The organism is Azohydromonas sediminis, from assembly GCF_003574675.1.
Classification (GTDB): domain Bacteria; phylum Pseudomonadota; class Gammaproteobacteria; order Burkholderiales; family Burkholderiaceae_C; genus Calidifontimicrobium; species Calidifontimicrobium sediminis.
Window position 1 is genome coordinate 1 of sequence record NZ_QOAZ01000008.1, and the last position, 53,236, is coordinate 53,236.

The window sequence follows — 53,236 nt, forward strand, 5'->3', positions numbered from 1 at the left end:
TCGCGCCGATCGCGATGGAAGAGGGCCTGCGCTTCGCGATCCGCGAGGGCGGGCGCACCGTGGGCGCCGGCGTCGTCTCGAAGATCATCGAGTGACCGCATGACGGCGGGTGGCGGTCCGCACGGACTGCCGCCGTCCAGGCCCGGCGCTCACGGTCGTGAAGCCGGGCGTCATCGCTCTTTACAAGGAACCGTCATGCAGAAGCAGAAGATCCGTATCCGCCTCAAGGCATTCGACTACAAGCTGATCGACCAGTCCGCGCTCGAGATCGTCGACACCGCCAAGCGCACCGGGGCCATCGTGCGCGGTCCCGTGCCGCTGCCGACGCGTCAGCAGCGCTTCGACATCCTGCGCTCGCCGCACGTCAACAAGACCAGCCGTGACCAGTTTGAGATCCGCACGCACCAGCGCCTGATGGACATCGTCGACCCGACCGACAAGACCGTCGACGCGCTGATGAAGCTCGACCTGCCCGCGGGCGTCGACGTCGAGATCAAGCTGCAGTGAGTCCCGTGGGCACCCGACGGTGCCCACCTCGAATCGAGCCTGCTATACTCGCGGACTTTTCCGTCGGGCCTGAAGGGGCCCGCGGAATTCCAGTCAGCCCGGCCAATCGATGTCGGGTGTCGTGAAACAAGGCCCCAAGGCGCCAGCCGGCGGGGCTGGAGAAGAGCCATGAGTCTGAGCCATCGACTCGGATTGCTGGGTCGCAAGGTGGGCATGATGCGCATCTTCACGGACGACGGCGACGCCGTCCCGGTGACGGTGCTCGACGTGTCTGGCAACCGTGTCGCCCAGATCAAGACCGAAGCCACCGACGGCTACAACGCCATCCAAGTCGCGTTCGGCGCGCGCAAGGCCTCGCGCCTGACCAAGCCCGAGGCGGGTCACCTCGCCAAGGCCGGTGTCGAGCCGGCGCGGGTCCTCAAGGAGTTCCGCGTCACGGCCGACGTCGTCACGCAGTACCAGCCGGGTGCGACGCTGCCGGTGAGCCTGTTCTCTGCCGGCCAGAAGGTCGACGTCCAGGGGACTTCCATCGGCAAGGGTTTTGCCGGCACGATCAAGCGTCACAACTTCGGGTCGCAACGTGCGTCGCACGGCAACAGCCGGTCGCACAATGTCCCGGGCTCGATCTCGATGGCGCAGGACCCGGGCCGTGTGTTCCCGGGCAAGCGCATGTCGGGGCACATGGGCGCCGAGACGGTGACGACGCAGAACCTCGACATCGTGCGCGTCGACGAGGCGCGCTCGCTGCTGCTCGTGCGCGGCGCGGTGCCGGGGGCGAAGAACGGCCACGTCGTCGTGCGCCCGGCCGTCAAGGCCAAGATGCAGAAAGGGGCCCAGTGATGCAACTCGAGCTCCTGAACGAACAGGGCCAGGCCACGGCCAAGGTCGACGCGCCGGACACGGTGTTCGCGCGTGACTACAACGAGGCGCTGGTGCACCAGATCGTCGTCGCATACCAGGCCAACGCGCGGCAGGGCACGCGCGCGCAGAAGGATCGCGGCCAGGTCAAGCACTCGACGAAGAAGCCGTTCCGCCAGAAGGGCACCGGCCGGGCGCGTGCGGGCATGACCTCGTCGCCGCTGTGGCGCGGCGGTGGGCGCATCTTCCCGAACACGCCGAACGAGAACTTCGCGCACAAGGTCAACAAGAAGATGTACCGCGCCGGCATGGCGGCCATCCTGTCGCAGCTCGCGCGCGACGGTCGCCTGGCGGTGGTCGACTCGATTTCGGTCGAGGCCCCGAAGACCAAGCTGCTGGCGCAGAAGTTCAAGGCGATGGGCCTCGACTCGGTGATGGTGATCGCCGACCAGGTCGACGAGAACCTGTTCCTCGCGTCGCGCAACCTCGCCAACGCGCTCGTCGTCGAGCCGCGCTACGTCGACCCGCTGTCGCTGGTGTTCTATAAGAAGGTGCTGGTGACCAAGGGCGCGATCGACCAGCTCAAGGAGATGTTCGCATGAGCGCGACGACGAAGTTCGACGCCTCGCGCCTGGCGCAGGTGCTCGTCGCCCCGATCGTGTCCGAGAAGGCCACGCGCGTCGGCGAGAAGAGTAACCAGGTGCTGTTCAAGGTCCTGCGCAACGCCACCAAGCCCGAGATCAAGGCGGCCGTGGAGGCGATGTTCAAGGTCGAGGTCGAGTCGGTACAGACGGTCAACCAGAAGGGCAAGACCAAGCGCTTCGGCCGCAGCATCGGCCGGCGCGACCACGTCAAGAAGGCGTATGTCTGCCTGAAGGAAGGCCAGGAGCTCAACTTCTCCGGGGAGGCCGCGTAATGGCTGTCATCAAGGTCAAGCCCACGTCGCCCGGCCGCCGTGCCGTCGTGAAGGTGGTGCACAAGCACCTGCACAAGGGTGCCCCGGAGGCGTCGCTGCTCGAGCCGCAGAAGCAGAAGGCCGGCCGCAACAACAATGGCCACATCACGATGCGCCACAAGGGTGGCGGGCACAAGCACCACTACCGCGTGATCGACTTCCGCCGCAACAAGGACGGGATCCCGGCCAAGGTCGAGCGCATCGAGTACGACCCGAACCGCACCGCGCACATCGCGCTGCTGTGCTACGCCGACGGCGAGCGCCGCTACATCATCGCGCCGCGCGGCCTCGAGGCGGGCGCGACGGTGATCAGCGGCGCCGAGGCGCCGATCAAGGCCGGCAACGCGCTGCCGATCCGCAACATCCCGGTCGGCTCGACGATCCACTGCGTCGAGTTGCTGCCCGGCAAGGGTGCGCAGATCGCGCGTTCGGCGGGCACGTCGGTGACGCTGATGGCGCGTGAAGGCACCTACGCCCAGCTGCGCCTGCGCTCGGGCGAGGTGCGTCGCGTGCACATCGACTGCCGCGCGACGATCGGCGAGGTCAGCAACGAAGAGCACAACCTGCGTCAGCTCGGCAAGGCCGGTGCCACGCGCTGGCGCGGCATCCGTCCGACGGTGCGCGGCGTCGCGATGAACCCGATCGACCACCCGCACGGTGGCGGCGAAGGCCGCACCGGCGAGGCGCAGGCACCCGTGTCGCCGTGGAACACGCCGACCAAGGGCTACCGCACGCGCAGCAACAAGCGCACGCAGACGTTCATCGTCTCGCGCCGCAAGAAGTGAGGCCGTAGAACATGGCACGTTCACTGAAGAAGGGTCCGTTCGTGGACCACCACCTGATGGCCAAGGTCGAGAAGGCCGCCGCCACCAAGGACAAGAAGCCGATCAAGACCTGGTCGCGGCGCAGCACGATCCTGCCCGAGTTCATCGGCCTGACGATCGCCGTGCACAACGGGCGCCAGCACGTGCCGGTGTACGTGTCCGACCAGATGGTCGGACACAAGCTCGGCGAGTTCGCGCTCACGCGGACCTTCAAGGGCCACCCGGCCGACAAGAAGGCGAAGAAGTAAGGGGCGACGACGATGGAAACCCGAGCAATCGTTCGCGGCGCGCGCCTGTCGGCCGACAAGGGCCGGCTGGTGGCCGACATGATCCGCGGCAAGAAGGTCGACCAGGCGATCCACATCCTGAACTTCACGCCGAAGAAGGCCGCTGTGATCATCAAGAAGGCGCTCGAGTCGGCGATCGCCAACGCCGAGCACAACGACGGTGCCGACATCGACGAGCTGAAGGTGACCTCGATCCACGTCGAGCAGGGCACGACGCTCAAGCGCTTCGCAGCGCGCGCCAAGGGCCGCGGCAACCGCATCAGCAAGCCGACTTGCCACATCTTCGTCACGGTGGGCAACTGAGGGCCGAAGGAAGATCATGGGACAGAAAATCCATCCGACCGGCTTCCGCCTGCCCGTCACGCGGGCGTGGACGTCGCGCTGGTACGCGAACAGCCGCAACTTCGCCGGTATGCTGGCCGAAGACCTGGCGGTGCGTGATTACCTCAAGACCAAGCTGAAGAACGCGGCCGTCTCGCGCGTGCTGATCGAGCGCCCCGCCAAGAACGCGCGCATCACGATCTTCTCGGCGCGGCCGGGCGTCGTGATCGGCAAGAAAGGCGAGGACATCGAGAACCTGAAGGCCGAGCTGACCAAGCGCCTGGGCGTGCCGGTCGCGGTCAACATCGAAGAGATCCGCAAGCCCGAGATCGATGCGCAGCTGATCGCCGACAGCATCACGCAGCAGCTCGAGAAGCGCATCATGTTCCGCCGCGCGATGAAGCGAGCGATGCAGAACGCGATGCGCCTGGGCGCGCAGGGCATCAAGATCATGTCGTCGGGCCGTCTGAACGGCATCGAGATCGCGCGCTGCGAGTGGTACCGCGAAGGCCGCGTGCCGCTGCACACGCTCAAGGCCGACATCGACTACGGCTTCTCCGAAGCCAAGACCTCGTACGGCGTCATCGGCGTCAAGGTGTGGGTCTACCGCGGCGACAACCTCGGTCGCGGCGAGGCGCCCGGCGCCGCCAAGCCCGAGGCGGCCGAGGAGGACCGTCGCGCACGCCGCCCGGCGCGACCGGGTGCTGCGCCCGCGGGCCGGGCCCGTCCGGCCGGCGAGCGCGGCGCGCCGCGTGCCGCGGGTGCCCCGAGCGACGGCAGCGACAAGCCGGCCGGCGCCGGCGAGGCGCCGAAGCCCACCGTCAAGCGCGTGCGCAAGGTGGCGGCCCCGGCCGCGCCTGGCAGCACCAAAGGAGAGTAACCATGCTGCAACCCGCCCGCCGCAAGTTCCGCAAGGAGCAGAAGGGCCGCAACACGGGGATCGCGACGCGCGGCACCAACGTGTCGTTCGGCGAGTTCGGTCTCAAGGCCACCGAGCGCGGCCGCATCACCGCCCGCCAGATCGAGGCGGCGCGGCGCGCCATTTCGCGTCACATCAAGCGCGGTGGCCGCATCTTCATCCGCATCTTCCCGGACAAGCCGATCTCGCAGAAGCCGGCCGAAGTCCGCATGGGCAACGGCAAGGGCAACCCGGAGTACTGGGTGGCCGAGATCCAGCCGGGCAAGGTGCTCTACGAGATCAACGGCGTGCCCGAGGCGCTCGCGCGCGAGGCGTTCACGCTGGCGGCCGCCAAGCTGCCGCTGCGCTGCACGTTCGTCGCGCGCCAGGTCGGCGCGTGAGAGGGGGATGTCGATGAAAGCATCTGAACTGCGCGCCAAGGACGTCGCCGCGCTCGAGAAGGAAGTGACCGACCTGCTGAAGGCACACTTCAACCTGCGCATGCAGAAGGCGACGCAACAGCTGAGCAACACCGCGATGCTCGGGCGCACGCGCCGCGACATCGCGCGCGCCAAGACGATCCTGGCCGAGAAGAAGAGGGCTGCGAACAAGGAGGCCGCGAAATGAACACCCCCGCCACGTCCGCTGCGCCGGCCAAGCCGAAGGTGGTGCGCACCTTCGTCGGCAAGGTCGTCAGCGACAAGCGCGCCAAGACCGTGACCGTGCTCGTCGAGCGTCGCGTGATGCACGAGCTGTACGGCAAGATCGTCGTGCGCTCGAACAAGTACCACGCGCACGACGAGAACGGCCAGGCCAAGCTGGGCGACACTGTGGAGATCACCGAGAGCCGGCCGATCTCCAAGACCAAGTCGTGGGTCGTCACGCGCCTGGTCGAGAAGGCGCGCGAGGTCTGACCCGCGCGAGCGCGGCCGTCATGTCCTTCGTGCAGCGGGGCCTTCGGGCCCCGCGCGCACGTCAGGCATGCACTTGCCGCGAAACTGGGGATCCCTCAACCCCCCCCCTGCCAACCCCACTTGCGAGGAGTGCCACGATGCTGAAAGTCGGAGACAAGCTGCCCGCCGGCACGCTGTACGAGTACATCGAAGTCGAAGGCAACGGCTGCTCGGTCGGCCCCAACCCGTTCGACATCGGCCAGGCCACCGCGGGCAAGACGATCGTGATCTTCGGCCTGCCGGGCGCCTACACGCCGACCTGCTCGGCGCAGCACCTGCCCGGCTACGTCGCCCGCGCCGACGAACTGAAGGCGGCCGGCGTCGACGAGATCTGGTGCGTGTCGGTCAACGACGCCTTCGTGATGGGCGCTTGGGGCCGCGACCAGAAGGCGGGCGGCAAGGTGCGCATGATGGCCGACGGCAACGCCGACTTCGCGAAGGCGACTGGCCTGACGCTGGACCTGACGGCGCGCGGGCTGGGGCTGCGCTCGCAGCGCTACTCGATGCTCGTCGTCGATGGCGTCGTCAAGACGCTGAACGTCGAGGCGCCGGGCAAGTTCGAGGTCAGCGACGCCGACACGATGCTCGCGCAGGTGCGCCAGCTCAAGAAGGGTTGAAACCCGCGGGCGCGCGCCGCCCGACGAGGGCCGCTTGACGGCGGCTCTCGCCTTCGACCATAATACGTAGCTTCGCCATTTAGGGCCGCCTTCGACAGGCGGGTCGGGATGGCGAGCCACCGCCCCACACGCCGGGCGCCGCGCGAGCGGCTCCGGTCCACGGGCCCAAGACTGACCGCGCCGGCCGCCCCTCGGGGTTGGCGGTGGCGTTCAAGTTGGGGAACAACATGATCCAAATGCAATCGCGACTCGATGTCGCCGACAATACGGGCGCAAAGTCCGTCATGTGCATCAAGGTGCTCGGCGGCTCCAAGCGTCGTTACGCCGGCATCGGCGACATCATCAAGGTCAGCATCAAGGAAGCTGCGCCGCGTGGCCGCGTCAAGAAGGGCGAGGTCTACAACGCGGTCGTCGTGCGCACCGCCAAGGGCGTGCGCCGTCAGGACGGGTCGCTCGTCAAGTTCGACGGCAACGCGGCCGTGCTGCTCAATGCGAAGCTCGAGCCGATCGGCACGCGCATCTTCGGGCCGGTCACGCGCGAGCTGCGCTCCGAGCGCTTCATGAAGATCGTGTCGCTGGCCCCCGAAGTGCTGTGACGCGAGCGAGCGAGGACCGATCATGAACAAGATCCGCAAGGGTGACCAGGTCGTCGTGCTGGCCGGTCGCGACAAGGGCAAGCGCGGCACGGTGACGCGGCGCGTCGACGACGAGTACATCGTCGTCGAGGGCGTCAACATCGTGAAGAAGCACGTCAAGCCCAACCCGCTGAAGGGCACGACGGGCGGCATCGTCGACAAGACGATGCCGATCCACCAGTCGAATGTCGCGATCTGGAACCCCGTGGCCGGCAAGGCCGACCGCGTGGGCATCAAGCTGCTGGCCGACGGCAAGAAGGTGCGCGTCTACAAGTCCAGCGGCGAAGAGATCAAGGCATAAGGCGAGAGGACGACATGGCTTCGAAGCAGAACGCTGCGGCCGCTCCCGCCGTGCAGGCCCGCCTGCAGGCGCAGTACCGCGACAAGATCGTGCCCGAACTGATGAAGAAGTTCGGCTACAAGTCGGTGATGCAGGTGCCGCGCCTGACCAAGATCACGCTGAACATGGGTGTCAGCGAGGCGGTGGCCGACAAGAAGGTGATGGAGCACGCCGTCGGCGACCTCACGAAGATCGCCGGTCAGAAGCCGGTGGTGACGAAGTCGCGCAAGGCCATCGCCGGCTTCAAGATCCGCGAGAACGTGCCCATCGGCTGCATGGTCACGCTGCGCGGTGCGCGCATGTACGAATTCCTCGACCGCCTGGTCACGATCGCGCTGCCGCGCGTGCGCGACTTCCGCGGTGTGTCGGCTCGCGCCTTCGACGGTCGCGGCAACTACAACATCGGCGTCAAGGAACAGATCATCTTCCCCGAGATCGAGTACGACAAGATCGACGCGATCCGCGGGTTGAACATCAGCATCACGACGACGGCCAAGACCGACGACGAGTGCAAGGCGCTGCTCGCGGCGTTCAAGTTTCCGTTCAAGAACTGAGGTGGCCCGTGGCTAAAGTCTCCCTCATCCAGCGCGAACACAAGCGCGAGAAGCTGGTCGCCAAGTACGCCAAGAAGTACGCCGAGCTCAAGGCCATCGTCGACGACGCGAAGCGCTCCGACGAGGAGCGTTACGCCGCACGTCTGGAGCTGCAAAAGCTGCCGCGCAACGCCAACCCGACGCGGCTGCGCAACCGCTGCGCGCTGACCGGCCGTCCGCGCGGCACGTTCAAGAAGTTCGGGCTGTCGCGCAGCAAGATCCGCGAACTGGCCTTCAAGGGCGACATCCCCGGTGTCGTCAAGGCCAGCTGGTAAGTCGGCCCGAGCAGGAGATCCCCGATGAGCATGAGTGATCCCATCGCCGACATGCTGACGCGCATCCGCAATGCGCAAAGCGTCGAGAAGGCCAGCGTGACGATGCCGTCGTCGAAGCTGAAGGTCGCGATCGCCCAGGTCCTAAAGGACGAGGGTTACATCGACGGCTTCACCGTCAAGGGTGACCCGGCCAAGCCGCAGCTCGAGATCGCGCTGAAGTACTACGCCGGGCGTCCGGTGATCGAGCGCATCGAGCGCGTCAGCCGTCCTGGCCTGCGCGTCTACAAGGGCCGCCACGACATCCCGCAGGTCATGAACGGGCTGGGCGTGGCGATCGTCACGACGCCGCGCGGCGTGATGACCGACCGCAAGGCGCGCGCTGCCGGTGTCGGCGGCGAAGTGCTGTGCTACGTCGCCTGATCGAGCCAAGGAGTCACGAGCGATGTCTCGCGTAGGAAAGATGCCGGTGGCCGTCCCGCAGGGCGTGGACGTGCAGATCACCGCCGACCAGATCAGTGTCAAGGGTGCGCAGGGCACGCTGACGCGTCCGCTGCATACCCTCGTCACGGTGCGCAAGGAAGGCGCTGCGCTGCAGGTCGAGCCCGCCAACGACAGCGCCGAGGCCAACGCGATGAGCGGCACGATGCGCGCGCTGCTGGCCAACATGGTTGGCGGCGTGACCAAGGGCTTCGAGCGCAAGCTGACGCTGGTCGGGGTGGGCTTCCGCGCGCAGGCGCAGGGCCAGAAGCTGAACCTGCAGGTGGGTTTCTCGCACCCGGTGGTGGTGGACATGCCTGCTGGCGTGAAGGTCGAGACGCCGACGCCGACCGAGATCGTCATCAAGGGTGCCGACCGCCAGGCTGTTGGCCAGATCGCCGCCGAGGTGCGTGCCATTCGTCCGCCCGAGCCGTACAAGGGCAAGGGCATCCGCTACGCCGACGAGCGCGTGGTGCTGAAAGAGACGAAGAAGAAGTAAGGAGCGACGAGATGCTGAACAAGAAGGAACAGCGCCTGCGCCGCGCGCGTCAGACCCGCGTGCGCATCGCCCTGCAGCGCGCTGCGCGCCTGACGGTCTTCCGCTCGAACCTGCACATCTACGCCAGCGTCATCTCCGGCGATGGCTCGCGCGTGCTGGCCAGCGCCTCGACTGTCGAGAAGGAAGTGCGCGAGCAGCTCGGCGCGCGCGGCAAGGGTGGCAACACCGCCGCGGCGACGCTGGTGGGCAAGCGCATTGCCGAGAAGGCCCGGGCCGCAGGGATCGAGAAGGTCGCGTTCGACCGCTCGGGCTTTGCGTACCACGGCCGTGTGAAGGCGCTCGCCGAGGCCGCGCGCGAAGCCGGCCTGCAGTTCTGAGCGCGCACAAGGAAAGCAAGACATGGCTAAGTTCACTCCCCGCGCCCAGGCCGAAGGCAACGACGACGGCCTGAAAGAGAAGATGATCGCGGTCAACCGCGTCACCAAGGTCGTCAAGGGTGGTCGCACGCTGAGTTTCGCGGCGCTGACCGTCGTCGGCGACGGCGATGGCCGCATCGGCATGGGCAAGGGCAAGGCGAAGGAAGTGCCGGTGGCGGTGCAGAAGGCGATGGAGGCCGCGCGCCGCAACATGTTCAAAGTCAGCCTGAAGAACGGCACGATCCAGCACAACGTGACCGGCGAGCACGGCGCGTCGAAGGTGCTGCTGGCGCCGGCCAAGCCGGGTGACGGCATCATCGCGGGCGGCCCGATGCGCGCGATCTTCGAGGTGATGGGCGTCACCGACATCGTCTCGAAGAGCCACGGCTCGCGCAACCCGTACAACATGGTGCGCGCGACGCTCGACGCGCTCAAGCGCTCGACGACGCCGGCCGAGGTCGCTGCCAAGCGCGGCAAGACGGTCGAAGAGCTGCTCGGCTGAGCGGCACGCGGAGAACCCACATGTCGGACAAGAAGACGCTCAAGGTCAAGCTCGTGCGCAGCCCGATCGGCACCAAGGCCGATCACCGCGCGACCGTGCGCGGCCTGGGCCTGCGCAAGCTCCACAGCGAGCGCGAGCTCGAGGACACGCCCGCCGTGCGCGGGATGATCAACAAGGTTTCGTACCTGGTGAAGGTGCTGTGATGCAACTGAACACCCTCAAGCCGGCGGCGGGCAGCAAGCACGCCAAGCGGCGCGTCGGTCGTGGCATCGGCTCGGGGCTGGGCAAGACGGCGGGCCGCGGTCACAAGGGCCAGAAGAGCCGTGCCGGCGGCTTCCACAAGGTGGGTTTCGAGGGCGGCCAGATGCCGCTGCAGCGCCGCCTGCCCAAGCGCGGCTTCAAGTCGGCGCTGGCCAAGTACAACGCCGAGGTGACGCTGGGCGACCTCGAGCGCCTCGGCGCCGACGAGGTCGATCTGCTGACGCTGAAGAAGGCCGGGCTGGTCGGCGAGATCGCGACGACGGTCAAGGTCATCAAGTCGGGCGAGCTCACGCGCAAGGTCGTGCTCAAGGGCATCGGCGCGACGGCGGGCGCGCGTGCGGCGATCGAGGCCGCGGGCGGCTCGGCGCCGGTGCTGGCGAAGGTCGAGCGGCCGCGCAAGCTGCCCAAGAAGGCCGACCGCGCCTGAGGCGCGCTGCGCGAAGGACTTCTGACTCGTGGCGACTTCGGCGCAAACCCTCGCGAAGAGCGGCAAGTTCGGCGACCTGCGCCGGCGGCTGGTGTTCCTGCTGCTGGCGCTGGTCGTCTACCGCATCGGTGCGCACATTCCGGTGCCGGGGATCGACCCGGACCAGCTGCGCCAGCTCTTCCAGGGCCAGCAAGGCGGCATCCTGAGCCTGTTCAACATGTTCTCGGGCGGCGCGCTGTCGCGCTTCACCGTGTTCGCGCTGGGCATCATGCCGTACATCTCGGCGTCGATCATCATCCAGCTGATGACGCACGTCGTGCCCGCGCTCGAGCAGCTGCGCAAGGAAGGCGAGGCCGGGCGGCGCAAGATCACGCAGTACACGCGCTACGGCACCGTCGCGCTGGCGCTGTTCCAGTCGCTGGGCATCGCGCTGGCGCTGGAGGGCTCGCCGGGCCTGGTGATCAATCCGGGCTTCGGGTTCCGCATGACGGCAGTCGTCAGCCTGGTGGCGGGCACGATGTTCCTGATGTGGCTCGGCGAACAGATCACCGAGCGCGGGCTGGGCAACGGCATCTCGCTGATCATCTTCGCCGGCATCGTCGCCGGTCTGCCGAGCGCGATCGGCGGGCTGTTCGAGCTGGTGCGCACCGGTTCGATGAGCATCATCGCGTCGCTGTTCATCATCGCGATCGTCATCGCCGTCACGTTCGTCGTCGTCTTCGTCGAGCGCGGGCAGCGCAAGATCCTCGTCAACTACGCCAAGCGCCAGGTCGGCAACAAGGTCTACGGCGGCCAGTCGTCGCACCTGCCGCTCAAGCTCAACATGGCCGGCGTGATCCCGCCGATCTTCGCGTCGTCGATCATCCTGCTGCCGGCGACGGTGGTCGGCTGGTTCGCCACCGGCGAAGGGCTGCGCTGGCTGAAGGACCTGTCGGCGGCGCTGTCGCCGGGGCAGCCGATCTACGTGCTGCTGTACGCGGCGATGATCGTGTTCTTCTGCTTCTTCTACACCGCGCTCGTGTTCAACAGCCGCGAGACGGCCGACAACCTGAAGAAAAGCGGTGCGTTCATCCCCGGCATCCGTCCCGGCGACCAGACCGCGAAGTACATCGACAAGATCCTGTCGCGCCTGACGCTGGTCGGTGCCGCCTACATCACGCTCGTGTGCCTGCTGCCCGAGTTCCTGGTCCTGCGCTACAACGTGCCGTTCTACTTCGGCGGCACGTCGCTGCTGATCATCGTCGTCGTGACGATGGACTTCTGGGCGCAGGTGCAGAGCTATGTGATGAGCCAGCAGTACGAGTCGCTGCTGAAGAAGGCGAACTTCAAGACGAGCTGAGGCAACGGGCATTCGCATTCCATGGCCAAGGACGACGTCATCCAGATGCAGGGCGAGATCCTCGAGAACCTGCCCAACGCCACGTTCCGCGTCAAGCTGGAGAACGGGCACGTCGTGCTCGGCCACATCTCGGGAAAGATGCGCATGCACTACATCCGCATCCTGCCCGGCGACAAGGTCACGGTCGAGCTCACGCCGTACGACCTGAGCCGCGCGCGCATCGTGTTCCGCGCGAAGTGAACTGACTGAGCATCGAGGTCAAGGAGAAGACCATGAAAGTCGCCGCATCGGTGAAGAAGATGTGCCGCAACTGCAAGATCATCCGCCGCCACGGCGTCGTGCGCGTGATTTGCACCGACCCGCGCCACAAGCAGCGGCAGGGCTGAGGCCGGACACGCGAAGGTCCCTGCGGATCTTCGCGTGCCCGCCGAACGCCCGGGCGCCTGCAGGCGCCCGGGCAGGGACCAGGTAACGAAGGACAGTCAACATGGCACGCATCGCCGGCATCAACATCCCGCCGCACAAGCATGCGGAGATCGGCCTGACCGCGATCTACGGCATCGGCCGCACGACGGCGCAGAAGATCTGCGACGCGGTCGGCATCCCGTACTCGAAGAAGGTCAAGGACCTGAACGACGCGGAGCTCGAGAAGATCCGCGAGGAGATCGGGCGCCTGACGATCGAGGGCGACCTGCGCCGCGAGATGTCGATCAACATCAAGCGGCTGATGGACCTCGGCTGCTACCGTGGCATGCGCCACCGCCGTGGCCTGCCGGTGCGCGGTCAGCGCACGAAGACGAACGCGCGCACCCGCAAGGGCCCGCGCAAGTCGGGCGCGCTGGTCAAGAAGTGACCGAGCGCCGCCACCGCGATTGAAGGAACGTCCCCATGGCCAAAGCACCCGTCAACACCGCCGCGCAGCGCGTGCGCAAGAAGGTCCGCAAGAACATCGCGGACGGCATCGCCCACGTGCACGCGTCGTTCAACAACACGATCATCACGATCACCGACCGCCAGGGCGGCGCCATCGCGTGGGCGTCCAGCGGTGGTCAGGGGTTCAAGGGGTCGCGCAAGAGCACGCCGTTCGCCGCGCAGGTCGCGGCCGAGACGGCCGGCCGTGCGGCGCAGGAGCAGGGCATCAAGAACCTGGACGTGCGCATCAAGGGCCCGGGCCCGGGGCGCGAGTCGTCGGTGCGTGCGCTCGCGTCGCTGGGCATCCGCATCACGTCGATTTCCGACGTGACGCCGATCCCGCACAACGGCTGCCGCCCGCAGAAGCGCCGCCGCATCTGAACCCGCAACGCTTTTCCGCCGGCTGCCGCCTTCGGGCGGCGTCGGCGTTTTGACCGACGCCGCGAGGCGACACCGAAGACCACCGTCCGAGCGCCCACAACAACATCCGCCGGACTCGCGCGAAGGCCCGCTTTCGCGTCAGCTTGAACTGAGAAGGACTGAACGTGGCACGTTACCTCGGCCCCAAGGCCAAGCTCTCGCGTCGCGAGGGCACCGACCTCTTCCTGAAGAGCGCTCGCCGCCCGATCGGCGACAAGGCGAAGTTCGACAGCAAGCCCGGCCAGCACGGCCGCACCAGCGGCTCGCGCACGTCCGACTACGGCGTGCAGCTGCGCGAGAAGCAGAAGGTCAAGCGCATGTACGGCGTGCTCGAGCGCCAGTTCCGGCGCTACTTCGCCGAGGCCGAGCGCCGCAAGGGCAACACCGGCTCGAACCTGCTGTCGCTGCTCGAGTCGCGGCTGGACAACGTCGTCTATCGCATGGGCTTCGGCTCGACGCGCGCCGAGGCGCGCCAGCTCGTCTCGCACCGCGCGATCACCGTCAACGGCCAGGTCGTCAACATCCCGTCGTTCCTGGTCAAGCCGGGTGACGTCGTCGCGGTGCGCGAACAGGCGAAGAAGCAACTGCGCATCCAGGACGCGCTCAAGCTCGCCGAGTCGGTGGGCCTGCCCGAATGGGTCAGCGTCGACAGCGCGAAGATGGAGGGCACGTTCAAGAAGGTGCCCGACCGCGACCAGTTTGGCGCCGAGATCAACGAGTCGCTGATCGTCGAGCTGTATTCGCGCTGACGCGTGCAGATCCGCGGTGCCGGGCCCAGTGCCCGGCGCCGCCAGCGGACAGGCGGCGCTTGCCGGGTCGCCGCCCGTCGTCATTTCCCCGGCGCGGTCCATCAGCCTTATCGGTGTAACGAGCCGAGGGTATTGAGAGGAACACGATTCGATGCAAACCAATCTGCTGAAGCCCAAAGCCATCCACGTCGAGCCGCTGCCCGGCGCCGGTCACCGCGCCAAGGTGACGCTCGAGCCGTTCGAGCGCGGCTACGGCCACACGCTGGGCAACGCGCTGCGCCGCGTGCTGCTGTCGTCGATGGTGGGCTACGCGCCGACCGAAGTGACGATCGCGGGTGTGCTGCACGAGTACTCGACGATCGACGGCGTGCAGGAAGACGTCGTGCACATCATGCTCAACCTCAAGGGCGTGGTGTTCAAGCTGCACAACCGCGAGGAGGTCACGCTCGTGCTGCGCAAGGAGGGCGAGGGCCCCGTCACGGCGGGTGACATCCAGTGCCCGCACGACGTCGAGATCGTGAACCCCGAGCACGTCATCGCGCACCTGGCGCAGGGCGGCAAGCTCGACATGCAGATCAAGGTCGAGAAGGGTCGCGGCTACGTGCCGGGCAACCTGCGCCGCTACGGCGACGAGCCGACCAAGTCGATCGGCCGCATCGTGCTCGACGCGTCGTTCTCGCCGGTCAAGCGTGTGAGCTATTCGGTCGAGAACGCCCGCGTCGAGCAGCGCACCGACCTCGACAAGCTCGTGATGGAGATCGAGACCAACGGCGCGATCAGCCCCGAGGAAGCGATCCGCGCGTCGGCCAAGATCCTGGTCGAGCAGATCGCGGTGTTCGCGCAGATCGACGTCGGTGCCGAGGAAGGCCTGTTCCAGCCGCAGCAGCGCCAGGCGGCCAGCTTCGACCCGATCCTGCTGCGCCCGGTCGACGAGCTCGAGCTGACCGTGCGCTCGGCGAACTGTCTGAAGGCCGAGAACATCTACTACATCGGCGACCTGATCCAGCGCACCGAGACCGAGCTGCTGAAGACGCCGAACCTGGGCCGCAAGTCGCTCAACGAGATCAAGGAAGTGCTCGCCTCGCGCGGCCTGACGCTCGGGTCTCGTCTCGAGAACTGGCCGCCGCAGGGCCTCGACAAGCGATAGGCCCGGGCCCGCAACTCGCGTGCAACCCCCGGTACCTGATCCGGCCGGGGTTCAATAAGGAAAGGAAAGCACCATGCGTCACCGTCACGGACTCCGCAAGCTCAACCGCACGAGCGAGCATCGCCTCGCGATGCTGCGCAACATGTGCGTCTCGCTGCTGCGCCACGAGGCGATCAAGACCACGCTGCCGAAGGCCAAGGAGCTGCGCCGCGTCGTCGAGCCGCTGATCACGCTGGGCAAGCAGCCCACGCTGGCCAACCGGCGCCTCGCGTTCGCGCGCCTGCGCGACCGCGACGTCGTCACCAAGCTGTTCGCCGAGCTCGGCCCGCGCTACCAGACGCGCCCGGGCGGCTACACGCGCATCCTGAAGATGGGCTTCCGTGTCGGCGACAACGCGCCGATGGCCTATGTCGAGCTCGTCGACCGGCCGCAGCCTAAGACCGAAGAGGCGGCCGCCGAGAGCGCGCAGTGACAGCGGCGCGTTTGTCGCTATAATTCGAATTTCAATCGCGGGGTGGAGCAGTCTGGTAGCTCGTTGGGCTCATAACCCAAAGGTCGCAAGTTCAAATCTTGCCCCCGCAACCAGTTTCGCTCGCAGGCCCCTCACGGGGCCTGCGTCGTTTGCGGCGTTGTCTTCCCGCCGCCGCGCGCGACCTAGAATCTCGCGCTTCCGCCCTGCCGGGCATCCCCATCCATCGAGGACCGTGACGTGTTGATCTCCACCGCGTATGCCCAAGCCGCGCCCGCCGCGACCAGCGGGGCCGAGTCGAGCCTGCTGAGCCTGCTGCCGCTCGTGCTGATGTTCGTGGTGCTCTACTTCATCATGATCCGCCCGCAGATGAAGCGCCAGAAGGAGCACAAGGCGATGGTCGAGGCGCTGGCCAAGGGCGACGAGATCGTCACCGCCGGTGGCTTGGCCGGGCGCATCAGCAAGCTCGGCGACAGCTACATCGGCGTCGAGATCGCCGACGGCGTCGAGGTGCAGGTGCAGCGCAACGCGGTGGCGCAGGTGCTGCCCAAGGGCACGCTGAAGTGACGCCCGCGGCGCCGGCGCGGCCCCGCGGCGGGCCGCCCGCGCCCGAGACGGCGCCCCCGCGGCTGCCGGAGGACCCCGCATGAACCGTTACCCTTGGTGGAAGTACGCGATCCTCGCGGTCGCGCTGGTGGTCGGCCTGCTCTACACGCTGCCGAACTTCTTCGGCGAGGCGCCGGCCGTGCAGGTGTCGAGCGGCAAGGTCACCGTGCGTGTCGACGCGCAGCTGGCCACGCGCGTGCGCGACGCCCTCGCGGCGGCCGGCCTCACGCCCGATGGCGTGCAGTTCGACGGCAACTCGGTGCGCGCGCGCTTTGCCAACACCGACGAGCAGATCCGCGCGCGCGACGTCATCGCGCAGGCGCTCAACCCCGACCCGGCCGACCCGTCGTACATCGTCGCGCTGAACCTGGTGAGCCGCTCGCCGGCCTGGCTCGCGTCGATCCGCGCGCTGCCGATGTATCTCGGGCTGGACCTGCGCGGTGGCGTGCACTTCCTGATGCAGGTCGACATGCAGGCGGCGCTGACGCGGCGCGCCGAGACGCTCGCCAGCGACGCGCGCACGCTGCTGCGCGAGCGCGACGTGCGCCACGCCGGCGTCACGCGCGAGGGCCAGGCCGTCGAGGTGCGGTTCCGCGACGCGGCCACGCGCGCCGCTGCGCTGGCCGTGCTGCGCGAACGCCTGCCCGAAGTCAACTGGGTCGAGGCGGGCGAGGGCGAGGCGCTGCGCCTCGTCGGCACGCTGCGCCCCGAGGCCGCGCGCGCGTTGCAGGAGCAGGCGCTCAAGCAGAACATCACGACGCTGAACAACCGCGTCAACGAGCTCGGCGTGGCCGAGCCGGTGATCCAGCAGCAGGGGCTCGACCGCATCGTCGTCCAGCTGCCCGGCGTGCAGGACACGGCCAAGGCCAAGGACATCATCGGCCGCACCGCGACGCTCGAGGTGCGCCTCGTCGACGACAGCGCCGAGGCCGCGGCCGCGGCGGTCGGGCAGGGACCGGTGCCTTTCGGCACCGAGCGCTACGTCGAGCGCGGCGGCGCGCCGCTGATCGTCAAGCGGCAGGTCATCCTCACCGGCGAGAACCTCACCGACGCGCAGCCCGGCTTCGACAGCCAGACGCACGAGCCGGCGGTGCACCTGACGCTCGACGCCAAGGGCGCGCGCATCTTCCGCGACGTCACGCGCGAGAACGTCGGCAAGCGCATGGCGATCCTGCTGTTCGAGAAGGGCAAGGGCGAGGTCGTCACCGCGCCGGTGATCCGCAGCGAGATCGCCGGCGGGCGCGTGCAGATCAGCGGGCGCATGACGACGCAGGAGGCGGCCGACGTCGCGCTGCTGCTGCGCGCCGGCTCGCTGGCCGCGCCGATGGAGATCATCGAGGAGCGCACGATCGGCCCGAGCCTGGGCGCCGAGAACATCGCGCAGGGCTTCAACAGCGTGCTGTGGGGCTTCGTCGCGATCGCGGTGTTCATGTGCACGTACTACGCGCTGTTCGGCGTGTTCAGCACGCTGGCGCTGGCGTTCAACCTGCTGCTGCTGGTGGCGGCGCTGTCGATGCTGCAGGCCACCCTGACGCTGCCGGGCATCGCGGCAATCGCGCTGACGCTGGGCATGGCCATCGACGCCAACGTGCTGATCAACGAGCGCGTACGCGAGGAACTGCGCGGCGGCGCGCCACCGCAGCTGGCGATCCACAACGGCTACGAGCGCGCGTGGGGAACGATCCTCGACTCGAACGTCACGACGCTGATCGCCGGCGTCGCGCTGCTGGCGTTCGGTTCGGGCCCGGTGCGCGGGTTCGCCGTCGTGCACTGCCTGGGCATCCTGACCTCGATGTTCTCGGCCGTCGTGTTCTCGCGCGGGCTCGTGAACCTGTGGTACGGCCGGCAGAAGAAGCTCAAGTCGGTGTCGATCGGGCAGGTCTGGCGGCCCGACGCCGACGGCACGCCGGCGCGCGGCGCCTGAGACGGCGAGGAACGACGATGGAATTCTTCCGTATCCGGCGCGACATCCCGTTCATGCGCCACGCGCTGGCGCTCAACGTCGTCTCGCTCGTCACGTTCCTGCTCGCGGTGTTCTTTCTCGCGACGCGCGGCTTGAACCTGTCGATCGAGTTCACCGGCGGCAGCGTGCTCGAGGTCGAGTATGCGCAGGCGGCCGATATCGAGCGCACGCGCGGCATCGTCGAGGCGATGGGCTTCGGCGAGGTGCAGGTGCAGAAGTTCGGCACCTCGCGCGACGTGCTGATCCGACTGCCGATCCGCGGCGAGCGCCAGCAGGACGCGGTGGCCGCGCAGACCTTCGCCGAGATCTGCCGCGCCGAGCAGGGCGTGGTGACCACTGCGCAGTACACGACGCCGCAGGGCGAGCAGGTCAGCCGACCGTCGTGCAAGCGGCCCGACGGCAGCGAGCCGGTGCGGCTGATGCGCACCGAGTTCGTCGGCCCGTCGGTGGGCGCCGAGCTCGCGCGCGACGGCGCGATCGCGCTCGCGTTCACGATCGTCGGCATCATGATCTACCTCGCGATCCGCTTCGAGTGGAAGTTCGCGGTCGCCGGCATCGTCGCGAACCTGCACGACGTGGTCATCATCCTCGGCTTCTTCGCCTTCTTCCAGTGGGAGTTCTCGCTGGCGGTGCTGGCCGCGGTGCTGGCCGTGCTCGGCTACTCGGTCAACGAGTCGGTCGTCATCTTCGACCGCATCCGCGAGACGTTCCGCAAGATGCGCAAGATGACGACGCCCGAGGTCATCGACCACGCGATCTCGCGCACCTGGAGCCGCACGATCATCACGCACGGCTCGACGCAGATGATGGTGCTGTCGATGCTGATCTTCGGGGGGCCGACGCTGCACTACTTCTCGCTCGCGCTGACGATCGGCATCCTGTTCGGCATCTACTCGTCGATCTTCGTCGCCTCGGGCATCGCGATGTGGCTCGGCGTCAAGCGCGAGGATCTGCTCAAGGCCTCCCCGGCCAAGGAAGGCGACCCGAACGATCCGAACGCCGGGGCGGTGGTGTAGAGTCCGGCAACATTTGGCCGTACCGCCTTCGATGGCCAACGTCGATCCGTCCAGCCTGGCCGCGCAGGCCCGGCGCCTGTACACCGAGCAGCTGGTCAAGGGATTGCCCGGGCTGGTCAACGGCATCGTCGAGGCGGCCAACGTGCTGCGCGACAAGCCGGCCGAGTCGGCGGTCGCGTTCCGCCGCCGCGAGATGGCGCTCGAGCTGCACCGCGGTGCGGCCAGCTGGCACCAGGCGATGGTCGGCGCGCTGCGCAACGCGCTGCTGTACGGGGCCTCGGGCACGCGCGCGGCGAGCCTGCCGGCCGCTGGGCAGCGCGAGCCGCTGTCGCTCGTCGACGACGACACGATCGAGCGCGAGATCCTCGGCTCGCGGCTCGCGCTGGCGATGATGGACCGCGCGTCGTGGGAGTTTGCCGACGTGCGCGCGCGCATGGCGTCGCTCGAGGGGCGCGAGGAACTCGAAGCGCACGACATGCTGCGCGCCCACGTGCTCGCGCGCATCGTCGTCGACGCGTGGAGCCGCTGCGGCCTGCAGCTGTCGAGCTGGCGCGAGCTGCAGTCGTCGCTGCACGAGGCCTTCGCCGATCTGGTCGAACTCGCCTATCACGAGGTCAACCGCGCGCTGGCCGCGCAGGGCGTGCTGCCCGAAGTCGACCTGCGGCCGATGATCCGGCGCCAGCAGGAGTCGGCCGCGACGACCGACACCGGCTACTCGTCGATCACCGGCGCGCACGGCGCGCCGCCAGCGGCGTTTGCTGGTGGCTGGGGTGGAGGCGGTGGCGGCAGCGCCGGCAGGGGCCGCACCGGCGGATCTGGCGGGTCGGGCGGGCACACCGGGGGCAGCGCGTCGGGCGGCGGCATCGGCGACGAGACGCGGCTGATGACGCGCGCACCCGCGATGCACCAGGGGCCCGAGCAGGCGCAGGCCGTGCTGAGCCGGCTGACGCGCCTCGTCAGCCGCCACCTGCCGGGCTTCACGGCCACGCGGCCGGTCGGTGCGGCAGCGTCGCCGAACCTGCGGCAGGCGATGGCGGTGGCCGAGCAGAGCATCCGCGCCAAGCTCGAGGCGGCCACGGTGCAGGGGGGGGCGGTCACGGCGCCGGCGCTGCTCGAGCCGCTGCAGCAGCACAAGCAGGCGCTGAAGAAGGCGGCGGCCACGCCGGTCGAGCGCGCGACGATCGAGATCGTCGCGCTGCTGTTCCAGAGCATCCTGACCGAGGAGCGGTTGCCGCCGTCGGTGCGGGTGTGGTTCGCGCGGCTGCAGATGCCGGTGCTGCGGGTGGCGGTCAGCGAACCCGACTTCTTCGCGACGATCGACCACCCGGCGCGCCGGCTGATCGACCGCATGGGCGCGTGCGTGATGGGCTTCGACAGCACGGTGCTCGCCGCCGGTGACGCGCTCGAGCAGGAGATCAAGCGCATCGTGCAGGTCGTCGAGGCGTACCCCGACACCGGCCGGCGCGTGTTCCAGACCGTGCTGATCGAGTTCGAGAAGTTCCTCGAGCGCTACTTCAAGGACACCCACGCGGTCAGCCGCAAGGGCGTGTCGCTCGCGCAGCAGGTCGAGCAGCGCGAGGAGAAGGCGATCCAGTACACGATCGAGCTGCGCCGGATGCTCGAGAACGTGCCGGTGCAGGAGGGCGTGCGCCAGTTCCTGTTCCAGGTCTGGGCCGACGTGCTCGCGATGACGGCGCTGAAGACCGGTGCCCACAGCGAACAGACGAAGACGATGAAGCGCGCCGCGGCCGACCTGATCTGGTCGGCCGGCGCCAAGGTCACGCGTGACGAGCGCGCCGAGGTGATCCGGCGGCTGCCGCCGTTGCTCAAGACGCTGCGCGACGGCATGGCGTTTGCCGGCTACACGCCGCAGCGCCAGGACGAGCGCATCGCCGAGCTGAACAACGCGCTCGCCGCAGCCTTCACCGCGAAGGCTGCGGCGATCCCGACCGCGCGGCTGGACGAACTGAAGGAGCGGCTCGAGGGCCTGGAGGAGATGCTGCCCGAGGCGGCGAACCTGCAGATCGACGAGTCGCTCGTGCTCGACCTGTCGGGCTACGAGAGCAGCGAGCTCGAAGTCGTCACCGCCGGCGGCTCGATGCCCACCGCGGCGATGATGGCGTGGGCGCTCGAGCTGCAGGTCGGCAGCTGGTTCATGCTCGACTACCGCGGCCGCGTCGAGCCGGTGCAGCTGGCCTGGCGCGGCCTGCGCGGCCGGCTGTCGCTGTTCGTCTCGCAAAGCGGGCGCTGCGTGCTGTTCCAGCGCCAGCCGCTGGCCGCGTTCCTGCAGGCCGGGCTGCTGCAGCCGGCGCAGGACGAGTCGCTGACGGTGCGCGCGACGCGCACCGCGCTGGCCAAGCTCGACGTCGATCCGGCGCGGCTGCTGAACTGATCCGCCCGCAAGGGCTTGCGGCGTTGTCCTGGCGGGTGGCCGATGCCCGCGCACCGGTCAGGTCGGCCGGGTGGTGTCTGCCGGCCGACGCGCGATGGCCCGCGGACCGCGCGTCAGTGAATCAGGCGCTCGTCGACGTCGACGAGCAGCTCGTCGAGGATCAGCGCGTCGGGCTCTTCGCCGAGGCTCCAGAAGACCATCAGCACGATGATCTTCAGGTCTTCGAGGTCGAGCGGGCCGGAGCCGATCGCCGCGGCGCGGTCGATCACCATCTCGCGCATCGGCGGCGGCAGCACGCCGGCGGCCTCGAGGAAACTGATGAATCCGATCGCTTCGGCGCCGAGGCGTTCCTGCTCTGCCGGCGAGTAGACGCGCAGCGCGCGCTCACTTTGCTCGCCGGTGTACGACTCGGCGGCCTGCGCCAGCCCGTCGAGCCAAGTCAGCGCCTCCTGGATCTCGTCCGACTCGAAGCCGACGGCCGTCAGCTTGCGCGCGAGTTGGTCGTGGCTCGGGCACGCGTCGGGGCGCCAGTAGTTCTCGTAGAGATAGACCAGCACGTCGAACATCGGCCCACTATACCCGACGGGTCCTTGGGGTGCGCAGGCATCGTCGCGGCCGCGGCGCCGTCGCGGGAATTCGTCGCCACCGGCCGCACGCCGCGTCGGTGCGCGGGGCTCAGGCGCGTTCGCGCCGCTGATACATCCCACCGGGCAGCCGCTGCACGTGCCCTTCTAGTTCGAGCTCGAGCAGGCGGGCCGCCAGGTCGGCCGCCGGCCAGCCGGTGCGCGCGGCCAGCGCGTCGAGCGTGGCCGGGTCGTGGCCGAGGGCGTCGAGCACGGGGTCGCGCGGCGCCGGCGCCGGTGTGGCGGCCGGCACGCCGCGCGCGCTGCCGAACTCGCCGAGCACGTCGTCGGCCGTCTCGACGAGCTTGGCGCCCTGCTTGATCAGCGCGTGGCAGCCGCGCGACTGCGGCGAGTGGATCGAGCCCGGGATCGCGAACACCTCGCGCCCGGCCTCGGCGGCCAGCCGTGCCGTGATCAGCGAGCCCGATTCGAGCGCCGCTTCGACGACCAGGGTGCCGCGTGCGAGCCCGGCGATGAGGCGGTTGCGCTGCGGGAAGTGGCCCGCCAGCGGTGGCGTGCCGAGCGGGAACTCGCTGACCAGCGCGCCGTCGCGCGCGATGCGGTGCGCCAGTTCGCGGTGGCGTGCCGGGTAGACGCGGTCGATGCCGGTGCCCATCACCGCGACCGTGCCGCCGCCGCCCTCGAGCGCGCCCTCGTGCGCCGCGCCGTCGATGCCCAGTGCGAGCCCCGAGACGACGGTCCAGCCGGCGCGGGCGAAGTGCGCGGCGAACGCGCGTGCGTTGTCGCGCCCTTGCGCCGTCGGGTTGCGGCTGCCGACGATGGCCAGTGCGTCGCGCGCGGCGAGCAGTTCAACGCGGCCGTGCACGAACAGCAGCAGCGGCGGGTCGGCCGTGTGCAGCAGTGCGGGCGGGTACAGCGCGTCGCCGAGCGTGACGATGCGTCGCGTCCCGTCGCCGGCCAGCCATGCGGCGGTGGCGTCGCACTGCGCCTGCCACGACTCGGGCGGGGTGGCCAAGGCCTCGGCCAGCGAGGGCGGGACGACGGCACGGCGGGCGGTGGCCGAGGCGGCGAACACCGCCTGCGGCGAGCCGAACGCGGCGAGCAGGCGCCGGGCGGCGTCGCGGCCGACGCCCGGGCTCAGCAGCAGGCGCAGCCAGGCGGCGAGCTCGTCGTCGACGCCGGCCATGCCCGCGCGGCCGCCCTCAGGGCTGCGTGAAGCGGTCGCCGGGGCGCACCGGGTCGAGCACGTTCAGGATCAGCGCGTACGAAACGCGGTCGAACACGCGGAACACGAACAGCAGGCCGTGGCGCTCGTCGGGCAGCTTGATCAGCGGGCGTTGCGGGTCGGTGCGGTCGGGCACGCGCGTGCCGTCGCGCCACAGTGCGAGCACGTGGCCGCGCTCGAGGCCGTCGGCGCGCCCGCGGTTGAGCGCGACGATCTGGTTCTGTCCGGCGGTCAGCGCGTCGCCGTAGATCGAGACGATGCGCCCGTCGATCGGGCGGGCCGGCGAATGCGGCGCATAGCTCGCGAAGTCGCGCTCGGCCACCGGGGCCAGCCGGTCGCCGATGCCCACCTCCTGCCGCACGCTGGTGACGCGGAACGTGGCCGGCACGATCTCGTCCTTGCCGTCGGCGCGCGCCTGCACGCGGCCCGGGCGCACGTACTCCGCGGTGCCGACGAAGCGCGCCTCGTAGCCCAGCACTTCGCGCGTCTGCGGGTCGACGAGCGGGCGCGCCTCGCGGAAGACGCGCCAGTCGCGCAGGTCGGCGATGTCGCCGCGCACGTAGGCCGTGTCGCCGCGCGACATCATCACGCGGCCTTCCTGCGCCGCGACGACGCGCGGCGCGCTGGCGAGCTCGTCGCTGTTGAACACGACGGCCTCGTTGAGGAACGGTGCGATCAGGTGCAGCGGGATCGATGCGATGGCGCCGTCGCCGAGCGGCTCCGAGCGCACGCGCGGCGACAGCTTTTCGACGCCGCCGTCACCGACCGGCTGCGCGACGGTCAGCCGCGCGCGCCCGTTGGCCTTCTCGAGCACCAGGATCTGCCCGGGGTAGATCAGGTGCGGGTTGCGGATCTGCTCGAGGTTCATGCCCCACAGTTCCGGCCAGCGCCACGGGCTCGTGAGGAACAGCTTCGAGATGTCCCACAGCGTGTCGCCACGCTTGACGGTGTAGCTGTCGGGCGCGTTCGGCGCGAGTTCCGACAGCGGCACGCCGGCCTGCGCGACCTGCTCGGCCGTCGCCCGCCACTGCGGCAGCACCGGGAAGTTCGTCGCGAGGGCCGGGACGGCCCATCCGGCCAGGCAAAGGCCGGTGACGGTCAGCGCAGTGCGGCGGCGCGCGCTCACGCGTGCAGGCGGGCGGTGCATCATGAACAGACTCTCCACGGGGGGTCCCAACGTGTTGTGCGGCGCCGGCGGCACACGCCGTCGCGTGTCGCGAGGTTATCCAAGCATGCACCGCCCGGCGCGGACCCGATCGGCGAAAATGCTCATGATTTCCCGAAGATTCTGCCCCTAACGTCTTGATACGGCAACGAAGCAACGGCCCACTCGCGCGGCGTCGCGAGCAGGCCGTGCGGGGTACCTCGCCATGGCCCGACTGACGATCCTGCGCTACCCCGACCCGCGGCTGCACAAGGTGGCCCGGCCCGTCGAGGCCGTCGACGCGCGCATCCGCCAGCTCGTCGACGACATGCTCGAGACGATGTACGCCAACGACGGCGTCGGGCTCGCGGCCACCCAGGTCGACGTGCACGAGCGCGTGATCGTGATGGACACCTCGCCGACGCACGACCAGCCACGCGTGCTGATCAACCCCGAGATCGTCTGGCGCAGCGACGAGACCGCCACCGCCGAGGAGGGCTGCCTGTCGGTGCCGACGATCTTCGACCGCGTCGAACGCCCCGCGCGCGTGCGCGTGCGCGCGCTCGACCGCGATGGCCAGCCGTACGAGTTCGACGCCGACGGGCTGACGGCGGTGTGCGTGCAGCACGAGATGGACCACCTGCTCGGCAAGGTCTTCGTCGAGTACCTGAGCCCGTTCAAGCGCGAGCGCATCCGCAGCAAGCTGATCAAGCGCGCGCGCGACGAGCAGCGCGTCTGAACCTGCGCGTCGCCGTGCCTGAGGCGTCCTCGCTGCGCGTTGCCTTCGCCGGCACGCCCGAGTTCGCCCGCGTCGCGCTGGCCGCCATCACCGCGGCGGGCCACACGGTGCCGCTGGTGCTCACGCAGCCCGACCGGCCGGCCGGCCGCGGGATGAAGCTGCAGGCCTCGCCGGTCAAGCAGCTCGCGCAGGCGCTGGGCGTGGCCGTCGCCCAGCCGCGCAGCCTGCGGCTCGACGGCCGCTTCGCCGACGACGCCGCCGCGGCGCGCACCGCGCTCGAGGCCGCCGCACCCGACGTGCTCGTCGTCGCCGCGTACGGGCTGATCCTGCCGCGCTGGGTGCTCGAGCTGCCGCGTGTGGGCTGCCTGAACATCCACGCGTCGCTGCTGCCGCGCTGGCGCGGCGCGGCGCCGATCCAGCGCGCGATCGAGGCCGGCGACGCGGTGACCGGCGTCACGATCATGCAGATGGACGAGGGCCTGGACACCGGCGCGATGTGTCTGGCCGAGGCGGTGCCGATCGGCGCCGACGACACGACGGCGACGCTGCACGAGCGGCTGGCTGTGCTCGGTGCGCGCCTCGTCGTCGAGGCGCTGCGCCGCGCGGCGGCGGGCACGCTGGCGTGCACGCCGCAGCCGGCCAACGGCGTGACCTACGCCCACAAGATCGACAAGGCCGAGGCGCGCATCGACTGGACGGCCGACGCCGCCGCGATCGAGCGCCGCGCGCGCGCGTTCGACCCGGCGCCGGGGTTGCACTTCGACGCCGGCGGCGAAGCCGTCAAGCTGTGGCGCGCCGCGGTGCGCGGCGACGCGCCCGCGGCGCCGCCAGGCACCGTGCTCGCCGCCGGCGGCGGGCGGCTGACGGTGGCCTGCGGGCGCGGCGCGCTCGACCTGCTGGAGCTGCAGCGCCCGGGCGGGCGCCGCGTCGGCGCGGCGGCGTTCCTGCAGTCGCACCCGCTCGCGGTCGGCGCCACGCTCGGCCCGGGGCGCTGAGCGCCGCACGTCGTCGCTCTCGGCTCAAGTCGCAGCGCACGGCGGCCGATATGCCGCTCGTGTCCGCGTCGATCCGCCTGCCCCTCGCCCCGCTGCTGCTCGCCGCGACGTCGCTGCTGGCCGGCTGCGACCTCGGTGCGCTGGGCATCGACACGCCCGCGAAGGTGGCCGAGCGGCGCGATGCCGAGGGACGCGCGATCGGCGCCGCCTGCCGTCATGCAGGGCGCGCGATCGAGGACTGCTACGCGCTGAACCGCCGCGCCGACAAGGCCGCCATCTTCGCCGGCTGGCGCGAAATGAACGACTACATGCGCGAGAACCAGATCGAGGCCGTCGCGCCTCAGCTCACGGCACCGGGCACGGCCGCCGGTGACGGCGCCGAGCGCGCCGAACGCGGCAAGCGCGAGCCGTCTTGACCGCCCCGCGGCGCGGCACCGCGGCCGCCCCGGCAGCGTCATGCGCTGCCACCGACAATGCGGCCGATGAGCCCGAGTACCGTTGCCCTGCCGGTGCCGACCTGGCGCCACCCCGAGTTCCGCCGCGGCGCGCGCGAGATGACCGGCATCGCGCTGGGCATCGCCGCGTGGGGCATGGTCACCGGTGTCGCGATGGTCAAGAGCGGGCTGGGCGTGCCGCTGTCGGTGCTGATGTCGCTCGTCGTCTACGCCGGCAGCGCGCAGCTCGCGTCGCTGCCGCTGATCGCGTCGGGCGCGCCGATCTGGGTCGTGTGGACCACCGCGCTGTGCGTCAACCTGCGCTTCGTGATCTTCAGCGCGCAGTGGCGGCCGTACTTCGCGCACCTGCCGCTGTCGATGCGGCTGCGCGTGGGCTACTTCACCGCCGACCTGAACTACGTGCTGTTCATGCGCCGCTTCCCCGAGCCCAAGCCGGCGCCGGAGCAGCTGCCGTACTTCTGGGGCGGCGTCGCGACGAACTGGACGTCGTGGCAGTCGGCGTCGCTGGCCGGCATCTTCCTCGCCGACCTCGTGCCGACGCACTGGGGACTCGGCTTCGCCGGCGTCATCGCGCTGCTGGGTGTGAGCTACTCGCTGCTCCACGACCGCGCGAGCTGGGTCGCCGCCGGCGTCGCGTCGTGCGCCGCCGTCGCGGCGTACGCGCTGCCGCTGCGGCTGAACATCGTCGTCGCGATCGCCGCGGCGGTCGCGATCGCGCTGCTGATCGACCACGCCCCCGGGCGCCGCAGGGTGCGGCGATGAGCGCTCCCGCATGGCCGTTGCAAAGCGAGCGCGTTCCTCCCGCGCAGAGGGGGTTCCGCCATGACCGGAGGAGAGCGCTGGCATGAACGGGTGGGAGGTGGCGCTGACGATCGTCGGGCTCGGCGTGATCACCGTCGTCACGCGCGCGTTCTTCTTTCTGCCGCGGCGCGAGGTGCCGATGCCGGGCTGGCTGCGCGAGGGCCTGCGCTACGCGCCGCTCGCGGCGCTGGCGGCGGTCGTCGCGCCCGAGGTCGTGATGACGCAGGGCCGGCTGATCGACACCTGGCGCGACGCGCGGCTGTTCGCCGTCGCCGCCGCGACGGCGTACTACTTCTGGCGGCGCGACATCCTCGGCACCATCGTCAGCGGCACCGCGGTGATGCTCGTGCTGCGACTCGGCCTGGGCTGGTAGCGAGCGACCACAATCGCGGTTCCGGCGCAGCGATGGCCTTCATACAATGAGGGGTATCGACGCCGCCCGCCCTGCACCCCCCCCACGGAGACCCGCCCATGAACGTCCTTCGTTTCGCCGATCTCGTCGCGCAAGGCCAGGTGGCCGGCAAGCGCGTGTTCATCCGCGCCGACCTCAACGTGCCGCAGGACGACAGCGGCCGCATCACCGAGGACACGCGCATCCGCGCGTCGGTGCCGTGCATCGAGATGGCGCTCAAGGCCGGCGCCGCGGTGATGGTCACGAGCCACCTCGGCCGCCCGACCGAGGGCGTGTTCAAGCCCGAGGACTCGCTGGCGCCGGTGGCCAAGCGCCTGGGCGAACTGCTCGGCCGCGACGTGCCGCTGGTCGCGAACTGGGTCGACGGCGTCGACGTCAAGCCCGGCCAGGTCGTGCTGCTCGAGAACTGCCGCCTCAACAAGGGCGAGAAGAAGAACGACGAGACACTGGCGCGCAAGATGGCCGCGCTGTGCGACATCTTCGTGCACGACGCGTTCGGCACCGCGCACCGTGCCGAGGCGAGCACCTACGGCATCGCGCAGTTCGCGCCGGTGGCCTGCGCCGGGCCGCTGCTGGCCGCCGAGATCGACGCCATCACGAAGGCGCTCGCGCAGCCCAAGCGCCCGCTGCTGGCGATCGTGGCCGGCAGCAAGGTCAGCACCAAGCTGACGATCCTGCAGAGCCTCGCGAAGAACGTCGACGGTCTGATCGTCGGCGGCGGCATCGCCAACACGTTCATGCTCGCCGCCGGATTGCCGATCGGCAAGAGCCTGGCCGAGCCCGACCTCGTCGGCGAGGCGAAGGCGGTGATCGACGCGATGGCCGCGCGCGGCGCCGAGGTGCCGATTCCCGTCGACGTCGTCGTCGCGAAGGAGTTCAAGGCCGACGCGCCGGCCACCGTGAAGGCGGCGGGCGACGTCGCCGCCGACGACATGATCCTCGACATCGGCCCGAAGACGGCCGCGATGCTCGCCGACAAGCTCAAGGCCGCCGGCACCATCGTCTGGAACGGGCCGGTGGGCGTGTTCGAGTTCGACGCCTTCGCCAAGGGCACCGAGACGGTCGCGCGCGCGATCGCTGCGAGTCCCGCGTTCAGCATCGCGGGCGGCGGCGACACGCTCGCGGCGATCGCGAAGTACGGCATCGAGAAGGACATCGGCTACATCTCGACGGGCGGCGGCGCCTTCCTCGAGGTGCTCGAGGGCAAGACGCTGCCGGCGTTCGAGATCCTCGCCAAGCGCGCGGCCGGTTGATTCAGTGTTGACGCCGGCGGCGCAATCGCCGCCGGCGCACCGCGGTACGCTGCGGGTCGTCGAACGACGCACGAGGAGACGACCCATGCCCCCTTCGAAGACGGCCGACCTGTCGCCGGCCGAACAGGCGCTGTGCGACGCCGCGCTCGAGTACCACCGCGCACCCACCCGCGGCAAGGTCGCCGTCACGCCGACCAAGCCGCTGTCGAACCAGCGCGACCTGTCGCTCGCGTACTCGCCGGGCGTGGCCTACGCGTGCCTGGCGATCGCCGACGACCCGGCGGCCGCGGCCGAGTACACGTCGCGCGCGAACCTGGTCGGCGTCGTCACCAACGGCACCGCGGTGCTCGGCCTCGGCGACATCGGGCCGCTGGCGGGCAAGCCGGTGATGGAAGGCAAGGGCTGCCTGTTCAAGAAGTTCGCCGGCATCGACGTCTTCGACATCGAGCTCGCCGAGAAGGACCCCGACAAGCTCGTCGACATCATCGCCGCGCTCGAGCCGACGCTGGGTGGCGTGAACCTCGAGGACATCAAGGCGCCCGAGTGCTTCTACATCGAGAAGAAGCTGCGCGAGCGCATGAAGATCCCGGTGTTCCACGACGACCAGCACGGCACCGCGATCATCTCCAGCGCCGCGCTGCTCAACGGGCTGGAGCTGACCGGCAGGAGCATCGGCGCGATCAAGGTCGCGGTCTCGGGCGCCGGCGCGGCGGCGATCGCGTGCCTGGACACGATGGTCGCGCTCGGCGTCAAGCGCGAGCACGTCTTCGTCGTCGACAGCAAGGGCGTGATCCAGTCGGAGCGCGACGACGTAAAGGCCGGCCGCCTCGACGAGAGCAAGCAGCGCTACTGCCAGGTCACCGCCGCGCGCACGCTGGCCGACGTGGTGCGCGACGCCGACGTGTTCCTCGGCTGCTCGACAGCCGGCGTGCTGACGCCCGAGATGGTCGCGACGATGGCGCCGAAGCCGATCATCCTCGCGCTCGCGAACCCCGAGCCCGAGATCCGGCCCGAGCTCGCGAAGCAGGCGCGCCCCGACTGCATCGTCGCCACCGGCCGCTCGGACTACCCGAACCAGGTCAACAACGTCCTGTGCTTCCCGTACATCTTCCGCGGCGCGCTCGACTGCGGCGCGACGAAGATCACCGAGGCGATGAAGCTGGCCTGCGTGCGCGAGATCGCCGCGCTGGCCAAGGCCGAGACGAGCGACGAGGTCGCCGCCGCGTACGCCGGGCAGGAGCTGAGCTTCGGGCCGGACTACCTGATCCCGAAGCCGTTCGACTCGCGGCTGATCCTGCGCATCGCGCCGGCGGTCGCGCAGGCGGCGGTCGAGTCGGGGGTCGCGACGCGGCCGATCGCCGACCTCGACGCGTACCGCCAGTCGCTCACCCGCTTCGTCTACCAGACCGGCATGGTGATGCGCCCGGTCTTCGCCGCCGCGAAGGCGCAGCGCGCCAAGGGCACGGCGCGCGTCGTCTACGCCGACGGCGAGGACGAGCGCGTGCTGCGTGCGGTGCAGGTCGTGTGCGACGAGGGCCTTGCACAGCCGATCCTCGTCGGCCGGCGCGCGGTGGTGGCGATGCGTCTCGAGCGCGCGGGCCTGCGGCTGAAGCCCGGTGTCGACTTCGAGCTGACCGACCCCGAGGACGACCCGCGCTACCGCGAGTACTGGGAGCTGTACCACGCGCTGATGAAGCGCGACGGCGTCACGCCCGACATCGCGAAGGCCGCGGTGCGGCGCTCGAACACGCTGATCAGCGCGCTGATGCTGCGCCGCGGCGAGGCCGACGCGATGCTCACCGGGCTCGTCGGGCGCTTCGATGCGCACCTCGAGCACGTGCGCGACGTCATCGGCCTGCAGCCGCAGGCGCGCACGTTCGCGACGATGAACGCGCTGCTGCTCGAGGGGCGCACGCTGTTCATCGCTGACACCTTCGTCAACGACGAGCCCGACGCCGAGCAGCTCGCCGAGATCGCGCGCATGGCCGCCGACGAGGTGCGCCGCTTCGGGCTGCCGCCGAAGGTGGCGTTCGTGTCGCACTCGTGTTTCGGCTCGTCCAAGCGCGCGTCGGCGCGGCGCATGCGCGCCGCGGCCGAGCGCTTCAAGGCGCTCGCGCCCGGCGTCGAGTGCGACGGCGAGATGCACGGCGACGCCGCGCTCGATGCGGCGATCCGCCGCCGCTTCATCGCCGACTCGTCGCTCGTCGGCGAGGCCAACCTGCTCGTGCTGCCCAACCTCGACGCGGCCAACATCCTGTTCAACGTGCTGAAGACCACCGGCGGCCAGGGTGTGACGATCGGGCCGATCCTGCTCGGTGCGGCGCGGCCGGCGCACATCCTGACGCCGTCGGCGACGATGCGCCGCGTCGTCAACATGACGGCGCTCGTCGTCGCCGACGTGGCCGGCGCGCGCTGAGGCCGGCGCGTCACCCCCTCGCGATAATCGCCGCGCTTCCTGGAGCCCTTGCATGCCCCGTCAGACCAAGATCGTCGCCACCATCGGACCGGCGACGTCGTCGCCCGAGATGCTCGAGCGGCTGATCCGCGCCGGCGTCGACGTGGTGCGGCTGAACTTCTCGCACGGCAGCGCGGCCGACCACGTCGAGCGCGCGCACGCGGTGCGCGAAGCGGCGCAGCGCGTGGGCAAGGAGGTCGCGATCATGGCCGACCTGCAGGGGCCCAAGATCCGCGTCGGCAAGTTCGAGGGTGGGCAGACCGTGCTCGAGCCGGGGCAGTCCTTCGTGCTCGATGCCGGCTACACGGGGCTGGGCAACCACGAGCGCGTGGGCCTCGACTACAAGGAGCTGCCGCGCGACGTGCGCCCCGGCGACACGCTGCTGCTCAACGACGGCCTGCTCGTGCTCGACGTCACCGCGGTGCGCGGCGAGCAAGTGCACACCGTCGTCAAGGTCGGCGGGGTGCTCGCCAACAACAAGGGCATCAACAAGCAGGGCGGCGGCCTGACCGCACCGGCGCTGACCTCGAAGGACATGGACGACATCAAGACCGCGATGTCGTTCCAGTGCGAGTACCTCGCGGTGAGCTTCCCGAAGAGCGCCACCGACATGGAGATGGCGCGCCAGCTCGCCAACGTCGCCGGCGAGCCGTGGCGCCACAAGCCGGGGCTGATTGCCAAGATCGAGCGCAGCGAGGCGATCCCGCAGCTCGAGGCGATCCTCAAGGCCAGCGACGGCATCATGGTCGCGCGCGGCGACCTCGCCGTCGAGGTCGGCAACGCCGCGGTGCCGGCGCTGCAAAAGCGCATGATCAAGCTCGCGCGTGCGCACGACCGCGTCGTGATCACCGCGACGCAGATGATGGAGAGCATGATCGTCAACCCGGTGCCCACGCGCGCCGAGGTCAGCGACGTCGCCAACGCGGTGCACGACGGGACGGATGCCGTGATGCTCAGCGCCGAGACCGCCACCGGCAAGTACCCGGTCGAGACCGTCGAGACGATGGCCTCGATCTGCGAGGCCGCCGAGCGCGCCGAGGAGTACCGGCTCGTCGAGGCCGATTTCGCTGCGCGCCGCTACGGGCGCATCGATCAGAGCATCGCGATGGGGGCCCTTTTCACCGCGTACCAGCTCGGCTGCAAGGCGATCGTCGCGCTGACCGAGAGCGGCTCGACGGCGCTGTGGATGAGCCGCCACCGCATCGACGTGCCGATCTACGGCGTCACGACGCAGCGCGCGACGCTGCGTCGCATGGCGCTGTACCGCAACGTGCGCCCGATCCTGATGGCGGTGCACACCGACCGCGACGAGGCGCTGCGCGACGCCGAGGCGCTGCTCGTCGAGCGCGGCGTGCTCAAGCCCGGCGACACCTACGCGATCACCTGCGGCGAGCCGATGGGCTACCCCGGCGGCACCAACATGCTCAAGGTCTGCCGCGTCGGCTGACGCGGCACGGCAGCCGATGACGGCGCGGATGCCGCTGCGCCGCCCGCGCGTTTGCCCCGGGGCGGCGGTGTGGGCGGCGATGCGATGATCCCTCCAGGGGCATCGTCCCTCGCGTGGCGTCCGATGGCGACGGCCGGCGCGGCCGCGACGAGCGCCACCGTGCCCTGGAGCCAGCCTTGACCGCCGCCGAGCCCTCCCGCCGCCTGTCGCTCGCCGACTTCGCGTCGTCGCCGCTGCCCGTCGTCGAGGTCGACCTCGACGCGGGCCGCCTCGTTGGCAGCAACGCTGCGGCCGCCTCGCAGTACGGCGTCGCTGCCGACGCGCTGCAGGGGCGGCCGCTCGACGAGCTGTCGCCGCCCGACGCCCCGCGCGCGGCCGCGTTCGCCGAGCGTGCGCTCGCTGCGGCCGGTGCCTTCGGCTGGCGCCAGCGGCGGGCAGACGGCACCGCGTGGGACGCCGAGTTCTGCGTGATCCGGCTCGACGCCGGCCCGCCGCGGCGAGCGCTGTGTGCGCTGCACGCCGTCGACCCCGAGCGCGAGGCTTCGCAGCGCCGGCGCATCGAGCGCCAGCTCGAGCTGACGCAGTTCGCGATCGACCACAGCCCCGACGCGGCGTTCTGGATCGACGGCCAGGGCCGCGTCGCGCGCTGCAACGAACAGGCCTGCCGCAGCCTCGGGCTGCGCACCGAGGAGCTCGTCGGGCGCGAGGTCTGGAGCTTCGACCCCGACTTCACGCCGGCACAGTGGGCGCCGCTGCTGCAGCGCCTGCAGCGCGAAGGTGCCGTCGTCTTCGAAACGCGCCACCGCCGCGCCGACGGCAGCGTGTTCTCGGTCGAGATCACCGCCAGCCACATCCCGGTCGACGGGCAGTCTTACGGCTTCTGCTTCGCTCGCGACATCAGCGAGCGCAAGCGCGCCGAAGGCGCGCTGCGCGAGGCCAACGAGGCACTCGAGCAGCGCGTGCGCGAACGCACCGCCGAGCTCGAGCGGCAGAGCCGCCGGACCGAGCTGATCCTCGCGAACACGAACGACGGCTTCTTCGCGGCCGACCCGGCGGGGCGCCTGCGCGACGCCAATGCCGCGTTCGCGCGGCTGCTCGGCTACACGCGCGACGAGCTGCTGCAGCTCTCGATTCCCGACATCGAGGCCGACGAGAGTCTCGACGACGTCGCCGCGCACATCGAGCGCGTGCGCCGCGAGGGCTTCGACCGCTTCGACACCCGCCACCGGCGCAAGGACGGCAGCGTGGTGCCGGTCGAGGTCAGCGTCAGCGAGGTGCAGCTCGCCGGCGAGCCGCTGCTGTTCGCGTTCGTGCGCGACATCACGCAGCGTCTGGCGCAGACGCGCCAGCTGCAGGCGGCCAAGGAGGAGGCCGAACGCGCGAACCTCGCCAAGAGCGAGTTCCTGTCGCGCATGAGCCACGAGCTGCGCACGCCGCTGAACGCGATCCTCGGCTTCGGGCAGCTGCTCGGCCTGAGCGCGACCGCCGAGCAAGCGGCGCACGTGCGCGAGATCGTCGCCGCGGGGCGCCACCTGCTGACGCTGATCGACGAGGTGCTCGACCTCGCGCGCGTCGAATCGGGCCAGCTGAGCGTGAGCCCTGACGCGGTGGCGCTGCTGCCGCTGCTGCACGAGTGCCTGAAGCTCGTGCGTCCGCAGGCCGACGCGCGCGGCGTGCAGCTGCTCGAGCCGCCGGGCCAGTGCCACGTGCACGTGCGCGCCGACCGCACACGGCTCAAGCAGGTGCTGCTGAACCTGCTGTCGAATGCGGTCAAGTACAACCGGCCGCTCGGCTCGGTCAGCGTCGCGTGCGTCGCCGAGCCCGGGCACGTGAGCATCCGTGTCAGCGACACCGGCGCCGGGCTGACCGCCGAGCAGTGTGCGCGCCTGTTCGTGCCGTTCGAGCGCCTCGACGCCGAGGCGCGCCAGATCCAGGGCACCGGCATCGGTCTGGCGCTGACCAAGCGTCTCGTCGAGCTGATGGACGGCACCGTCGGTGTCGAGAGCAGGCCCGGTGTCGGCAGCACGTTCTGGGTGCGGCTCGCGCTGGCGGCGCCGCCGGTCGGCGATGCGCCGGCCGAGTCGCCGCCGCCGGTGGCGACCGCGGCCGACGGCGCCGCGCCGCGCGAGGTGCTGTGCATCGAGGACAACCCGGCCAACCTGCGTCTGATCGAGGGCATCTTCGCGACGCGCAGCGACATCCGGCTGCTGACGGCGATCGCCCCCGGCCTCGGGCTCGAGCTCGCGCGCGTGCACCGCCCGGCGCTGATCCTGCTCGACATCGGCTTGCCCGACATGGACGGCTTCGCGGTGCTCGAGTGCCTGCGCCGCAGCGAGGCCACGCGCAGCATCCCCGTCGTCGCGGTGTCGGCCAACGCGATGCCGCGCGACGTCGAGCGCGCGAAGGCCGCCGGCTTCGACGCCTACCTGACCAAGCCGCTCGACATCGCGCAGCTGCTGCGCGTCGTCGACGAGATGCTGGGGCGCGCCGCACGCTGAGCGGCGTCGCGGTGCCCGCCGACGCGGGCGTTCAGCGCGTCTGTGCGAGCCACGCGCGCATCTCGGCGACGTGCTCGCCGACGGCGGCCAGCGCCTCGCGCAGGCGCGCCTCGGTGCAGCCGAACTCGCGGCACCAGTACGCCAGTTCGACGGGGTCCATCGGGTTGATGCGGCCCGGGTCCAGCGGCTCGAAGGGGGCTTGGTCGGTGTCCATCGCGGCGTCTCCTGTCGGCACGGGCATCGTAGGCCGCCGGCGCGCACCGTTGCTCACGGCGGCGCGACGCAGTCTTGCGCGAGGTCAAGACGCGGCCGCGGCCCGTGCCTAGACTGCCCGCATCGCAGCGCCCAACGGATGCCGACGGGCCGCTGCAGCGCAGGAGCCGAATCATGTTCAAACGCATCTTGGTGCCGGTCGACGGCAGCGACCTGTCGAGCCGCGCGATGGACGCCAGCCTCGCGCTGGCCAAGCCGCTGGGGGCCGTCGTCGTCGGCTTCGTCGCCGAGCCGACGCCGCCGCTGCCGGCGGTGGGCCGCGCGCCGGCCATCGTCGAGCACGAGACCGAGCTGCACGACCGGCGCACCGAGGCGCACGCCAAGCAGGTGCTCGCGCGCTTCGAGGAGCGCGCGCGCGCCGCCGGCGTCGCGTTCGAGGGGCATTACGAGCAGGCGCCGCTGGTCGACCAGGCCATCGTCGACGCGGCACAGGCGCGCGGCTGCGACCTGATCGTGATGGTCACGCACGGGCGCGGCGCGTTCGGCGAGTTCCTGTTTGGCTCGCACACCAAGGCGGTGCTCGCGCGCTCGACGCTGCCGCTGCTCGTGCTGCACTGACGGCAGCCGGCGATGGCGCGCTGGCTCGCGATGGAGTGCGTGGCGCCGGGGCGGCCGCTGCAGGCCGTCTGGCGCGAGGCGCTGCCGCGCCCCGGGCCGGGCCAGGTGCGCATCCGCGTGGCCGCCTGCGGCGTGTGCCGCACCGACTTGCACCTCGTCGACGGCGACCTCGCGCACCCGGGGCGCCCCGTCGTGCCGGGGCACGAGGTCGTCGGCCGTGTCGCCGAGCTCGGCGAGGGCGTCAGCGGTCTGGCCGTCGGCGACCGCGTCGGCGTGCCGTGGCTCGGCTGGACCTGCGGCAGCTGCGAGCACTGCCGCGCCGGGCGCGAGAACCTGTGCCCGCACGCCAAGTTCACCGGCTGGCAGCTCGACGGCGGCTATGCGGGGCAGGTCGTTGCCGACGCGCGCTACGTGTTCAGGCTGCCGGCGCGCTACCGCGACGACGAAGCCGCGCCGCTGCTGTGCGCCGGGCTGATCGGCTACCGTGCCTACGCGATGGCCGGCGACGCGCCGCGGCTGGGCCTCTACGGCTTCGGTGCCGCGGCGCACCTGATCGCGCAGGTGGCCGTCGCACAGCAGCGCGAGGTCTACGCGTTCACGCGCCCCGGCGACACGGCCGCGCAGCAGCTCGCGCGCGACCTCGGCGCGGTGTGGGCTGGCTCGTCGGACGATGCGCTGCCGACGCTGCTCGACGCGGCGATCCTGTTTGCGCCGGTCGGCGCGCTGGTGCCGGTGGCGCTGCGCGCGGTGCGCGCGGGCGGCACGGTGGTGTGCGCCGGCATCCACATGAGCGACATCCCGTCGTTCCCGTACGCGATCCTGTGGGGCGAGAGGCGCCTGCTCTCGGTGGCCCACCTGACGCGCGCCGACGGCGACGCCTTCATGAAGCTCGCCGACGAGATCGCGCTGCGCGTGCACACCGTGCCGTACGCGCTCGAAGACGCGAACCGCGCGCTCGACGACCTGCGCGCCGGGCGCTTCGCCGGCGCGGCGGTGCTGCACCCGCCGCCCGCGTGAGCGGCGCGCGTCGCACCCGCGCTGCGACGGCGCACCACGATGTCGCCCGAGGCCTATGCCGCGCTGCGCCACCTGCACGTCACGCTGGTGGGCGCCAGCGGCGCGCTGTTCGCGCTGCGTGCGCTCGCGGTGCTCGGCGGCGCGCGCTGGCCGCTGAGCATGTGGCTGCGCATCGCCAGCGTCGCGCTCGACACCTTGCTGTTCGCCGCCGGCGTGACGCTGTGGGTGCGGCTCGGGCTGAACCCGCTGCGCGACCACTGGCTGGGCGTCAAGCTGGTGCTGCTGGCGGTCTACGTCGTGCTCGGCGCATGGGCGTTGCGCCGCGCGCCGACGCGCCGCGCGAAGGCCGGCTGCCTCGTCGCCGCGCTGGCCGTCTTTGGCTTCATGGTCACGGTGGCGGTCACGCGCCATCCCCTGGGGCTGCTGCGGCCTTGACCGGCGTCAGCGTCGGCCGGCACGCCACAGCCGGGGCACTTCCCGCGCGCTGCGCCGCGGCGTAGACTTCCCGACCCCTGTATGGATCACCAGTATCGCAACGCGTCTGCCGATGGGGTGGACGCAGCCCGGAGCACACCCACGATGTCCAACACCGAATCGAGGCCCGCCGCGCGCAGCGCCACGCCCGCCACGCTGCCGGGCCAGCCGATCAGCACCGAGGTGCTGATCGAGAAGTACGCCAAGGACGGTGAACGCACCGTCGACGACGTGCGCGCCCGCGTCGCGCGTGCGCTCGCCGCCGCCGAGCCGCCCGAGCAGCGCGCGAAGTGGGAGCAGCGCTTCCTGCACGCGCAGCAGCGCGGCTTCATCCCGGCCGGGCGCATCGCGTCGGCCGCCGGCACCGACCTGACGGCCACGCTGATCAACTGCTTCGTGCAGCCGGTGGGCGATTCGATCGCGCACGTCGAGGACGGCCACCCCGGCATCTACACCGCGCTGACCGAGGCGGCCGAGACGATGCGCCGCGGCGGCGGCGTCGGCTACGACTTCTCGCGCATCCGCCCGAAGGGCGCGTGGGTCGGCAGCACGCGCAGCGCGGCGTCGGGGCCGGTCAGCTACATGCGCGTGTTCGACCGCAGCTGCGAGACGGTCGAGAGCGCCGGCAGCCGCCGCGGTGCGCAGATGGGCGTGCTGCGCTGCGACCACCCCGACATCGAGGCCTTCATCCACGCGAAGGACGACGGCGACCTGAAGAACTTCAACCTCTCGGTCGGCGTGACGGACGCATTCATGCACGCGGTGCTCGCCGACGGCGAGGTCGAGCTCGTCCACCGTGCCGAGCCCGGCCCGGCGCAGAAGGCCGAAGGCGCGCACCAGCGCGCCGACGGCCTGTGGGTCTACCGCAAGGTGCGCGCGCGCGAGCTGTGGGACCAGATCATGCGCTCGACCTACGACCACGCCGAGCCCGGCGTGCTGTTCCTCGACCGCATCAACGCCGACAACAACCTCGGCTACTGCGAGACGATCGCCGCGACCAACCCGTGCGCCGAGCAGCCGCTGCCGCCTTACGGCTGCTGCTGCCTCGGCTCGATCGACCTGACGCACTTCGTGCGCGACCCGTTCGAGCCGGGCGCGCGCTTCGACGAGGCCGGCTTCGGCGAGGTGGTGCGCGTGGCGGTGCGCATGCTCGACAACGTGCTCGACGTCACCGTGTGGCCGCTGCCGCAGCAGCGCGCCGAGGCGCAGGCCAAGCGCCGCGTCGGGCTGGGCTTCACGGGCCTCGGCGACGCGCTCGTGATGCTCGGGCTGCGCTACGACAGCGAGGACGCGCGTGCGATGGCGCGGCGCATCGCCGAGGTGATGCGCGACACCGCCTACGCCGCGTCGGTCGACCTCGCCGTCGAGCGCGGCGCGTTCCCGCTGTTCAACGCCGACCTGTACCTGTCGGGCGGGCGCTTCGCGTCGCGGCTGCCGGCGGCGCTGAAGGAGCGCATCCGCGCGCACGGCATCCGCAACTCGCACCTGCTGTCGATCGCGCCCACCGGCACGATCAGCCTCGCGTTCGCCGACAACGCGAGCAACGGCATCGAGCCCGCGTTCAGCTGGACCTACACGCGCAAGAAGCGCGAACCCGACGGCAGCTTCAAGGAGTACAGCGTCGAGGACCACGCGTGGCGGCTGTACCGGCACCTGAAGGGTGCCGACGCCCCGCTGACCGACGCCTTCGTCACCGCGCTCGAGATGAGCGCGAAGGACCACGCGGCGATGGTCGCCGCGGTGGCGCCGTTCATCGACACGTCGATCAGCAAGACCGTCAACGTGCCGGCCGACTACCCCTACGCCGACTTCCAGGACCTGTACCTGCAGGCCTGGCAGTCGGGGCTCAAGGGGCTGGCCACCTACCGCCCCAACGCCGTGCTCGGCGCCGTGCTCAGCGTCGACAGTGCCCCGAAGCCCGCGCCGCTCGCGGCCGAGGGCGCCGACGCGCGGCTGCGCGTCGAGCGGCTGCCCGCGCCGGTGCTGGCCTCGCTGCGCTGGCCCGGGCGGCCCGAGCTGCCCGGCGGCAACCCGGCGTGGAGCTTCATGATCCGCCACCCGCACGGCGAGTTCAGCCTGTTCGTCGGCGAACTGCCCGCCGCGCCGGGCCCCGACGGCGGGCTGTTCGGCAAGACGGTGCCGTTCGAGGTGTGGGTCAACGGCGCCGAGCAGCCGCGCGGCCTCGCGGCGATGGCCAAGACGCTGTCGATGGACATGCGCGCCAACGACGCGCAGTGGCTCAGGCTCAAGCTCGACGCGCTGGCCACCGTCGCCGAGGAGCGCGCCTTCGAGATGCCGTTCCCGCCGCACGGCGAGAAGCGGCTGTTCCCGGGCGTCGTCGCCGCCACTGCGGCCGTGATCCGCTGGCGCTGCGAGCAGCTCGGCGCGCTCGCCGAAGGTGGGCCGACGCCCGTACTCGACGCGATGTTCAGCCGCGACGAGCCGCGCACCGGCGCCGACGGCACGCTCGCGTGGGCCGTGGACATCGACAACCCCGCCACCGGCGAGGCGTTCACCGTGACGCTCAAGGAGGTGAGCCTGCCCGGCCCCGACGGCACGCGCGTCAGCCGCCCGTGCGCGATCGGCTTCTCGGGCAACTACCCGCGCGCGCTCGACGGGCTGGCGCGGCTGCTGAGCCTGGACATGCGCGTGATCGACCCGGCGTGGATCGGCATGAAGCTGAGGAAGCTGCTCAACGTCGGCGAGCCGCTCGGCCACTTCCTCGCGCCGGTGCCCGGCGAGCGCCGCCAGCAGGTGTGGCCGAGCACGGTGGCCTACCTTGCGCGGCTCGTGATCCACCGCTACGCGATGCTCGGCGTGCTCGACGAACAGGGCTTTCCGTTGCGCGAGATGGGCGTGCTCGAACGCCCGACGGCGAAGGCCACCGGCGCCGACGTCGTCCCGATGGCCGGCCGCCCGTGCCCCGAGTGCGGCAACGCGACGCTGATCCACAAGGACGGCTGCGATTTCTGCACCGCCTGCGGCTACGTCGGGCAGTGTGGCTGAGCGCAGCGGGCCCTCGCCCGGTCCACGCCCGCGCAGGCGGGCGTGGAGCCGCCGGGCTCGGCCTGCGCGGGCTCGGACGGCGCGAAGGGGTCGACCGTCCGCGGCCGTGGCCACCGTCGCGGGCGCGAGCCCGTGGCCGCGCGGCAGTGGCAGACTGCGTGTCGAGCCCACGCCGAGGATCCCCGTCATGATGAAAGCCCACCACGACCGCATCGCCATCGTCACCGGCGCCGGCAGCGGCATCGGCGCGGCCACCGCCGCCGCGCTGATCGCCGACGGTTGGCGTGTCGTCTACGCCGGCCGCCGTCTCGAGGCGTTGCAGGCCGCGATCGCCGCCGCCGGCGACCCGTGGGACGACATCGCCGAGCGCACGCTCGCCGTGCCCACCGACGTCACGCGCCCCGACTCGGTCGCCGCGCTGTTCGACGCCACGGTGCGGCGCTTCGGGCGGCTCGACCTGCTGTTCAACAACGCCGGCATCTTCCCGCGCAGTGCGTCGCTCGAAGAGTTGCCGCTCGAGCAGTGGCAGGCTGCGGTCGACACCAACCTGACCGGCGCGTTCCTGTGCACGCAGCACGCCTTCCGCGTGATGAAGGCGCAGACGCCGCGCGGCGGGCGCATCATCAACAACGGCTCGATCTCGGCGCACGCGCCGCGCCCCGGCTCGGTGGCCTACACCGCGACGAAGCACGCGATCACCGGGCTGACGAAGACGGCCGCGCTCGACGGCCGCGCCTACGACATCGCGGTCGGGCAGATCGACATCGGCAACGCCGCCACCGAGATGACGGTGGCGATGCAGCAGGGTGTGCGCCAGGCCGACGGATCGCTCAAGCCCGAGGCCGTGATGGAGGTGCAGCACGCCGCCGACGCCGTCGTGCACATGGCGCGGCTGCCGCTCGAGGCCAACGTGCTGTTCATGACGGTGATGGCCACCAAGATGCCGTTCGTCGGCAGGGGCTGAATGGCGCGCGGCGGGTTTGCGCCACGGCACTTGTGGAACCCGGGCACCGACGCTAAGGTCGCAGCATCGGATTCACACAAGGAGGACTGCATGACCGCCCTGACCGACGCCCAGCGCGACAAGATCGTCGCCGACCTGAAGCACGCGATCCACGACGCCGAGGAGCTGCTGAAGATGACCGCCGGCGAAGCCGGCAGCGAGGCCGCCGAGCTGCGCGATCGCATGCGCCTGCGCCTGCTGCAGGCCAAGGACAGCCTGCACCGCCTGCAGGAATCGGCGATCGAGCGCGCGAAGGCCGCAGGCCACAAGGCCGACGACTACGTGCACGACCACCCGTGGCAGTCGATCGGCGTCGCCGCCGGCCTCGGCCTGCTGCTCGGTGTGCTGATCGGCCGCCGCTGAACCCGCGCGCGTGACGATGGGCGACGCGAGCGCGCCACCGCCGGGGCTGTTCACGTCGCTGCGGCGGCTGCTCGGCAGCGCGGCCGAGCTCGCCGAGGTGCGGCTGGCGCTGTTCGCGACCGAGCTGCAGCAGGAGAAGCTGCGCGCGCTCGACGCGCTCGCGCTGCTGGCCGTCGCGCTGCTGGCTGCGGGCGTCGCGCTGGTGCTCTTGTCGCTGTTCGTCGTGATGCTGTTGGCCGAGCCGTACCGCGTTGCGGCGCTGGGCGTCGTCGTGCTCGTCTACGCGGCCGCCGCAGGGCTGCTGTGGCACGCGGCGCGCGCCCGCTTGGCCGAAGGTACGCCCTTCGAGGCCACGCGGGCCGAGCTGCGGCGCGACCGCGAGGCGCTGGCCGGACGCGAGACCCCTGGTGCCGGCGCGTGATGCTGTTCGCCCGCGAGCAGCTCGAGTTGCAGCAGCGGCGCGAGCGGCTGCGCCTGCGCAGTACCGAGCTGCGCGCGACGCTGGCCGAGCGCGCGCGCGCGCTCGAGCCGCCGCTGGCGCTGGCCGACCAAGTGCGCAGCGGCGTCGCGTGGCTGCGCGCGCACCCCGAGTGGCCGCTGGGCGCACTCGCCGTGCTCGTCGTGCTGCACCCGCGCCGCGCGCTGCGCTGGGGCGCGCGCGCGTGGTGGGGCTGGCGCCTGTGGCGGCACGCGCAGCGCCTGCTGCGCGCCGCCGTCGAGCCGCGCTGAGCGCGTGAAGCGCTACCAGGACCTCGTCGCCGACGCGCTGGCGCGCGTGCGCGAATGCATGCCGTGGGACCTGCATGCGCGGCTGGCGGGCGACGCGCCGCCGCTCGTGCTCGACGTGCGCGAGCCGGCCGAGTTCGATGCGCTGCACATCGCCGGTGCGCTCAACGTGCCGCGCGGCGTGCTCGAGCAGGCCTGCGAGTGGGACTTCGACACCACGGTGCCGGCGCTGGCCGGCGGGCGCGCGCGCGACATCGTCGTCGTGTGCCGCTCGGGCCACCGCTCGGTGCTCGCCGCCGACGTGATGCAGGCGATGGGCTTCGGCCACGTCGTGTCGCTGAAAACCGGCGTGCGCGGCTGGAACGACGCCGAGCTGCCGCTCGTCGACGCCGCCGGACGACCGGTGGATCCCGATGTGGCCGAGGCGCTGCTGTCGCCGCCGCTGCGCGCCGAGCAGCGGCGCCCGGTGAGGTAGCCTGCGCGCGCCAGCGTGCCGGCTACGATGCGGCGATGAACGCACCGCCGTCCGCCCCGCAGCTCGATCCACACCCCTTCGATGCCGCGACCGCGCTCGAACCCCTTGCCGAGGGCCGCTGGCGCGGCCACACGTCGCCCGCGTACGCCAACATGGTCGGCCCGTTCGGCGGCGTCACCGCGGCGACGCTGCTCGGTGCCGCGTCGCGCGACGCGCGGCGGCAGGGCGAGCCGCTCGCGCTGACCGTCAACTACGCGGGGCCGATCGCCGACGGTGCGTTCGAGGTGATTGCCGAGCCGGTGCGCACGAACCGCTCGACGCAGCACTGGCTCGTGCAGCTGCGCCAGGGCGACGCAGTGGCCGCCACCGCCACCGTGGTGTTCGCGACGCGGCGCGAGACCTGGTCGGCCGTCGAGGCGGGGTTCCCCGCGGCGCCGCCGCCGGCGTCGCTCGCGCGCATGGCGCCGCTCGAGCGGGCGCGCTGGACCTCGGCGTACGAGATGCGCTTCGTCAAGGGGGCGCTCGAGTTCGAACGCCCCGCCGCCGACCCCGACGCCGAGAGCCTGCTGTGGGTGCGCGACGCGCCGCCGCGCCCGCTCGACTTCCTGTCGCTGGCCGCGCTCGCCGACGTGTTCTTCCCGCGCATCTTCGTGCGCCGCCCGACATGGGTGCCGATCGGCACCGTGTCGATGACGGTGTACTTCCACGCCGACGCCGCGACGCTGGCGGCGATCGGCGACGCGCACCTGCTGGCGCACGCGAGCGCGCACCGCTTCCGCAACGGCTACTTCGACCAGGCGGCGCAGCTGTGGGGTGCCGATGGCGAGCTGCTGGCGGTCAGCCACCAGATCGTCTACTACCGCGAGTGAGCGTCGCGTTCGTCAGCGCGCCGCGGGCAGCTCGAGCGGCTCGCCGCCGGCCAGTGCCGACAGGCAGCGCAGGCACAGACAGCCGCTGAAGCGCACGCGCAGCTGCATCAGCAGCGCGTCGTCGAGCTGCAGCGTCGTGCACGCGCACGGCGCGTCGTCGTGCACGCCGCAGTGGAACGGCGCGCCGCAGCGCGGGCAGGTGTCGCTGGGGGCGTCGGGCGTCGTCACGCGGGGGTGAACAGGCCGCGGTGCGCGTCGCGCAGCACGTTCTTCTGCACCTTGCCCATCTGGTTGCGCGGCAGCTCGGGCACGACGACGACGCGCTTGGGCACCTTGTAGCCGGCGATCTTCGTCTTCAGCGTCGCGACGATGCCGTCGGGGTCGAGCGCGGCGCCGGGCCGCGGCACGACGACGGCGACGACGCCCTCGCCGAAGTCGGGGTGCGGCACGCCGATCACGGCGCTCTCGGCGACGCCGGGCAGCTCGTTGATCAGCGCCTCGACCTCGGCCGGATAGACGTTGTAGCCGCCGGTGATCACGAGGTCCTTGCTGCGCCCGACGATCGTCACGTAGCCGTCGGCGTCGATCTTGCCGACGTCGCCGGTCTTGAACCACAGGTCGTCGGTGAAGTCGTCGGCCGTCTTCTCGGGCATGCGCCAGTAGCCCTTGAACACGTTCGGGCCCTTGACCTCGATGTGGCCGACCTCGCCGGTGGGCACCGGCCGGCCCTTGTCGTCGCGGATGCGCAGCTGCACGCCCGGCAGCGGGAAGCCCACCGTGCCGCCGCGGCGCGCCGACTCGGGGCGGTACGGGTTCGACGTCAGCATCACCGTCTCGCTCATGCCGTAGCGCTCGAGGATCGTGTGCCCGGTGCGCTCGCGCCACGCGTTGAAGGTCTCGATCAGCAGCGGCGCCGAGCCGCTGACGAACAGCCGCATGTGCGCGCACTGTTCGCGCGTGAGCGCGCTCTCGCCGAGCATGCGCACGTACAGCGTCGGCACGCCCATGAACACGGTCGCGTCGGGCAGGCGCGCGACGACGGCCTTCGGGTCGAAGCGGCCGAACCAGATCATCGGGCTGCCGTTGAGCAGCGCGCCGTGGATCGCGACGAACAGGCCGTGCACGTGGAAGATCGGCAGCGCGTGGATCAGCACGTCGCCCGGCTGCCATCCCCAGTAGTCTTTCAGCACGCGCGCGTTGCTGCGCAGGTTCTCGTGCGTCAGCATCGCGCCCTTGCTGCGCCCGGTGGTGCCGCTGGTGTAGATGATCACCGCGAGGTCGTCGGCTTGTGCGACGGCCGGCTCGTGCGTGTCGGGCTGCGACGCGGCGCGGTCGAGCAGCGTGCCGCTGCGGTCGTCGTCGAGCGTGTAGACGTGCTTGACGCCGGCGTTGAACGCGATGCGGCTGACCCAGCCGAAGTTGCGCTTCGCGCAGACCACGACGGCCGGCTCGGCGTTGCCGACGAAGTACTCGATCTCGCCGGCCTGGTACGCGGTGTTCAGCGGCAAGTAGACGTGGCCGGCGCGCAGCACCGCGAGGTACAGCATCATCGCCTCGACGCTCTTGTCGACCTGCGCGGCGATGCGGCTGCCCGGCGGCAGCCCGAGCGACGCGAGCAGGTTGGCGAGCATCGCGGTGCCGCGCTCGAGGTCGCGCCACGTGTAGTACAGCGGCTGCGGCGTGTCGGCCGTCTCGACGGCGATGGCGTCGAGGTCGGCGGGGAACGCGGCGCGCAGCGTGCCGAACAGGTTGTCGTTCTTCATTTCAGACATCTATCGTGTCGATGCGGCACTTGCATGGCATGTCGCAGCACACTCAAGCGGCCGCCGCGGATCCGGCTTCGCCGGTCCGCCGGCGGGCCTTGCAGGCCGCGCCGGGCCTTGCACTCCGGCCGCTCGCCACGCACGAAAGGTCCGCCGGACCTTTCGTGTCGGGGCTCGCCCCCCTCGAGGGGGCGGCCGAAGGCCGTAGGGGGTGGTCCATCAGAACTTGGGTTCGCGCTTTTCGAGGAACGCGGCGATCCCCTCGCGGTGCTCGCGGCTGTCGGCGAAGGCGAAGAAGCGGTCGCGCAGCTCGGCGTTCGTGCCCCCTTGCGCGATCTGGCGCAGCACCTGCTTGTTCAGCGCGAGCGCCTGCGGCGACAGTGCCGCGACGCGCTCGGCGAGCCGCCGCGCCTGGGCGAGCACCGCGTCGTCGTCGACGACGTGCTGCACGACGCCGCGCCGCTGCGCCTCGGCCGCGTCGAGCAGGCGCGCCTCGAGCAGCAGCTCGCGCACCAGCGGCAGCCCGAGCCGCTCGGCAAGGATCTCGGCCTCGCGCGGTGCGACCGGAAAGCCCAGCCGCGCGACCGGAATGCCGAAGCGCGCGCCGCGGCCGGCCACGCGCAGGTCGCAGCACGCGGCGATCTCGAGCCCGCCGCCGACGCACGGCCCCTCGATCGCGGCGACCAGCGGCACGTCGACGTCGAGCATCGCGCGCAGCGCCGGCGCCACCAGGCTGTCGTGGTAGCTGCGCAGCGACTCCTCGTCGAAACGGAAGCGCGGAAACTCCTCGATGTCGGCACCGGCGACGAAGGCGCCGTCCGCACCGTGCACGACGACGACGCGCGGCGCCGGCGCCTGCGCCTTCAGCGCCTCGAAGACGCTGCGCAGCTCGCTCCACATCGCCACCGACAGCGCGTTGAGTTTTCCGGGGTGCGCGATCTCGACGCGCGCGATGCCCTGCGCGTCGGCGGCGTGGTAGCGGATCTGGCCGGTCATCGCTGGCATTCCAAGGTCGACCGCGGTGTGCTCCGGGTGCGGCGCTGCGCGTTCATGTGCAGGCCGCGGGTCCAAGCGGCCGCCGTGGATCCGGCTTCGCCGGTCCGCTGGCGGCGCCCCCTCGAGGGGGAGGCGCCGAAGGCGCTACGGGGGTGGTTCATCAATCGAGCTTTGCGCCCGAGGACTTGACGACCTCGGCCCAGCGCTTGACCTCGCTGGCGACGAAGGCGCCGAAGGCGTCGCCCCACAGGTTCGGCGTCTCGGTGCCGAGCTGGGTCCACTGCGCGCGCAGCTCGTCGGACTCGAGCGCCTTGCGCATCTCGGCCTGCATGCGCTCGATCGCCTCGCGCGGCGTGCCCTTCGGCGCCCAGATGCCGTACCAGGTCGCGACCTTGTAGGTCGGCACGCCGCCTTCGGCCGCGGTCGGCAGGTCCGGGAAGCCCGGCGCGCGCTTGTCGGCGGCCACGGCGATGGCCCGGATGCGCCCGGCCTTGATGTGCGCCGCGCTCGAACCGAGGCCGTCGAACATCATGTCGACCTGGCCGGCGACGAGGTCCTGCAGCGCCGGGCCGGCGCCGCGGTACGGGATGTGCGTGATGAAGGTCTTCGTCTGCAGCTTGAACAGCTCGCCGGCCAGGTGGTGCGAGGTGCCGTTGCCTGCCGACGCGTAGTTCAGCTTGCCCGGGTTCTTGCGGATGAACTCGAGCAGCTGCGGCAGCGTCGTCGCCGCGACCTTCTGCGGGTTCACGACGATGACCTGCGGCACGCTCGAGACCAGGCCGACGGGCACGAAGTCGGTCAGGATGTCGTAGTCGAGCTTCGGGTACATGCTCGGCGCGATCGCGTGGTGCACCGCGCCCATGAAGAACGTGTAGCCGTCGGGCGCGGCCTTGGCCGCCACCGACGCGCCGAGCGTGCCGCCGGCGCCGCCCTTGTTGTCGATCACGAACTGGCGGCCGGTGTTCTTCGTGATGGCGGCGAACAGCGGGCGCGCGAAGGCGTCGGTGCCGCCGCCGGGCGGGAACGGCACGACGATCGTCACCGGCTTGGTCGGCCAGCCCTGCGCGAACGCGGCGGGGGCCGCGGCGACGGCGCCGAGCGCCGCGGCGGCGAGCAGCTGGCGGCGGGACAGGGCGAGGCGGTGGCGGGTCATGGCGTCTCCTTCGTTCGGGGTCGGGGGTGTGATCAGACGAGCGATGCGACGGCGCTCGCCGCGGCGATGCGCCCGCGCGTGAACGCCTCGTGGCGGGCCTCGACGCGGTCGAGGTCGTACAGGTAGTTGACCATCATCGCGAACGACTGCTTCGCACCGCGCCGCGACAGGTCGGCGAGCGGGTTCAGGCGTTCGAGCCGCGCGCCGTTGTCGAGGTGGAAGCGCGCCACCGGGTCGCCCTGCGGCGTCGGCGTGCGGTGCAGCAGGTAGACCGCGGTCAGCCGCTTCAGCGCGTCGGTCGCGTCGGCGTCGAGCGCACGCAGCGCCGCGGCCGTCTGCAGCCGCGACCAGTCGCCGCCGCACGCGCGTTCGAGCGTGCGCCGCGCCTGCCGCGCGCGCTCGGCCGCGGCGGGCGCGAGGCGCGGCAGCGCGGCGAAGTCGTCGCCGCTGGCGATCCACGCCGCGAGCCCCGGGATCGGCGATAGCGTGCAGAACGTGCGCAGCTGCGGCAGCTCGCGCTGCAGCGCCTCGGCGACGCGCTTGATCAGGAAGTTGCCGAGCGAGACGCCGCGCAGCCCCGGCTCGCAGTTGCTGATCGAGTAGAACGCGGCGACCTTGAAGCGCGACGGCTCGAGCGGCGTCGTCACCGTCTTGTCGATCAGCGGCGCGATCGCTGCCGGCATCTCGGCCAGCAGCGCGACTTCGACGAAGATCAGCGGCTCGTCGGGCAGCCGCGGGTGGAAGAACGCGAAGCAGCGGCGGTCGGGCAGCAGGCGGCGGCGCAGGTCGTCCCAGCCGTCGATCTCGTGCACCGCCTCGTGCTCGATCAGCCGCTCGAGCAGGCGCGCCGGCGAGTTCCAGTCGACGCGGCGCAGCTCGAGGAAGCCGGGGTTGAACCAGCTCGACAGCAGGTGCAGCAGGTCGGCCTCGACGGCGGCGAGCGACGGGTCCTTCGGCAGCCGCGCGAGCAGCGCGCGGCGCATCCGCACGATGGCTGCGGTGCCGCCGGGGGCGCGGTTCAGGCGCCGCAGCAGCTCCTGCCGCGGCGGCTCCGCCGCCTGCGTCAGGCGCTGCAGGGTCGCCGGGCCCGGGTCGGCGGCGTAGGCCTGCGCCGCGGCGAGCACCGCCTGCGGGTCGGGGTTGTAGTCGCGCGCGAGGTGCGCGAAGAACGCCGCCTGGCCGGCGTCGTCGAGCGTGGCGTGGCGCTGCAAGATCTCGCGCGCGAGCGCGACGCTGTTGCCCTCGCCGCGCTCCGACAGCAGGCGCCGGCAGTCGTCGCGCAGCCGGCGCACGTTGTGCTCGGTGCTCAGGCGGCGGGCGGCGTTCTTCAGCTCGTCGAACATCGGGGGCGGCCGGAGGTCGTGCCGGGGCGGTGCGCAGGCGCGGTCGTGCAAAGCGGCGATTGTGTCGCCAGCGCGCGTGCGCTGCGCGCGCGGACAAACACCGAGGGGGCCGCTACAGTCGGGTCCATCGTTCCACCGCGTCGTCGCCGATGCCGATTCCGTTCGCCTACGCCGCCATCGCACTGAAGACGCTGCACGTGCTCGCCGTCGTGCTGTGGGTCGGCGGCATGGCGTTCGCGCACTTCTTCCTGCGCCCGGCGGTGGCCGCGCTCGAGCCGCCGCAGCGCGTCGCACTGATGCACGACGTGCTCGGGCGTTTCTTCGCCGCCGTGCTCGTCGCGGTGGTCGTCGTGCTCGCCAGCGGGCTGTCGCTGATCGGCATCGCGCACGCCGGCGGCGGTCACATGCCGTGGCCGTGGACCGTGATGACGGTGCTCGGCGTCGTGATGGTGGCGATCTTCGGCCACATCCGCTTCGCGCTGTACCCGCGGTTGCGGCGCGCGGTGGCCGCCCGCGACTGGCCGGCCGGCGGCGCGGCGCTGGCCAGGATCCGCACGTGGGTCGGCGTCAACCTCACGCTCGGCGTCACGATCCTCGTCGTCGTCGGCTTCGTCTGACGCGCCGGCCGGCGCGGCCGCAGCGCACGCTCAGGCCGGCGCGTGCGTCGGCGGCACGGCGGATGCGGCCGGCGGCGCGTGCTCGGCCGGCTCGTGGCGGCGGTCCATCCACCAGTCGGTGAACATCGCCGCGCCCCACATCGCGAACAGCGTGATCCACGCCGTCAGCGTGAACACCGCCGCGCCCGAGACGCCGGCACCGACCGCGCAGCCGCCGGCGAGCATGCCGCCGAAGCCCATCAGCACGGCGCCGGCGATGTAGCGCCGCATCGCCGGGCCGCCCTGGAAGCCCTCGAGCTTGAGCTCACCGGCGAGCGCCGCCGCGATGAACGAGCCGATGAACACGCCGGGCACGAGGCCGATGTCGAACTTCAGCGGCTGACCGGGCGGTGACAGCACGAGCAGCAGCACGTCCGACGCCGGCCCGGTGAAGCTCAGGCTCTGCACGCCGATCACCATGTCGAACGCCTGGCGCGAGATTGCGTAGGTCGCGAGCCACGCGATGGCCACCATCGCGCCGACGCCGATGCCGCCGGCCCAGCCCCAGAACGGCACGCGCTGCTTGCGCGCCCAGAAGATCGCGGCGGCCAGCCACACGCCGGCGAACGCCAGTGCGCCCCCGTGGCCGATACCGGTGATCGCGATCAGGTCGCGCGACGCGCCGCCTTCGACGGTCCACAGCTCGGCCAGCCACAGCCGCAGCGGCGACAGGATGCCGCCGAGCGACGCGGTCGCGACGACGGCGAAGATCAGTCCCGACAGCAGCGAGCGCAGGTTGCCCTGGGCGGCGAGCACGAGCAGGCGGCTCGAGCAGCCGCGCGCGAGGATCATCCCGGCGCCGAACATCGCGCCGCCGATCAGCGCGCCCGAGATGCTGCCGCGACCGGCGAGCTGGCGCGCCGTCGAGACGTCGAGCCAGCCGAGCAGGATGAACGCCTGCGTGAGCCCGACCGCGGTCGCGAACGCGAACAGCCACACCGTGAGCTTGCCGCCGGTCGTGTTGCGCGCGAACTCGATCACCGCCGAGCGCAGGCAGAAGCGCGACTTCTGCGCGAAGAAGCCGAACAGCACGCCGATCGCGAGGCCGGCGAGCGTGATCGTCCACATCTCGCCGACGCGCTCCATCAGGGCGGCCAGCAGGTCGGCAGGGCTCATCACGGTGGTTGCAGGTGGGTCAGACACGCGGCGCCGGCGGGCAGCCGCTCAAGGCCTGACGGCGATGATCCGCGCCGGGCCGGCGCGCCACATTGATCGCGGTCAACGCCGAAGCGATTGGCGACGCGAAGGGGTGGGGGTATCGGCGGGCGGGGCGCTCAGCGGCGACCGAACATCATCTGCCGCGCGAACAGCGACTTCAGCGGCCGCACCGCCTGCAGCGCCGCGAGCGCCGCGCCGCGCGCGGCGGCCACGCCAGGCCAGGTCCACGTGAAGCTGCGCGCGAGGAAGTCGGTGACGGCAATCGTGCTCCAGCGGTCGGGCGCGCGCGCCCACTCGACGTGCGCCAGCGCGCGGTCGATCGCACCGGTGTCGGCGACGTCGCGCAGCGCCTGCACCAGCGTGTAGGCGTCGCGCAGCCCCAGGTTCAGCCCCTGGCCGGCCACCGGGTGCAGCGTCTGCGCCGCGTTGCCGATGCGCACCGTGCGACCGTCGACGAGCGTGCGCTCGGCGTTCAGGCCGAGCGGGAAGGCCTTCAGCGGCGACAGCGCGACGAGGCGGCCGGCGGCGGCGGGCAGCAGGCTGTTGACGACGGCCACGCGCTGCGCGTCGGTCAGCTCGCGCACCGGGTCGTCGTCGCTGCCGACGCACCACACCATCGCCGCGCGGCGCGCACCGTCGGCGCCGCCGGGCAGCGGCAGCAGCGCGAGCGGCCCGGCGCGCGTGAAGCGCTCGAACGCGACGCCTTCGGGCGCGCCGTCCATCGTCGCGGTGCCGACCCACGCCGTCTGGCGGTAGTCGTGCGACAGCGCCTTGCGCGCCTGCTGCGCGAACACGCCGCCCTCGGCGACGACGGCGGCGTCGAAGCGCTCGGCGATGCCGGCGTCGACCTCAACGCCGCCGGCCGCCGCGTCGAGCGGCTTGATCGCGGCCACCGGCGTGCCGAAGCGCGTGACCAGCCGCTGCGGCTCGCGCTGCGCGTGCGCGAACCACGCCGCCTGCATCGGCGCGACCAGGGTGCCGTACGGCAGCACGGCGCCGAGCATCGGCACCGCCTCGTCGGCGGCGCGGATGCGCACCTCGGCCGCGCGCGCGTCGCCCCACGGCAGGGTCAGCGTCGGCGGGGCCTGCGACACGTGCACCTCGACGATCGGCTGCGCTGCGGCGGCCGGCCAGGCGCCGAGCCGGCGCAGCAGCTGCACGCTGCCCAGCGACAGCGCGATCGTGCGCGGGTCGCGCGCGACGTCGTGTTCGACGCTGCGCGCGTCGAACAGCGAGACGTGCCAGCGCGGCAGCGCCTGCGCCGCGCGCAGCGCCAGCGCCAGCCCCGCGGGGCCGGCGCCGATCACGGCCAGCCGCAGCGGGGCGTCGGCCAGGCGGGGCTGCAGTGTCATGGACGCATTGTCGAGTCGTGCGGGCAACGACACCGGCACGGCCTTCAGTCGCCCGCGGCGTCGAGTTCGGCCAGTCGCTCGGGCGTGCCGACGTCGGTCCAGCGCCCGGCGTGGCGCTCGGCGCCGAGGCGGCGGCGGTCGATCGCGGCCTCGAGGTAGGGGCGCAGCGGCGCCTTCGTGCCGGCGGGCAGCGTGGCCATCAGTTCGTCGACGAACGCGTGTCGGAACAGGCCGATGCTGCTCCAGGTCAGCCGCGGCCGTGCGTCGCGGTCGGCCAGACCGTCGCGGATGCCGAAGTCGCCCTGCGGGTGGTGCGGCGGGTTGTCGACCAGCCACAGCCGCGCCCACTGGCCGCTCGCGACGACGTCGTCGACGAGCGCTGCGT

67 protein-coding genes and 1 tRNA gene (1 of these 68 cut by a window edge) are annotated in these 53,236 nt (G+C 71.3%); 56 read left to right on the plus strand and 12 right to left on the minus strand.

What is annotated here, in order from left to right:
• From DRV96_RS06190 to DRV96_RS06365, 36 genes are all read left to right on the plus strand, one after another.
• On the plus strand, positions 1-95 hold a 95-nt coding region (locus DRV96_RS06190; RefSeq protein ID WP_217641567.1), incomplete at its 5' end, for an EF-Tu C-terminal domain-related protein.
• Positions 96-195: 100 nt separating this feature from the next.
• The gene (rpsJ, locus tag DRV96_RS06195) at positions 196-507 is read left to right on the plus strand and encodes a 30S ribosomal protein S10 (RefSeq protein WP_119288958.1); all 312 of its coding nucleotides are present in this window, start codon (positions 196-198) and stop codon (positions 505-507) included.
• Between the two features lie 168 nt (positions 508-675).
• Complete coding sequence (gene rplC / locus DRV96_RS06200) at positions 676-1,347, plus strand: 50S ribosomal protein L3 (RefSeq protein WP_119288960.1); 672 nt, start codon at positions 676-678, stop codon at positions 1,345-1,347.
• Positions 1,347-1,967 carry a 50S ribosomal protein L4 gene (rplD, locus tag DRV96_RS06205; RefSeq protein WP_119288962.1) on the plus strand — a complete coding sequence of 207 codons (621 nt, stop codon included), beginning with the start codon at positions 1,347-1,349 and terminating at the stop codon, positions 1,965-1,967. The genes rplC and rplD overlap by 1 nt, the downstream gene beginning before the upstream one ends.
• A complete protein-coding gene (gene rplW / locus DRV96_RS06210) occupies positions 1,964-2,281 on the plus strand; it encodes a 50S ribosomal protein L23 (RefSeq protein ID WP_119288965.1) in 318 nt (105 codons plus the stop codon). Before rplD ends, rplW begins: the two co-directional genes overlap by 4 nt.
• Positions 2,281-3,105, plus strand: coding sequence for a 50S ribosomal protein L2 (gene rplB, locus DRV96_RS06215; RefSeq protein ID WP_119288967.1), 825 nt, complete (start codon positions 2,281-2,283; stop codon positions 3,103-3,105). Before rplW ends, rplB begins: the two co-directional genes overlap by 1 nt.
• 11 nt (positions 3,106-3,116) lie before the next feature.
• Positions 3,117-3,392, plus strand: a complete 276-nt coding sequence (gene rpsS / locus DRV96_RS06220; RefSeq protein WP_119288969.1) for a 30S ribosomal protein S19 — start codon at positions 3,117-3,119, stop codon at positions 3,390-3,392.
• 12 nt (positions 3,393-3,404) lie between these two features.
• Entirely contained in the window at positions 3,405-3,734 is a 330-nt protein-coding gene (rplV, locus tag DRV96_RS06225) for a 50S ribosomal protein L22 (protein WP_119288971.1), read from the plus strand.
• Positions 3,735-3,750: 16 nt separating this feature from the next.
• A complete protein-coding gene (rpsC, locus tag DRV96_RS06230) occupies positions 3,751-4,632 on the plus strand; it encodes a 30S ribosomal protein S3 (RefSeq protein WP_119288973.1) in 882 nt (293 codons plus the stop codon).
• Between the two features lie 2 nt (positions 4,633-4,634).
• Positions 4,635-5,051, plus strand: coding sequence for a 50S ribosomal protein L16 (gene rplP / locus DRV96_RS06235; RefSeq protein WP_119288975.1), 417 nt, complete (start codon positions 4,635-4,637; stop codon positions 5,049-5,051).
• 13 nt (positions 5,052-5,064) lie between these two features.
• The gene (gene rpmC / locus DRV96_RS06240; protein ID WP_119289216.1) at positions 5,065-5,277 is read left to right on the plus strand and encodes a 50S ribosomal protein L29; all 213 of its coding nucleotides are present in this window, start codon (positions 5,065-5,067) and stop codon (positions 5,275-5,277) included.
• Entirely contained in the window at positions 5,274-5,564 is a 291-nt protein-coding gene (gene rpsQ, locus DRV96_RS06245) for a 30S ribosomal protein S17 (RefSeq protein WP_119288977.1), read from the plus strand. The genes rpmC and rpsQ overlap by 4 nt, the downstream gene beginning before the upstream one ends.
• A 137-nt stretch (positions 5,565-5,701) precedes the next feature.
• The gene (locus tag DRV96_RS06250; protein ID WP_119288979.1) at positions 5,702-6,220 is read left to right on the plus strand and encodes a peroxiredoxin; all 519 of its coding nucleotides are present in this window, start codon (positions 5,702-5,704) and stop codon (positions 6,218-6,220) included.
• 227 nt (positions 6,221-6,447) lie between these two features.
• The gene (gene rplN / locus DRV96_RS06255; protein ID WP_119288981.1) at positions 6,448-6,816 is read left to right on the plus strand and encodes a 50S ribosomal protein L14; all 369 of its coding nucleotides are present in this window, start codon (positions 6,448-6,450) and stop codon (positions 6,814-6,816) included.
• A 22-nt stretch (positions 6,817-6,838) separates the two neighbouring features.
• Positions 6,839-7,156, plus strand: coding sequence for a 50S ribosomal protein L24 (gene rplX, locus DRV96_RS06260; RefSeq protein ID WP_119288984.1), 318 nt, complete (start codon positions 6,839-6,841; stop codon positions 7,154-7,156).
• A gap of 14 nt (positions 7,157-7,170) precedes the next feature.
• Positions 7,171-7,749: a 50S ribosomal protein L5 gene (rplE, locus tag DRV96_RS06265; RefSeq protein ID WP_119288986.1), complete on the plus strand. Its 579-nt coding sequence runs from the start codon at positions 7,171-7,173 to the stop codon at positions 7,747-7,749.
• An 8-nt stretch (positions 7,750-7,757) separates the two neighbouring features.
• The gene (rpsN, locus tag DRV96_RS06270) at positions 7,758-8,063 is read left to right on the plus strand and encodes a 30S ribosomal protein S14 (RefSeq protein ID WP_119288988.1); all 306 of its coding nucleotides are present in this window, start codon (positions 7,758-7,760) and stop codon (positions 8,061-8,063) included.
• Between the two features lie 24 nt (positions 8,064-8,087).
• Positions 8,088-8,483 (plus strand): 30S ribosomal protein S8, encoded by a 396-nt coding sequence (gene rpsH / locus DRV96_RS06275; protein WP_119288990.1) that lies wholly within the window; start codon positions 8,088-8,090, stop codon positions 8,481-8,483.
• A gap of 22 nt (positions 8,484-8,505) precedes the next feature.
• Positions 8,506-9,039 (plus strand): 50S ribosomal protein L6, encoded by a 534-nt coding sequence (rplF, locus tag DRV96_RS06280; protein ID WP_119288992.1) that lies wholly within the window; start codon positions 8,506-8,508, stop codon positions 9,037-9,039.
• A gap of 11 nt (positions 9,040-9,050) precedes the next feature.
• Complete coding sequence (gene rplR, locus DRV96_RS06285) at positions 9,051-9,416, plus strand: 50S ribosomal protein L18 (RefSeq protein ID WP_119288994.1); 366 nt, start codon at positions 9,051-9,053, stop codon at positions 9,414-9,416.
• A 22-nt stretch (positions 9,417-9,438) separates the two neighbouring features.
• Positions 9,439-9,957, plus strand: coding sequence for a 30S ribosomal protein S5 (gene rpsE / locus DRV96_RS06290; RefSeq protein WP_119288996.1), 519 nt, complete (start codon positions 9,439-9,441; stop codon positions 9,955-9,957).
• A 20-nt stretch (positions 9,958-9,977) separates the two neighbouring features.
• Positions 9,978-10,160: a 50S ribosomal protein L30 gene (gene rpmD, locus DRV96_RS06295; RefSeq protein WP_119288998.1), complete on the plus strand. Its 183-nt coding sequence runs from the start codon at positions 9,978-9,980 to the stop codon at positions 10,158-10,160.
• Positions 10,160-10,645 carry a 50S ribosomal protein L15 gene (gene rplO / locus DRV96_RS06300; protein WP_119289000.1) on the plus strand — a complete coding sequence of 162 codons (486 nt, stop codon included), beginning with the start codon at positions 10,160-10,162 and terminating at the stop codon, positions 10,643-10,645. Before rpmD ends, rplO begins: the two co-directional genes overlap by 1 nt.
• A gap of 28 nt (positions 10,646-10,673) precedes the next feature.
• Positions 10,674-11,984: a preprotein translocase subunit SecY gene (gene secY / locus DRV96_RS06305; protein ID WP_119289002.1), complete on the plus strand. Its 1,311-nt coding sequence runs from the start codon at positions 10,674-10,676 to the stop codon at positions 11,982-11,984.
• Positions 11,985-12,005: 21 nt separating this feature from the next.
• A complete protein-coding gene (gene infA, locus DRV96_RS06310) occupies positions 12,006-12,224 on the plus strand; it encodes a translation initiation factor IF-1 (RefSeq protein ID WP_009855680.1) in 219 nt (72 codons plus the stop codon).
• Positions 12,225-12,256: 32 nt separating this feature from the next.
• Entirely contained in the window at positions 12,257-12,370 is a 114-nt protein-coding gene (gene rpmJ, locus DRV96_RS06315; protein ID WP_026096976.1) for a 50S ribosomal protein L36, read from the plus strand.
• 101 nt (positions 12,371-12,471) lie between these two features.
• Positions 12,472-12,837, plus strand: coding sequence for a 30S ribosomal protein S13 (gene rpsM / locus DRV96_RS06320; RefSeq protein ID WP_119289005.1), 366 nt, complete (start codon positions 12,472-12,474; stop codon positions 12,835-12,837).
• A 35-nt stretch (positions 12,838-12,872) separates the two neighbouring features.
• A complete protein-coding gene (rpsK, locus tag DRV96_RS06325; protein WP_119289007.1) occupies positions 12,873-13,277 on the plus strand; it encodes a 30S ribosomal protein S11 in 405 nt (134 codons plus the stop codon).
• Positions 13,278-13,441: 164 nt separating this feature from the next.
• Positions 13,442-14,065 (plus strand): 30S ribosomal protein S4, encoded by a 624-nt coding sequence (gene rpsD / locus DRV96_RS06330; protein WP_119289009.1) that lies wholly within the window; start codon positions 13,442-13,444, stop codon positions 14,063-14,065.
• Between the two features lie 151 nt (positions 14,066-14,216).
• Complete coding sequence (locus tag DRV96_RS06335) at positions 14,217-15,212, plus strand: DNA-directed RNA polymerase subunit alpha (protein ID WP_119289011.1); 996 nt, start codon at positions 14,217-14,219, stop codon at positions 15,210-15,212.
• A gap of 73 nt (positions 15,213-15,285) precedes the next feature.
• Positions 15,286-15,684 (plus strand): 50S ribosomal protein L17, encoded by a 399-nt coding sequence (gene rplQ / locus DRV96_RS06340; protein ID WP_119289013.1) that lies wholly within the window; start codon positions 15,286-15,288, stop codon positions 15,682-15,684.
• A 36-nt stretch (positions 15,685-15,720) separates the two neighbouring features.
• Positions 15,721-15,797: transfer RNA gene (locus tag DRV96_RS06345), tRNA-Met, on the plus strand.
• Positions 15,798-15,921: 124 nt separating this feature from the next.
• Positions 15,922-16,248 carry a preprotein translocase subunit YajC gene (gene yajC / locus DRV96_RS06350; RefSeq protein ID WP_119289016.1) on the plus strand — a complete coding sequence of 109 codons (327 nt, stop codon included), beginning with the start codon at positions 15,922-15,924 and terminating at the stop codon, positions 16,246-16,248.
• Between the two features lie 79 nt (positions 16,249-16,327).
• Positions 16,328-18,211 (plus strand): protein translocase subunit SecD, encoded by a 1,884-nt coding sequence (gene secD, locus DRV96_RS06355; RefSeq protein WP_119289018.1) that lies wholly within the window; start codon positions 16,328-16,330, stop codon positions 18,209-18,211.
• A 17-nt stretch (positions 18,212-18,228) separates the two neighbouring features.
• Positions 18,229-19,266 (plus strand): protein translocase subunit SecF, encoded by a 1,038-nt coding sequence (secF, locus tag DRV96_RS06360; protein WP_119289020.1) that lies wholly within the window; start codon positions 18,229-18,231, stop codon positions 19,264-19,266.
• Positions 19,267-19,297: 31 nt separating this feature from the next.
• Entirely contained in the window at positions 19,298-21,658 is a 2,361-nt protein-coding gene (locus DRV96_RS06365; protein WP_119289022.1) for a DUF1631 family protein, read from the plus strand.
• A 113-nt stretch (positions 21,659-21,771) separates the two neighbouring features.
• Here DRV96_RS06365 and DRV96_RS06370 read toward each other — a convergent pair whose 3' ends face one another.
• The 3 genes from DRV96_RS06370 to DRV96_RS06380 all read right to left on the minus strand — a co-directional run bounded on the left by DRV96_RS06370 (position 21,772) and on the right by DRV96_RS06380 (position 24,614).
• Positions 21,772-22,224, minus strand: coding sequence for a Smg family protein (locus tag DRV96_RS06370; protein ID WP_119289024.1), 453 nt, complete (start codon positions 22,222-22,224; stop codon positions 21,772-21,774).
• A gap of 109 nt (positions 22,225-22,333) precedes the next feature.
• Positions 22,334-23,428 carry a DNA-processing protein DprA gene (gene dprA / locus DRV96_RS06375; RefSeq protein WP_119289026.1) on the minus strand — a complete coding sequence of 365 codons (1,095 nt, stop codon included), beginning with the start codon at positions 23,426-23,428 and terminating at the stop codon, positions 22,334-22,336.
• A gap of 16 nt (positions 23,429-23,444) precedes the next feature.
• Positions 23,445-24,614: a LysM peptidoglycan-binding domain-containing protein gene (locus DRV96_RS06380; protein ID WP_419187038.1), complete on the minus strand. Its 1,170-nt coding sequence runs from the start codon at positions 24,612-24,614 to the stop codon at positions 23,445-23,447.
• A 223-nt stretch (positions 24,615-24,837) separates the two neighbouring features.
• Between DRV96_RS06380 and def the strand changes: the two genes are divergently transcribed.
• From def to DRV96_RS06425, 9 genes are all read left to right on the plus strand, one after another.
• Entirely contained in the window at positions 24,838-25,350 is a 513-nt protein-coding gene (gene def, locus DRV96_RS06385) for a peptide deformylase (protein WP_119289030.1), read from the plus strand.
• A 32-nt stretch (positions 25,351-25,382) separates the two neighbouring features.
• Entirely contained in the window at positions 25,383-26,345 is a 963-nt protein-coding gene (fmt, locus tag DRV96_RS06390) for a methionyl-tRNA formyltransferase (RefSeq protein WP_119289218.1), read from the plus strand.
• A gap of 50 nt (positions 26,346-26,395) precedes the next feature.
• The gene (locus DRV96_RS06395; protein ID WP_210756985.1) at positions 26,396-26,761 is read left to right on the plus strand and encodes a hypothetical protein; all 366 of its coding nucleotides are present in this window, start codon (positions 26,396-26,398) and stop codon (positions 26,759-26,761) included.
• 66 nt (positions 26,762-26,827) lie between these two features.
• On the plus strand, positions 26,828-27,562 hold the full coding sequence (locus tag DRV96_RS06400) for an AzlC family ABC transporter permease (protein WP_119289032.1): 735 nt from the start codon (positions 26,828-26,830) through the stop codon (positions 27,560-27,562).
• A gap of 82 nt (positions 27,563-27,644) precedes the next feature.
• Positions 27,645-27,974, plus strand: coding sequence for an AzlD domain-containing protein (locus tag DRV96_RS06405; protein WP_119289034.1), 330 nt, complete (start codon positions 27,645-27,647; stop codon positions 27,972-27,974).
• Positions 27,975-28,072: 98 nt separating this feature from the next.
• Positions 28,073-29,266 carry a phosphoglycerate kinase gene (locus DRV96_RS06410; protein WP_119289036.1) on the plus strand — a complete coding sequence of 398 codons (1,194 nt, stop codon included), beginning with the start codon at positions 28,073-28,075 and terminating at the stop codon, positions 29,264-29,266.
• Between the two features lie 85 nt (positions 29,267-29,351).
• Complete coding sequence (locus DRV96_RS06415) at positions 29,352-31,682, plus strand: NADP-dependent malic enzyme (protein ID WP_119289038.1); 2,331 nt, start codon at positions 29,352-29,354, stop codon at positions 31,680-31,682.
• A gap of 52 nt (positions 31,683-31,734) precedes the next feature.
• Complete coding sequence (pyk, locus tag DRV96_RS06420; RefSeq protein WP_119289040.1) at positions 31,735-33,168, plus strand: pyruvate kinase; 1,434 nt, start codon at positions 31,735-31,737, stop codon at positions 33,166-33,168.
• Positions 33,169-33,344: 176 nt separating this feature from the next.
• Positions 33,345-35,666 (plus strand): PAS domain S-box protein, encoded by a 2,322-nt coding sequence (locus tag DRV96_RS06425; protein ID WP_162910968.1) that lies wholly within the window; start codon positions 33,345-33,347, stop codon positions 35,664-35,666.
• A 31-nt stretch (positions 35,667-35,697) separates the two neighbouring features.
• On the opposite strand, the gene DRV96_RS06430 is transcribed toward DRV96_RS06425, so the two are convergent.
• Positions 35,698-35,880: a DUF3606 domain-containing protein gene (locus DRV96_RS06430; protein WP_119289045.1), complete on the minus strand. Its 183-nt coding sequence runs from the start codon at positions 35,878-35,880 to the stop codon at positions 35,698-35,700.
• A gap of 173 nt (positions 35,881-36,053) precedes the next feature.
• On the opposite strand from DRV96_RS06430, the gene DRV96_RS06435 reads away from it, so the two are divergent.
• The 10 genes from DRV96_RS06435 to DRV96_RS06480 all read left to right on the plus strand — a co-directional run bounded on the left by DRV96_RS06435 (position 36,054) and on the right by DRV96_RS06480 (position 44,430).
• The gene (locus DRV96_RS06435; RefSeq protein ID WP_119289048.1) at positions 36,054-36,497 is read left to right on the plus strand and encodes a universal stress protein; all 444 of its coding nucleotides are present in this window, start codon (positions 36,054-36,056) and stop codon (positions 36,495-36,497) included.
• Between the two features lie 30 nt (positions 36,498-36,527).
• Positions 36,528-37,514: a zinc-dependent alcohol dehydrogenase family protein gene (locus DRV96_RS06440; protein WP_119289220.1), complete on the plus strand. Its 987-nt coding sequence runs from the start codon at positions 36,528-36,530 to the stop codon at positions 37,512-37,514.
• Positions 37,515-37,553: 39 nt separating this feature from the next.
• Positions 37,554-37,949 carry a SirB2 family protein gene (locus DRV96_RS06445; protein WP_119289050.1) on the plus strand — a complete coding sequence of 132 codons (396 nt, stop codon included), beginning with the start codon at positions 37,554-37,556 and terminating at the stop codon, positions 37,947-37,949.
• A 144-nt stretch (positions 37,950-38,093) separates the two neighbouring features.
• Positions 38,094-40,994 carry an adenosylcobalamin-dependent ribonucleoside-diphosphate reductase gene (locus DRV96_RS06450; protein WP_119289052.1) on the plus strand — a complete coding sequence of 967 codons (2,901 nt, stop codon included), beginning with the start codon at positions 38,094-38,096 and terminating at the stop codon, positions 40,992-40,994.
• Between the two features lie 187 nt (positions 40,995-41,181).
• A complete protein-coding gene (locus DRV96_RS06455) occupies positions 41,182-41,958 on the plus strand; it encodes an SDR family oxidoreductase (RefSeq protein ID WP_419187036.1) in 777 nt (258 codons plus the stop codon).
• A gap of 90 nt (positions 41,959-42,048) precedes the next feature.
• A complete protein-coding gene (locus DRV96_RS06460) occupies positions 42,049-42,360 on the plus strand; it encodes an ElaB/YgaM/YqjD family protein (RefSeq protein ID WP_119289054.1) in 312 nt (103 codons plus the stop codon).
• Positions 42,361-42,376: 16 nt separating this feature from the next.
• Positions 42,377-42,781: a phage holin family protein gene (locus tag DRV96_RS06465; protein WP_119289057.1), complete on the plus strand. Its 405-nt coding sequence runs from the start codon at positions 42,377-42,379 to the stop codon at positions 42,779-42,781.
• A complete protein-coding gene (locus DRV96_RS06470) occupies positions 42,781-43,089 on the plus strand; it encodes a YqjK-like family protein (RefSeq protein WP_119289059.1) in 309 nt (102 codons plus the stop codon). Before DRV96_RS06465 ends, DRV96_RS06470 begins: the two co-directional genes overlap by 1 nt.
• A gap of 4 nt (positions 43,090-43,093) precedes the next feature.
• A complete protein-coding gene (locus DRV96_RS06475; protein WP_119289062.1) occupies positions 43,094-43,561 on the plus strand; it encodes a rhodanese-like domain-containing protein in 468 nt (155 codons plus the stop codon).
• Between the two features lie 35 nt (positions 43,562-43,596).
• On the plus strand, positions 43,597-44,430 hold the full coding sequence (locus DRV96_RS06480) for an acyl-CoA thioesterase (RefSeq protein WP_119289064.1): 834 nt from the start codon (positions 43,597-43,599) through the stop codon (positions 44,428-44,430).
• Positions 44,431-44,442: 12 nt separating this feature from the next.
• Here DRV96_RS06480 and DRV96_RS06485 read toward each other — a convergent pair whose 3' ends face one another.
• From DRV96_RS06485 to DRV96_RS06505, 5 genes are all read right to left on the minus strand, one after another.
• Positions 44,443-44,658, minus strand: a complete 216-nt coding sequence (locus DRV96_RS06485; protein WP_119289067.1) for a cysteine-rich CWC family protein — start codon at positions 44,656-44,658, stop codon at positions 44,443-44,445.
• Positions 44,655-46,193: a malonate--CoA ligase gene (locus tag DRV96_RS06490; RefSeq protein ID WP_119289069.1), complete on the minus strand. Its 1,539-nt coding sequence runs from the start codon at positions 46,191-46,193 to the stop codon at positions 44,655-44,657. Before DRV96_RS06490 ends, DRV96_RS06485 begins: the two co-directional genes overlap by 4 nt.
• A gap of 219 nt (positions 46,194-46,412) precedes the next feature.
• The gene (locus tag DRV96_RS06495) at positions 46,413-47,189 is read right to left on the minus strand and encodes an enoyl-CoA hydratase/isomerase family protein (RefSeq protein WP_119289071.1); all 777 of its coding nucleotides are present in this window, start codon (positions 47,187-47,189) and stop codon (positions 46,413-46,415) included.
• 160 nt (positions 47,190-47,349) lie between these two features.
• Positions 47,350-48,342 (minus strand): Bug family tripartite tricarboxylate transporter substrate binding protein, encoded by a 993-nt coding sequence (locus DRV96_RS06500; RefSeq protein WP_119289072.1) that lies wholly within the window; start codon positions 48,340-48,342, stop codon positions 47,350-47,352.
• Positions 48,343-48,374: 32 nt separating this feature from the next.
• The gene (locus tag DRV96_RS06505; RefSeq protein ID WP_119289075.1) at positions 48,375-49,685 is read right to left on the minus strand and encodes a malonyl-CoA decarboxylase domain-containing protein; all 1,311 of its coding nucleotides are present in this window, start codon (positions 49,683-49,685) and stop codon (positions 48,375-48,377) included.
• Between the two features lie 149 nt (positions 49,686-49,834).
• Between DRV96_RS06505 and DRV96_RS06510 the strand changes: the two genes are divergently transcribed.
• Entirely contained in the window at positions 49,835-50,302 is a 468-nt protein-coding gene (locus DRV96_RS06510; protein WP_119289077.1) for a CopD family protein, read from the plus strand.
• A 30-nt stretch (positions 50,303-50,332) separates the two neighbouring features.
• Here DRV96_RS06510 and DRV96_RS06515 read toward each other — a convergent pair whose 3' ends face one another.
• The 3 genes from DRV96_RS06515 to murU all read right to left on the minus strand — a co-directional run.
• Entirely contained in the window at positions 50,333-51,457 is a 1,125-nt protein-coding gene (locus tag DRV96_RS06515) for a YeeE/YedE family protein (protein ID WP_119289080.1), read from the minus strand.
• Between the two features lie 158 nt (positions 51,458-51,615).
• A complete protein-coding gene (locus DRV96_RS06520; protein WP_119289082.1) occupies positions 51,616-52,851 on the minus strand; it encodes an FAD-dependent monooxygenase in 1,236 nt (411 codons plus the stop codon).
• 44 nt (positions 52,852-52,895) lie between these two features.
• Positions 52,896-53,236, minus strand: the end of a protein-coding gene (gene murU / locus DRV96_RS06525) for an N-acetylmuramate alpha-1-phosphate uridylyltransferase MurU (protein ID WP_259371655.1). The gene runs 370 nt beyond the window's last position; the window shows 341 of its 711 coding nt (coding positions 371-711); its start codon lies off the right edge, out of view; it ends in the stop codon at positions 52,896-52,898.

Excerpts from the sequence above, each read along its gene's own strand:
- rpsJ (WP_119288958.1), top strand. The coding sequence starts at position 196 with ATGCAGAAGCAGAAGATCCGTATCCGCCTCAAGGCATTCGACTACAAG.
- rplC (WP_119288960.1), top strand. The coding sequence starts at position 676 with ATGAGTCTGAGCCATCGACTCGGATTGCTGGGTCGCAAGGTGGGCATG.
- rplD (WP_119288962.1), top strand. The coding sequence starts at position 1,347 with ATGCAACTCGAGCTCCTGAACGAACAGGGCCAGGCCACGGCCAAGGTC.
- rplW (WP_119288965.1), top strand. The coding sequence starts at position 1,964 with ATGAGCGCGACGACGAAGTTCGACGCCTCGCGCCTGGCGCAGGTGCTC.
- rplB (WP_119288967.1), top strand. The coding sequence starts at position 2,281 with ATGGCTGTCATCAAGGTCAAGCCCACGTCGCCCGGCCGCCGTGCCGTC.
- rpsS (WP_119288969.1), top strand. The coding sequence starts at position 3,117 with ATGGCACGTTCACTGAAGAAGGGTCCGTTCGTGGACCACCACCTGATG.
- rplV (WP_119288971.1), top strand. The coding sequence starts at position 3,405 with ATGGAAACCCGAGCAATCGTTCGCGGCGCGCGCCTGTCGGCCGACAAG.
- rpsC (WP_119288973.1), top strand. The coding sequence starts at position 3,751 with ATGGGACAGAAAATCCATCCGACCGGCTTCCGCCTGCCCGTCACGCGG.
- rplP (WP_119288975.1), top strand. The coding sequence starts at position 4,635 with ATGCTGCAACCCGCCCGCCGCAAGTTCCGCAAGGAGCAGAAGGGCCGC.
- rpmC (WP_119289216.1), top strand. The coding sequence starts at position 5,065 with ATGAAAGCATCTGAACTGCGCGCCAAGGACGTCGCCGCGCTCGAGAAG.
- rpsQ (WP_119288977.1), top strand. The coding sequence starts at position 5,274 with ATGAACACCCCCGCCACGTCCGCTGCGCCGGCCAAGCCGAAGGTGGTG.
- DRV96_RS06250 (WP_119288979.1), top strand. The coding sequence starts at position 5,702 with ATGCTGAAAGTCGGAGACAAGCTGCCCGCCGGCACGCTGTACGAGTAC.
- rplN (WP_119288981.1), top strand. The coding sequence starts at position 6,448 with ATGATCCAAATGCAATCGCGACTCGATGTCGCCGACAATACGGGCGCA.
- rplX (WP_119288984.1), top strand. The coding sequence starts at position 6,839 with ATGAACAAGATCCGCAAGGGTGACCAGGTCGTCGTGCTGGCCGGTCGC.
- rplE (WP_119288986.1), top strand. The coding sequence starts at position 7,171 with ATGGCTTCGAAGCAGAACGCTGCGGCCGCTCCCGCCGTGCAGGCCCGC.
- rpsH (WP_119288990.1), top strand. The coding sequence starts at position 8,088 with ATGAGCATGAGTGATCCCATCGCCGACATGCTGACGCGCATCCGCAAT.
- rplF (WP_119288992.1), top strand. The coding sequence starts at position 8,506 with ATGTCTCGCGTAGGAAAGATGCCGGTGGCCGTCCCGCAGGGCGTGGAC.
- rplR (WP_119288994.1), top strand. The coding sequence starts at position 9,051 with ATGCTGAACAAGAAGGAACAGCGCCTGCGCCGCGCGCGTCAGACCCGC.
- rpsE (WP_119288996.1), top strand. The coding sequence starts at position 9,439 with ATGGCTAAGTTCACTCCCCGCGCCCAGGCCGAAGGCAACGACGACGGC.
- rpmD (WP_119288998.1), top strand. The coding sequence starts at position 9,978 with ATGTCGGACAAGAAGACGCTCAAGGTCAAGCTCGTGCGCAGCCCGATC.
- rplO (WP_119289000.1), top strand. The coding sequence starts at position 10,160 with ATGCAACTGAACACCCTCAAGCCGGCGGCGGGCAGCAAGCACGCCAAG.
- infA (WP_009855680.1), top strand. The coding sequence starts at position 12,006 with ATGGCCAAGGACGACGTCATCCAGATGCAGGGCGAGATCCTCGAGAAC.
- rpmJ (WP_026096976.1), top strand. The coding sequence starts at position 12,257 with ATGAAAGTCGCCGCATCGGTGAAGAAGATGTGCCGCAACTGCAAGATC.
- rpsM (WP_119289005.1), top strand. The coding sequence starts at position 12,472 with ATGGCACGCATCGCCGGCATCAACATCCCGCCGCACAAGCATGCGGAG.
- rpsK (WP_119289007.1), top strand. The coding sequence starts at position 12,873 with ATGGCCAAAGCACCCGTCAACACCGCCGCGCAGCGCGTGCGCAAGAAG.
- DRV96_RS06335 (WP_119289011.1), top strand. The coding sequence starts at position 14,217 with ATGCAAACCAATCTGCTGAAGCCCAAAGCCATCCACGTCGAGCCGCTG.
- rplQ (WP_119289013.1), top strand. The coding sequence starts at position 15,286 with ATGCGTCACCGTCACGGACTCCGCAAGCTCAACCGCACGAGCGAGCAT.
- secD (WP_119289018.1), top strand. The coding sequence starts at position 16,328 with ATGAACCGTTACCCTTGGTGGAAGTACGCGATCCTCGCGGTCGCGCTG.
- secF (WP_119289020.1), top strand. The coding sequence starts at position 18,229 with ATGGAATTCTTCCGTATCCGGCGCGACATCCCGTTCATGCGCCACGCG.
- DRV96_RS06365 (WP_119289022.1), top strand. The coding sequence starts at position 19,298 with ATGGCCAACGTCGATCCGTCCAGCCTGGCCGCGCAGGCCCGGCGCCTG.
- DRV96_RS06370 (WP_119289024.1), bottom strand. The coding sequence starts at position 22,224 with ATGTTCGACGTGCTGGTCTATCTCTACGAGAACTACTGGCGCCCCGAC.
- dprA (WP_119289026.1), bottom strand. The coding sequence starts at position 23,428 with ATGGCCGGCGTCGACGACGAGCTCGCCGCCTGGCTGCGCCTGCTGCTG.
- DRV96_RS06380 (WP_419187038.1), bottom strand. The coding sequence starts at position 24,614 with ATGCACCGCCCGCCTGCACGCGTGAGCGCGCGCCGCCGCACTGCGCTG.
- def (WP_119289030.1), top strand. The coding sequence starts at position 24,838 with ATGGCCCGACTGACGATCCTGCGCTACCCCGACCCGCGGCTGCACAAG.
- DRV96_RS06395 (WP_210756985.1), top strand. The coding sequence starts at position 26,396 with ATGCCGCTCGTGTCCGCGTCGATCCGCCTGCCCCTCGCCCCGCTGCTG.
- DRV96_RS06400 (WP_119289032.1), top strand. The coding sequence starts at position 26,828 with ATGAGCCCGAGTACCGTTGCCCTGCCGGTGCCGACCTGGCGCCACCCC.
- DRV96_RS06405 (WP_119289034.1), top strand. The coding sequence starts at position 27,645 with ATGAACGGGTGGGAGGTGGCGCTGACGATCGTCGGGCTCGGCGTGATC.
- DRV96_RS06410 (WP_119289036.1), top strand. The coding sequence starts at position 28,073 with ATGAACGTCCTTCGTTTCGCCGATCTCGTCGCGCAAGGCCAGGTGGCC.
- DRV96_RS06415 (WP_119289038.1), top strand. The coding sequence starts at position 29,352 with ATGCCCCCTTCGAAGACGGCCGACCTGTCGCCGGCCGAACAGGCGCTG.
- pyk (WP_119289040.1), top strand. The coding sequence starts at position 31,735 with ATGCCCCGTCAGACCAAGATCGTCGCCACCATCGGACCGGCGACGTCG.
- DRV96_RS06430 (WP_119289045.1), bottom strand. The coding sequence starts at position 35,880 with ATGGACACCGACCAAGCCCCCTTCGAGCCGCTGGACCCGGGCCGCATC.
- DRV96_RS06435 (WP_119289048.1), top strand. The coding sequence starts at position 36,054 with ATGTTCAAACGCATCTTGGTGCCGGTCGACGGCAGCGACCTGTCGAGC.
- DRV96_RS06440 (WP_119289220.1), top strand. The coding sequence starts at position 36,528 with ATGGAGTGCGTGGCGCCGGGGCGGCCGCTGCAGGCCGTCTGGCGCGAG.
- DRV96_RS06445 (WP_119289050.1), top strand. The coding sequence starts at position 37,554 with ATGTCGCCCGAGGCCTATGCCGCGCTGCGCCACCTGCACGTCACGCTG.
- DRV96_RS06450 (WP_119289052.1), top strand. The coding sequence starts at position 38,094 with ATGTCCAACACCGAATCGAGGCCCGCCGCGCGCAGCGCCACGCCCGCC.
- DRV96_RS06455 (WP_419187036.1), top strand. The coding sequence starts at position 41,182 with ATGATGAAAGCCCACCACGACCGCATCGCCATCGTCACCGGCGCCGGC.
- DRV96_RS06460 (WP_119289054.1), top strand. The coding sequence starts at position 42,049 with ATGACCGCCCTGACCGACGCCCAGCGCGACAAGATCGTCGCCGACCTG.
- DRV96_RS06465 (WP_119289057.1), top strand. The coding sequence starts at position 42,377 with ATGGGCGACGCGAGCGCGCCACCGCCGGGGCTGTTCACGTCGCTGCGG.
- DRV96_RS06470 (WP_119289059.1), top strand. The coding sequence starts at position 42,781 with ATGCTGTTCGCCCGCGAGCAGCTCGAGTTGCAGCAGCGGCGCGAGCGG.
- DRV96_RS06480 (WP_119289064.1), top strand. The coding sequence starts at position 43,597 with ATGAACGCACCGCCGTCCGCCCCGCAGCTCGATCCACACCCCTTCGAT.
- DRV96_RS06490 (WP_119289069.1), bottom strand. The coding sequence starts at position 46,193 with ATGAAGAACGACAACCTGTTCGGCACGCTGCGCGCCGCGTTCCCCGCC.
- DRV96_RS06495 (WP_119289071.1), bottom strand. The coding sequence starts at position 47,189 with ATGACCGGCCAGATCCGCTACCACGCCGCCGACGCGCAGGGCATCGCG.
- DRV96_RS06500 (WP_119289072.1), bottom strand. The coding sequence starts at position 48,342 with ATGACCCGCCACCGCCTCGCCCTGTCCCGCCGCCAGCTGCTCGCCGCC.
- DRV96_RS06505 (WP_119289075.1), bottom strand. The coding sequence starts at position 49,685 with ATGTTCGACGAGCTGAAGAACGCCGCCCGCCGCCTGAGCACCGAGCAC.
- DRV96_RS06510 (WP_119289077.1), top strand. The coding sequence starts at position 49,835 with ATGCCGATTCCGTTCGCCTACGCCGCCATCGCACTGAAGACGCTGCAC.
- DRV96_RS06515 (WP_119289080.1), bottom strand. The coding sequence starts at position 51,457 with ATGAGCCCTGCCGACCTGCTGGCCGCCCTGATGGAGCGCGTCGGCGAG.
- DRV96_RS06520 (WP_119289082.1), bottom strand. The coding sequence starts at position 52,851 with ATGACACTGCAGCCCCGCCTGGCCGACGCCCCGCTGCGGCTGGCCGTG.